Here is a 55,676-nt window from a genome sequence, read left to right on the forward strand (position 1 = left end):
ACCCATCACAGCAGGACCACGGGCCGTTCTACGCCAGCGACGCGACGCTCTCCTTCACCACGAACCTTGAAGAGCCCTCAAAGTCCAGCGCCCTAGTGCCGATACGGGTGATCTCGGTCCACAGTGCGAGAGCCCAGCAAGCTCGCAGCCCGGTTTCTCCATTGGATTTTCGGGCTGTGTCGATGAGGTCGAGCACCACTTGATGGTGGCTCTCAAAGTCCGTGACGACCGGGAGTATGGCTGCAATGGGCGCGTAGCTGTGATCGAGTTCGAACCGAACCGAGTAGTCGTAGGCGGCACCTAGCGTGCCGGCGGCGCGAGGGGAAACGTCGCCGAGCTCCACTGGGATGGGGCCAGATTCCTCTCGGTAACGGTTGGACAGCGGTCTGGTGTTCGGAAACCTGGTGTCGAGGTGGCGGCGTAGAGGCGACTCCTTGTACTTCGTTTCACCGGTGACTGAAGTCCACTGGTACTTCATCGGATCAGCTCCTTGCGGCGGGTGGTCTCAGCCGCCAGAGAGGACCTCGTCCGGAGGTGTCGGATGGTATGAGAAAGGATCGAACACGTACGGTTCGGCAGCCGCCCAAGCTTTGTCGAACCAGTCCTGCACCGGGTCGCCTTCGCTGCGATTGATGGTGAAGTGCAGGCGCTTCGCGGGATCGATCAGGCTACCCGACCCTCCCAGGCGCATGAACGTCTCTCCATGGTCCATATGGATGAAGGCGGGGATGGCGTCGGGATCTGACTGGGGGAGGGTATGGATCTCGAAGCAGTCCATGGATGAGTCGAGTAGTAATCCGAATTGTCCAACGTCGGCGCCATGCGGCAAGAGCAGCTGGAGCGGTCTGGTCTTGTTCGGTATGAAGATTGGAAGCCCGGGTAGTGCTGGCAGGAGGGCGCGCTGGAGTTCGTCAAGGGAGGCGTTGTAGACGCGCAGGCTTCCTGGGATCTGCGAATTGAGATACGCGGTGACGACCTCATGGGTAGGGACCGGATGTGCGCCAGCGCTCAGGACGGTCGTTGCCTTGCCCCTTTGTGAGGCAAGTAGTCCTTCGGTCTTGAGGATGCCCAGGGCCTGGTTCACCGTCATGCGGGCTACGCCCAACGAAGCAGCCATGTCTTCTTGGCTTGGAAGGGCGTCCCCGGGGGCGAGCTGGCCGCTCGTGATCGCGGCCCGGATCTGGTCAGAGATCTGGACGTATGCAGGCGTGAACCCAGGTTGGAGGGGCTGCAACGCGAATGCCATGGGTTGAGTCTTTCATGTCTCCCGCGGCTGTCCATGCCTCTCCTCTTGACAAGTGGGCTGATCTGAGACCACAGTAGTGCAGAAGTCTAGACAACTAGACGCAACGTACTCAGGAGGACTCATGGCTGTTCAGGGACCGTTCGAGGTCGAGCACACGAAGCTGTTCACCTTCGGCGCGGCGTGTGTTGGTGAAGTGTCTCCGATCGTCGACTTTGATGCGTCGACGAAGGATCACAAGGTTCAGGCGCGGGACAAGGCAACTGGCCTGCCGTTGTGGCATGTCGACGTCATGGACTTTGATCCGGAGGCGCGCGAGCGCACGGTGAAGGTCAAGATCGCCGCTGCGGTGCAGCCGGAGCTGCCCGCCGTGATGGAGAACACGCCGCTGCGCCCCGTCTACTTGGAAGGGCTGACCGTCACCCCCTACATCAAGGAGACCGGCAACCGCCGCGCCCGCATCGCCTACTCGCTGCGCGCCACCGGCCTGGCCGAGCCGCGCCGCACCCACCAGGGCAAGGCGGCCTGAACATGCTCTGGTTCATCCACATCACCCAGACCGTGCCGCAGACCATCGCGGCACTGTCCTGGCCGCTGATCCGCGGCTGGCGCTGGCTCTGGACGCTGCTGATCTGGGGCTTCTTCGCCTCCAAGATCATCCATCCCGTCGACGCCTTCCTGAACTGGACCATGGCCCTGGTCCTGCTCGTCGGCCTGTCGTGGCTGTCGGTCTACCTGCCCTGGGACGACATCAACCGGGCCGTCGCGTACGTCTGGCAGCCGCCCGAACAGCGCCGCATCCTCAAACGCGTCGACAAGCTGTGGCCCACCATTGCCCTCGAAGCAGGCCTCACCCGCAAGGGCCCCGACGGACAGCCCGTCGCGCCACCGCTGTACCAGCTCGAGTTCAACGACCACGGCCAGCTCGTCATGCGCCCCGGCCTCGCCGTTGGCGACACCATTGAATCCCTCGAATCCGCGCTCGAACTCATCCGGCAGGCCATCGGTGCCACCCAGGGCCGTGTCCGCACCGACGCCACCCGCAACCGGGGCGAGTACGTGTTCACCTTCCACGACCCGCTCACCGCCATGGTCACCCGCGAACTCGCCACCCCTGACGGCGACATGCCCTTCGACGAAGCGGTGCTGGGCCTCACCGAAGACGGTGAGGAGTGGGTGCTGCCGCTGCGGACCTCCACCCTCACCGCGGGCGCCACCGGATCGGGCAAGGGCTCCGTGTTGTGGAGCATGATCCTCGCCCAGGGCCCCAACATCGCCACCGGCCTGGTGCAGGTGCACGGCATCGACCTCAAGGGAGGCATGGAACTGTCCCTCGGCAAGCCCCTGTTCACCCGCTTTGCCACCACCGCCACCGAAGCCGTGACTGTGCTCGAAGACGCCGCCACCGCCTGTCAGGACCGCGCTCACCGCCTGGCCGGCACCACCCGTCTGCACACCCCCACCGTCGATGAACCCATGGTGATGCTCGTCATCGATGAACTGGCCTTCCTCGTCGCCTACAACAACGACCGCGACCTCACCCGCCGCGCCGAAGCCGCGCTGTCGGTCATCCTCACTCAGGGCCGTGCCGTCGGTTACTACGTCTACGGCTTCCTGCAGGACCCCCGCAAGGAAGTGCTCAAGCTGCGGAACCTGTTCACCCAGGCTGTTGCGCTGCGTCTGAACGGTTCGGAGGAGGCCGCCATGATGCTTTCGCATGAGGCGGTGCGTGCCGGTGCACGCTGCCAGGACATCTCCCGCAAGACGCCCGGCGTGGCCTACGTCATTGACGAGACCGGCATCGTGACGCGTGTTCGTGCCACCTACGTCTCCGACGAGCAGATCCGCGAGGCTGCCGAGCTGTTCCCGGCACCCGTCCAGATTCCCATCGTGGTGCCGGAGGCTGCCCCGGAGGAGCGTCGCCGCACCCGCGCCCCGAGGAGCGCAGCAGCATGACCGCCACGATCACGCCCGTCATGGCCAGCGAACTGGCCGCAGCCGAAGGGGTCTGTGTTCGGCCCGTGATCCGTCGCGTGCACGATCGTCAGACCGGGGCCGAACAGACCGTCGCGATGGCCTGCGGCGCCACCCTGGAATCACGCTGCCCTTCGTGCGCTCGCAAGGCACGAACCCTCCGGATGCACCAGTGCCGGGAGGGCTGGCACCTGGCCGAGGAACCGGAGCGCGATCCCGTGGAGGTGGTGAACAAGGCCACTGGTACTGATCGTCGCGTGCGCTCCACCCGTCGGCGCCAGGACGCGCCCAACCTGCCCCGAGTGCCCATGGAGAATCGCACCGTCGGAACCTCCTTCGAGGCGCCCGACGGCAAGGTCTACCGCCCGTCGATGTTCGTCACCCTGACCCTGCCCAGCTATGGCCAGATCGTCACTGGCAGGGGCGTTCCTGCAGATCCCGAGCATTACGACTACCGCCGCGCTGCGCTGGATGCGCTGTTCTTCCCGCGACTGGTTGACCAGTTCTGGAAGGCTCTGAGGCGCTGCGCTGGCTACGACGTGCAGTACTTCAGCGCTATCGAGCCCCAGAAGCGTCTGGCCCCACACCTTCACGCCGCCATCCGGGGAGCGATCCCGCGGGAAGTGTTGCGGCAGGTGACCCGCGCCGTCTACTTCCAATTGTGGTGGCCTCGATTCGATCGGGTGGTTTTCCCGATCGAGAACCTGCCTACCTGGGTGGGCGATGGCTACGCCGACCCGCAGACCGGGGAACTGTTGTCCACGTGGGACGAGGCGATGGACGCCCTGGACGCCGATTCTCACGCCCGTCCCGCGCACATCATGCGCTTCGGCACGCAGCTCGACGTGAAGGGCATCGTCGCTCCGTCCGAGGATGCTGACCGCGCCGTGCGTTACCTGGTGAAGTACCTCAACAAGTCCATTGCCGAGCCCTACGTGGACCCCGAACAGGTGGATGAGGCCTACGAGGCGCACATCGACCGTCTGCATCGCGAGCTGCGCTGGCTGCCGTGCAGTGAGCAGTGCTCGAACTGGCTGCGGTACGGCGTGCAGCCTGCCGGGGCTGTCGAGGGGATGGTGCCCGGCTCGTGCCCCAAGAAGCATCATGACCGCGAGCACCTGGGCCTCGGCGGCCGTCGCTGCCTCGTCTCGCGCAAGTGGTCGGGCAAGACTCTGAAGCGGCACCGCGCCGATCGGGCCGCCGTCGTGCGTGCCGCTCTGGAAGAAGCGGGCATCACTGCCCCTGAGGTCGAGCGGATCTCCGCGGAGGTGCAGGCAGAGGACGGGCGTCCTCGTTACGAGTGGCAGCCCGTCGAGGTCACCCCGGGACTGTTCACCCGCACGATCCTCCGCGGGGTCGAGGAGCGTCGGCGCTGGCGTGCCCAGTACGACCACGCCAAGACCATCCGCGCGGGTTGCAACGCCAATTCAGCAACTCCGCCCTAGCCCATCGATCGCCCCTCACCGCACGACCCACCCACTGGAAGGAACCCGTCATGTCCGCTGTCACCGTCACCCCGGAACGTCTCCTGCTCAAGGTCGAGGAGGTGGCCGAGCGCCTCAACGTCGGTCGCTCGACGGCCTATCACCTCGTCCTCACCGGCCAGATCGAATCCATCATGGTGGGGCGCCTGCGCCGCGTCCCCGCCGCTGCCGTCACCGACTACGTCGAGCGCCTGCGGGCCGACGTTGAGCACCTGCGGAGCTCCGATGGCGTCGCGTAGTCCCAACCAGACCTCGTCCATCTACCAGGGCAAGGACGGCTACTGGCATGGCCGCGTGACCGTGGGCTTCCGTGACGACGGCACGCTCGATCGCCGCCACACCATGAACAAGGATCGTGCCGTGGTCACCCGCAAGGTGCGCGAGTTGGAGAAGCTGCGTGACTCCGGTGCCGTCGCCAAGGTGGGGCAGAAGTGGACCGTCGCCTCGTGGCTGCGCCACTGGCTCGATGTGATCGCTGAACCGAACCTTCGCCCGTCGAGCGCCGCCGCCTATCGGACCGCGATCGAGAAGCACCTGATTCCCGGGCTGGGAAAGCAGAAGCTCGATCGTCTGCAGCCCGAGCACCTCGAACGGCTCTACCGGAAGATGATCGACAACGGCGCCAAGCCGGCGACCGCTCACCAGGTTCACCGCACCATGAGGACCGCGCTGGGGGAGGCCGTCCGTCGTGGGCATGTTGCTCGCAACGTGGCGGCCCTTGCGAGACCTCCGCGCATCGTGGCTGAACCTGTCGAGCCCCTCAACCTTGAGGAGGTCCGCAAGCTCCTGGCTACCGCTGAGGACGAGCCCAACGGCGCACGCTGGGCCGTCGCCCTGGCATTGGGGCTTCGTCAGGGTGAGGCGCTCGGGCTGCGCTGGTCAGATGTGGACTTCGAGCGCGGACTGATCTTCGTGGCTGGCAGTCGGCCTCGCCCGGTCTATGCCCACGGCTGCAAGACGGCCTGCGGCAAGACTCCTGGCCGCTGCCCTGATCGTGTGCAGACCAACCCGGATCACAGGCCGACCAAGTCGGTCGCTGGCCGTCGTGCGATTGGCCTGCCGGAGGAACTGGCCCAGGTCTTGAAGCGTCATCGTGCCGAGCAGGAGGAAGCGCGGGCGTTCGCGGCGAATCTCTGGGAGCCGGGGGACTGGGTGTTCTGTGGCCCGACGGGCAAGCCGATCAACCCGAACACCGACTACCACCGGTGGAAGGCGCTGCTGCAGAAGGCCGGCGTCAGGGATGCCCGTCTCCACGACGCCCGTCACACGGCCGCGACGGTGCTCCTCGTCCTGGGCATCCCTGAGCGCACCGTGATGGGAATCATGGGCTGGTCTTCGACGGCCATGGCTGCCCGCTACCAGCACGTTACTGATCCGATCCGCGCCACCGTCGCCACCCAGGTGGGTGGCCTTCTCTGGAACGCGACACAAACGGCTGCGGCATCAGATGGGTCGGAGGGACAGCTTTGCCGGGGATACTGATCCTCAACCCGATCGATCTAGGGAGTGTGGGCCGTGGGTGTAACGAGGTGGTTTCAGCCGAGCAGCGGCCTGCCGCGTGGAATCTGGCTTCCCGTGTCCCTGCTCTGCGTTGTCCCCCTCTACGGGGGCTTGCGCTGTGCACTGTGGCTCGGGAACAAGTTCACCTCGCCCCTGGACGTGATGGTCTACGGGGTGGTTCTCTTCGTCGTGCTCGTCTTGATGGCGCTGTGGATGGCGTTCTGCAGGCGGCAAAGCAACCGGACGTCCGTGCACGACTGAGGAGCGTGCGAAGGGAGTCTTCTTGATGTCGGAAGGCAACAACTGAGACTAGAACCGAGACTACGACGCAGAACGCCCCCGGGAGCCAGAAGCTCGCCGAGGGCGTTTCCCCTTGTGGGAGTGGCGGAGGATACGGGATTTGAACCCGTGAGGGCGTTAACCCAACCCGCTTTCCAAGCGAGCGCCATAGGCCACTAGGCGAATCCTCCGTGGGACAGCCTAGCCTCACCTGGACGGATCGCGCCAACCGGCGCGGCCCGGGGGTCGAAGCCGGCAGGTCAGAGCTCAGTCCTTGTGGCTGATCGCGAAGGTGGCCTGGGCCTGGGCGATGTGCTCGTCGTCGCCCTCGCGGTGCACCTCGCAGGTGACCAGCGCGAGGTTCTTGGAACTCTTGAGCACCTCGGCCCGCGCGACCAGTTCATCGCCGGGCTTGGCGCCGTTGAGGTAGGTGATCGACAGCTGCACCGTCACCACCTTCGCGTCGTCGTCGGTGGTCAGCCGGGCCGCCTTGCCCATGGCTGCGTCGACGAGCGTGGCAATCAGGCCGCCGTGGACGCCACCGCTGGCATTCTCCGCGGTGTCGTCGGTGGACACCCGAGCGACGGGGGCATTGGCCTCGGCGATGACGCCGGTGTGTTCGCGAAATCCCATGCGAACAGCGTAGGGGTGAAGTCCTGCCACGGCAGGCTTCCCGCCTCACGCCCACAGGCCGGACGCCATCACCCACCCAGCACAGAGCGCCTGCCGGTCGTCGGGGCAACCCGCAGGCGCCCAGGCACTGCGCACAACACAGGGCTCAGACGTACATGCCCTCCGGGGTGATGTCGTCGGCATCCGGGGCCACACGTCGCCGCCCGAAGAACCAGGTCACCCCGAGCAGGATGAACCACAGCGGCGTCACGATCAGCGCCTGCAAGGTGTCGGCCTCCTGGGTCAGCACGTAGAGAACAAAGACGAAGAAGGCCAGTACCACCTGGGGCATGAAGCGCGCACCCGGCATCTTGTAGCTGCTGCGGGCATGCGCCTCGGGGTGGCGCTTGAGGTAGGTCATGTAGCTGAACAGGATCATCGACCCGATGAAGATGAACAGCACCGCCGAGATCGTGGTCACCACAGTGAAAGCGGCCATGATCGAGTCGTTCACCATCAGGCCGATCACCGACAGGATCAGCGTCACCGAGACCACCAGGCCGGCGACGGGAACGCCGTTGCCGGAGAGTTTTCCGAATCGCTTGGGAGACATGCCGCGGTGCGCCAGGCCGTAGAGCATCCGGCTGGTGGAGTAGATGCCGGAATTGCAGGAGCTCGACGCCGAGGTGAGCACCACGAAGTTCATCATCGATGCTGCCGCCGCGAAGCCCAGCAGGCCGAAGATGTTGACGAAGGGCGAGACGGCCGGGTTCACCTCGTCCCACGGCGTGACGCACATGATCACGGCCAGCGAGGCGACGTAGAACAGCACCACACGGATCGGGATCGAGTTGATGGCCTTGGGCAGCGTCTTCTCCGGATCCTTGGTCTCGGCCGAGGTGGTGCCGACCAGCTCGATGCCGACGAAGGCGAAGACGGCGATCTGGAAGGCGGCGAAGAAACCTTTGGTGCCGGTGGGGAAGAAACCGCCGTGTGACCACAGGTTGCTGATGCTGGCGACATTGCCCGAGGGGGAGGTGAAGCGGGTGGTGATCATGATGATGCCGGCCGCGATCAGCCCGATGATCGCCACCACCTTGATCAGCGCGAACCAGAACTCCAGCTCGCCGAAGAGCTTCACGGTGAGCAGGTTGAGGCCCAGCAGGCCCACCATCACCAGCACCGCCAGCGCCATCGCCCAGAACTTGTCGTGCACCCAGTAGTCCCAGTAGCCGCTGATGGCGATCACGTCGGCCATGCCGGTGACCACCCAGCACAGCCAGTAGGTCCAGCCGGTGAAGAAGCCGGCCCAGGGCCCCAGCATCTCTGCGCTGAAGTCCTGGAAGCTCTTGTAGTCGAGGTTGTGCAGCAGCAGCTCTCCCATCGCCCGCATGACGAAGAAGAGCATGACGCCGATGATCAGGTAGACCAGCAGCAGCGACGGGCCCGCCGCGTGGACGGTCTTGCCGGAGCCCATGAACAGGCCGGTGCCGATGGCGCCGCCGATGGCGATCAGCTGGATGTGTCGGTTGCTCAGGCTTCGCTGCAGGTGCTCGGGTTCCTGTGAAGTGGCGGGGTGCTCACTCATGTGGGGGCATTCCTTCCGTTGGACGCACCACCACGCAGGCCCTGTCAGCAGGAAGCCGGCTCAGCACCGATGGTCGGTGTGCGGATGGGGTGAGGTTAGTGACGATCTGGCTTCCCCGCGGGCACATTTCACGAGATTCGTCGCGACGGTGTTGCCGGCCCGATTCGTGCTGGTGCCCCAGCTCGCGGTATTGTCCTTGGCAAGGTCCCCGCGTGACGGTATCTCGCCCAACTCCCCCAGGGTCGAAAGACAGCAAGGGTAAGTGAGCTCTTCCGGGTGCGCGGGGGCCCCTTTGCGTTCCGGGGCCTGCCTCGTCGGCTCCGGAGTGGGTCAGCCGTTCTGCTCCCGCGCGATCCGCAGCGGCCCTGGTGCATCCGGTCGGCGAACTGGTCGGCGGTGGGATCGTCCAGCCGTGCTCCTCGGGTCCGGGATTTCCACCGGGTTCCTGGCCGTGGGCTGTGGCAAGGCTGGCGGGAGGTTATGCCGCGCGAAAACAGACGAGTTGTGGAGGGCCAACTGCTTTTGAACCTTCCAAGGCTTCCGTCGCGTCTGTTTTGGCAGCGAGGCGACATGCTCCGGTCATGGACGCGTTGGGGATGGTGGCGGTACCCCGCTGCACTGGTGGCGGCTCGGGGCGCAGGAAAGTGTCGGCGCCCCCTACTAGGCTCGGGGCCGTGGTAGACGACGTGAGCGATCCCCAGCCCGGTGAGGGCTCCGAGGACTTCTTCGACCAGGGCGGTCCGGGCCTGTTCGACGAGCCTGCCGTGCCCGACGAGCCGAAGCCCCAGCGTGGCGGCGAGCCGCTCGCCGATCCTGATGAGCAGGAGCAGACCACGATGGATGAGCCGGAGGTTGTCGTGACGGTGCCGGGCCTGGCTGAGAATGGCTCGGGCCTCAGCGAGGAGGAGCTGGCCGAACTCGACGACGATGACGAGGAGGACGAGCTGCTGCTGGGCGGCGCCGACCAGCTGATCCCCCAGGTCCCGGCGCAGGCGGTTGCCAACGCCGACCAGACGGCCCCCCATGACGACGAGGTTGACGACAGGGACGACGCGTCCGCCGAGGACTTCGATGAGGACCACCTGGACGAGTCCATGGACCTGGCCGACTCCGTCGACCTCGACGCTGCCACCGGCTCCGGCCTCCCCGAGGGCGAGGCGGTTCCGCTGGTCGATCCGGCTCTTGCCGACTCGGATGCCGCTGCGCCTGCACCCGCACAAGCACCCGCCGTGCCCGATGCGGCCCGGGTGGAGCAGCAGGCTCCGCTGGCCCTCTACCGTCGCTACCGCCCCGAGAACTTCGCCGAGGTGATCGGCCAGGAGCACGTCACCGAGCCGCTGCAGCGTGCGCTGACCAACAACAAGGTGAACCACGCCTACCTGTTCAGCGGTCCTCGTGGCTGCGGCAAGACCACCAGCGCCCGCATCCTGGCGCGCTGCCTGAACTGTGAGCAGGGCCCCACGCCCACCCCATGTGGCGAGTGCCAGAGCTGTCGTGACCTGGCGCGTGGCGGTAGCGGGTCGATCGACGTGATCGAGATCGACGCGGCCAGCCACGGCGGCGTCGACGATGCCCGCGACCTGCGCGAACGGGCCTTCTTCGCCCCGGTGAACAGCCGCTACAAGATCTACATCATCGACGAGGCCCACATGGTGACCGCCCAGGGCTTCAACGCGATGCTGAAGCTGGTCGAGGAACCGCCGCCGCACGTGAAGTTCATCTTCGCCACCACCGAGCCCGAGAAGGTCATCGGCACCATCCGCTCCCGCACCCACCACTACCCTTTCCGGCTGGTCCCGCCGAAGGTGCTGCAGGGTTATTTGGCGCAGCTGTGCGACCGCGAGGGGGTGGCCGTCGACCAGACCGTGCTGCCGCTGGTGGTGCGTGCCGGCGCGGGTTCGGTGCGTGACTCGCTGAGCGTGCTCGACCAGCTGCTCGGCGGCGCCGCCGAGGGCGGGGTCAGCTACGAGCAGGCCTCCGCACTGCTCGGCTACACCCCCGACGCGCTGCTCGACGAGATCATGGACGCCTTCGCAGCCGGTGACTCGTCGGGGGTCTTCTCCACCATTGACAAGGTGATCGAAGTCGGGCAGGACCCTCGGCGCTTCGCCGAGGACCTGCTGCGTCGCCTGCGCGACCTGGTGATCGTCGCCGCTGTTCCCGAGGCGGTCTCAAGCGGGCTGATCGACGTGGCGGGGGACCAGGCCGAGCGACTGGAGGTGCAGGCCAATGGCATGGGCGCCGGTGAGCTGACTCGCGCCGCCGAGGTGATCGCCACCGGTCTCACCGACATGCGCGGCACCACCGCACCGCGGCTGCACCTGGAGCTGATGTGCTCCCGCGTGCTGCTGCCCGGTGCCGACGTCGACGGCCGCGGCATCCACGCCCGGCTGGATCGTCTGGAGCGACGCATCGGCATGGCCGGTGCCCCCGCGCAGCCGGCCGATCCGGGTGCGGGGCAGTGGCAGCCCGACGACCTCGGCGGCCAGATGCCTGTCTCTGTGGGGGATTCGACAGGCGCTCCCATGGGGCCCGCGGCCGCCCGTCAGGCCGCCCAGGGACAGGCGGCACAGTTCGCGCCCGAGCAGAACGCTCCCCAGCAGCACGGGGGACAGGGCGTGGCGCAGCCAACCGCGCCCGGGCAGCACTCAGTCAGTCAGGCCCCCACGCCCGGCCAGCCCCAGTCCCGGCCCGAGCAGGAGCAGCGCCAGCCGGACGCCTCGACGCCGCAGGCCCCGGCCGCGCCGCCGGCCCAGGTGCCTCCGGACGGCCAGCCGCAGCAGGGTGGCCAGCCCGTACAGGGCCAGCCGCCGGTCCAGGGACAGCGTCTCGCGCAGGGGCAGCGTCCCGCGCAGGGCCAGCGCCCTGCCGGTCAGCCGGCACCCGCTCCCGCTGGCCAGGCCGAACCCACGCAGGCACCGGCCTCCCAGCCAGCAGTCGGCCAGGGTGGTCGTCAGATCGCCGTCGCCGACGTGCGTCGGCTGTGGCCGCAGGTGTTGGACGAGGTCAAGAGCCGTCGTCGTTTCGCCTGGATCCTGCTCAGCCAGAACGCCCAGGTGGTCGACGTCACGGACGGACGCCTGGTGCTCGGCTTCAGCAATCCGGGCGCCCGCGACAGCTTCGCCAGCGGCGGCAGCCAAGACGTGTTGCGCGACTGCATGGTCGAGGTGATGGGGGCCGACCTGCGCATCGAGGCCATCCTCGAACAGGGCCGTGGCCCGGCCCGTGGTGGTCAGCCCTCACAGCCGCCGGCACCCGGTCGGGGCCCGAACCAGGACGCCGCAGACCAGTCTGGCCAGAGCGCTCCGCCGCGCACCGACGGACGCACCGACTGGCATCCCGCCCAGCAGCAGGGAGCCCAGCACGCCGGGCAGGGCCGGGGATTCCAAGCGGCAGCGGGACCCCAGTCGGGGCAGGGCCAGGCGCCCGTCTCGGCCGTCACCCGAGGCGACGGGGATCCGGGCCCCCGCACGCCCACCAGTGCTCCCGAGCCGCCGCCCGAGGAGGATGACCAACCAGAGACCTCCCGCTGGACCGCCCAGGCACGGCAGAACATCCGCCAGACCGCCTCGGGACCGAGCGATCCCGAGCCGGAGATCGACGAGTCCAAGCTGGTCAGCGAGGACGACGAGACCCTCGACGAGTCCGGCGAGTCCGCCGCCGAGCTGATCACCCGCGCCCTCGGCGGAGTCGTCATCCAGGAAGAGGGCCAGGAGTTCTGAGCCCGGCCAGGTCGCAGGTGCTCGGGTTGGGCTAGTCCAGCCCGACCACCTGCACCTCGGTGCCCAGCACCCCGACCTCCAGCGGTCCGTCGGCGGGGAAGGTCTGGACGCTCACGTTGATCAGGCCGTCGTCGAGCAGCACCTCGACCAGCCCGTGGTCCTCGACCAGCTGCAGTGTGACCTCACGCTCGGGCAGCTCCACCTGGAAGCTCTCGAAGCCGTCGTGGACATCGGTGAGGCTTCCCTCCCGACGATCCACCAGCAGGCGGGCGCCTTCGCGCTGGACGGTCAGCGTCGTGCGGCCACCGCCGTGGATCGCATCCGGGGCCGCGGTCCGGCTCAGGGCCAGGCTGGAAACGTCCTCGCCCGGCAGGACGGTCCGCAGCAGGTAGGCGCCATGGGGCGGGAGGGTGCCGTCGTCGCCGACCTCCAGTGGGACACTCTCGTCAGGCCCCGAGACATCTGGCAGCACCAGCGAATGGCGCAGGACCAGGTCGTCGTCCACCGGCGCCAGGGAGAGCTCCCGCGGAAGCGTCATCGCCGAGGCCCACGGGCGGGTGGGGGAGTTGCCGGCATAGCTCCAGTTGCTCATCCACCCCACCACCAGCGGCCGTGCCCCGGCGGGACGCCCGGTGAAGCTGACCGCCGCATACATGTCGGGGCCGTGGTCGAACCAGCGGGTCCGCGCGGGATCGTCGGCGGTGAAGGTCTTCCCGTCGAAGTCGCCCAGGAACCACTGCATCCCCGAACCACCGCACGGGCCGCCCGGGTTCAGGCTCACCAGCATCACCCAGCGCAGCTCGTCGCTGCCCTCGATCGGCACCTGGACCAGGTCGGGGCACTCCCACAGGCCCTCGACGGTGCCCGCCGGCCCGAAGATGCTGGCCAGCTCCCAGTCGAGCAGGTTGGCGGAGGTGTGCAGTACCACTTGCCGGTCGGTGGCCTCGACGCAGACCATCACCCAGCGGCCGGTCGGGTCGTGCCAGAAGACCTTCGGGTCGCGGAACTGCCGCGAACCCCGCGCCAGCACCGGATTGTCGTCGTACTTGGTCCAGCTGCGGCCGGCGTCGATGCTCCACGCGATGGACTGGGCCTGCTCGGCGCCGCGCGGCGACTGCTCGGTGAAGTCGCTGGTGTAGAGCGCCACCAGCGGACCCTCGTCGCCATCGCCCAGGCCGGACGTGTTCGCACGGTCCCAGACGATGCTGCCGGAGAAGATTCCCTCGGTCCCATCGCCGGTCAGCGCCACCGGCAATTCGGTCCAGTGCAGCAGGTCGGACGAGACAGCGTGACCCCACGACATGTTGCCCCACTCGCGCCCGTGCGGATTGTTCTGGAAGAACATGTGGTGCACACCCTTGTGGGTCACCAGTCCGTTGGGATCGTTCATCCAGGTGTCGCGCGGGGTGAAGTGGAGGCTCGGTCGAAACTGTGGAGTCTCGGCAGCGTCGATGGCGTCAGTCACCCCTCCAGTATCCCGGCCCCGACCTCGCATCCCCAGTCAGGCACGCATTCCCAGAGCAGCCCCGAGGGTCCGCCAAGCCCCGGCGTCGAGCACAATGGACCCATGAGGCACACCGTCGTCCTTGCCCCCGACTCGTTCAAGGAGTCGCTCACCGCCAAGCAGGTCTGCGAGGCGCTCGAGCGTGGGATGCGGCAGGTGATGCCCGACGCGGACTTCGTGCACGTGCCGATGGCCGACGGGGGCGAGGGCACGGTGCAGTCGCTGGTCGACGCCACCGGCGGCACCTTCGTGCGGACCACCGTCGACGGCCCGCTCGGCGATCCGGTGGAGGCCACCTGGGGGATGTTGGGCGACGGAACCACTGCCGTCATCGAGATGGCCGAGGCCAGCGGGATCGGCCTGGTCGCAGCGGCCGAGCGGGACCCGCGCCGGGCCAGCACACGCGGAACCGGCCAGCTCATCGCCGCCGCCCTCGACCGCGGCGCCGAAACCATCCTGGTGGGCATCGGCGGCAGCGCCACCAATGACGGCGGTGCCGGCATGGCGCAGGCCCTCGGCGCCCGGCTGCTCGACGCGGACGGCAAGGAGCTGGAGCCTGGTGGTGCGGCACTGGCGCGGTTGGAGCGCATCGACCTGTCGGGGCTCGACGAACGCCTCGCCAGGAGCAGTTTCGTCGTGGCCTGCGACGTGACCAATCCGCTGTGCGGGCCGGATGGGGCCAGCGCCGTCTACGGGCCCCAGAAGGGTGCCGATGCCGAGTGCGTCGCCGAGCTCGACCAGGCCCTGGCCCACTGGGGAAGCCTGCTGGAGCAGGACTTCGGGGCGGGGATCGTGGAACGTCCCGGAGCTGGTGCGGCCGGCGGTCTGGGTGCGGGGTTGGTGGCCTTCTGTGGCGCCGAGCTGCGCCGCGGCGTCGAGATCGTGATCGAGCACAGTGGCCTGGCCGAGGCGGTGCAGGGCGCGAGTCTCGTGGTGACCGGCGAGGGGCGGATGGACTCCCAGACGCGCTTCGGCAAGACGCCCAAGGGGGTCGCCGACGTGGCCGTCGCCGCCGGGGTGCCGGTGGTGGCCGTGTGCGGGAGCCTCGGCAGCGGCATCGAGACCCTCTACGACCAGGGCTTCGACGCGATCTTCCCGGTGATCGGGCGGCTGTCCAGCCTGGACGAGGCGCTGGCGGAGGCGGGGGAGAACGTGGAGCGCACGGCGCGGGCCGTCGCGGCGACCCTGCGGCTGGGTGCTCAGGCCTTGAGCTGAACCCGTCGGAGTTGTCAGTGCCAGCACGTAGGCTTGCCGAAGGCATCGAGCCCCCACCGACGAGAGGACGACCCGTGTTCCCTGAAGGCATGGACATGAACAGCCTGCTGGCCCAGGCGCAGCAGATGCAGGCCCAGCTGGCCCAGGCGCAGCAGCAGCTGGCCGACTCCTCCTTCACCGGCACCGCCGGCGGCGGCCTGGTGGAGGCCACCATGACCGGAACCGGTGAGCTGACCGGCCTGGTGATCAAGCCCGAGGCCATCGATCCCGAGGACGCCGAGGGCCTGTCCGACCTGGTGCTGGCGGCCGTGCGCGACGCGTCGGCGAAGGTGGCCGAGAAGGCCGAGTCCGTCATGCCCGGCATGCCGGACATGGGCCAGCTCGGCTTCTGATGTACGAGGGCCCGGTACAGGACCTGATCGACGAGCTGGGCCGGCTGCCCGGCGTCGGGCCCAAGAGCGCCCAGCGGATCGCCTTCTGGATGCTCGACCAGCCTGACGAGGACGTGCAGCGTTTCGCCCGCGTCGTCAGCGAGGTGAAGGCGCGTGCCCGCTTCTGCCAGGTCTGCTTCAACGTCTCGCAGGAGGAGACCTGCCGGATCTGCCGCGACTCACGTCGCGACCAGACGGTGATCTGCGTGGTCGAGGAGTCCAAGGACGTCATCGCCATTGAGCGCACCCGCGAGTTCCGCGGCCTCTACCACGTGCTCGGCGGCGCGATCAGCCCGATCGATGGCAAGGGCCCGGCCGACCTGCACATCCGTGAGCTGCTCAGCCGGCTCGCCGACGGCACTGTCACCGAGATCATCCTGGCCACCGACCCCAACACCGAGGGCGAGGCGACGGCCACGTATCTCAGCCGCCTGTTGAAGGACATGGGCCTGCGCATCTCGCGGCTGGCCTCCGGCCTGCCGGTCGGCGGCGACCTGGAATATGCCGACGAGGTGACCCTGGGGCGCGCCTTCGAGGGGCGCCGCTACGTCGAGGGTTCGGCCAAGCCGGCCCCGCTGGTGTGAAGCGATGATCCGTCTCGTCGCCACCGACCTGGACGGCACCCTGCTGCGCGCCGGCAAGACGGTCAGCGCGTGGACCCGCAGCGTCACCGATGCGGTGCAGGAGCGGGGTGTGCCCGTGGTCCCGGTGACGGCGCGCCAGCCTCGCGGCCTGGCGCCGATCGCCGAGGCCTGCGGCCTGGCGGGCTGGGCCATCTGCGTCAACGGCGCCCTGGCGCAGCACCTGGGCACCGGCGAGGTGGCCTTCGAGCACCTGGTGCAGCCCGAGGCCTTGGCCCGGTTCACCGCTGCGGCGCGCGAGCAGCTGCCCGGGACGGTCTTCGCGACGGTCCGTGACCGTGGTGCCACCTTCGGCCTCGAGGACGACTACCGGGCCATTACCGGCCCCGACGACCACCAGCCGGCGATGGCGGTCTCGGTCTCCATGACGCTGGAGCAGATCGTCGACGCGCCGGCCCTGAAGCTGCTGGCCAGGCATCCCAACGTTCCGGCCCTGGAGCTGGCCGGGCACCTGCGTGCCCTGGGCGTCGGGGGAGTACACGTCACCACCTCGGGCGCGGACTTCGTCGAAATGGCCGTCGGGGGAGTCACCAAGGCCACCGCCCTGGCCGAGCTGTGCCGCACGCTGGGCATCGCGGCAGACGAGGTGGCGGCCTTCGGCGACGCCCCCAATGACGTCGAGATGCTCACCTGGGCCGGGCAGTCGTGGGCGATGGCCGAGGCGGATCAGGAAGCGGTCGCCGCGGCCGGGGCACGCTGCGGCAGCAATGAGGACGACGGCGTCGCCCGCCAGCTGATGGAGCTGATGCGAGCCAGCCAGCTCTGAGGCTCTCCGCCAGAACCAGACCGCAAGAGGCCCGCAGCTCCACCATCCGTGGGGCTGCGGGCCTCTCGCGCTACCAGCCGGACAGCCTCAGCCGAGGATGCCGCTGACCTCGTTCGGCACCTGGTCCAGGGTGATGGACCGCTCCACCTGCTTGTCGTCGAGGTTCACCAGGTGCAGCTTCTTGGCGGCCGGTTCACTCACCCACACCTGGTCTCCCTGCACGAACAGGGTGGGGCGCGGGTCCTGCCACTCCATCGGTTCGCGCCACTTCCCGGTGACGGGGATCTCGGCGGTGGTCTTCGCGGTGTCGGCGTCGATCACGCGCAGCGTCCCGTCGGTGCCGACCACCAGCGCCTCGCCGGCCGGGCCGCGCCCCAGCGAGCGGAAGGAGTAGGAGGCCTTCACGTCGACGATCCGCAACTTCCCGGTGCTGGTGTCGGTGAGGGTGATACGGGTGGGGCGCTCCAGCTCGGCGTCCTTGTCCACCTTGTAGTCGCCGAGCACGACGCTGGACTTCTCGCTGCCGAACTGGTTGCCGATGCGGCCATAGGCATCGGGCGACTTCACCTTGGTGATGGTGTTGCCCTTGACGATGAGCAGGCCGTCCTCGCAGCCGACGCTCAGCGCCCCCTTGACGGCAGCCTCGCCGTGCACGCCGGGGCACTGGTCATTGCTGTCGACGGTCTTGCCGTCCTTGCCGCGGATGGCGATGCCGGTGCGGCTGTCCTCGTCACCGACGGTGTGCACCAGGGAATCGTCCTCGCGGAAGACGGCGACGCCGTGGTGGGGCTTGGGCAGCGTCAGGTTCTCGGTGGTGGGCTTGTCGTCCGAGAGGCTCTCGGGGTCGTAGTACTCCACGCGACCCTCGCCGTCGTAGAACAGGGCGGTGCGGCCGCCGTGGGGCACGGCATGGCCGGGATGCTTGCCCTCGAAGGTGATGTCGGTGAGCAGCGGCTCGGTCTTGTGCGAGTGGGTGTGGTCGCCGTGGGGCTTGGTCCAGGCACCGAGGTCGAGCATCCGGAAGCTGTCGCCCTCGGTGACCAGCAGCCGTCGCCCGTCGCCGGCCTGGTTGAGGCGGGTGAAGCCCTCCAGGGGGAAGTCGCCGACCGTGGTGCCTGTGGTGGCGTCGATGACCTGCACGCCGCCGTCGTAGGTGATGGCCAGGCGGGGCGTGTGGCCGGAGGCCTCGACGGTACGTCGAGGGCTGGGGGTGGAGGCCGTGGCAGGCGTCGACCCGGCGGGCGTCGAGGCGGGGGTGGCGGCGGTGCCGCAGGCGGTGATGGTGGACAGGGCGGCGAGGCCGCAGGCGGCAGCGGCGAGACGTGAGCGACTAATCATAGCGAGAATCATTTGCATTAAAGCCGTCCGTGGTCAAGCCGACCGCACCACGACGCGGTCCTGACCCCCGGTCAACAGGGGTCAGGACCGCGTCGTGGAGTGCTCCTTCCGGCCCGCATGGGGCGGTGCGGCAGCCGTGCTCAGGGCACCTGGTAGGCCGAGTCCCGCACGTCGGTCACCAGCATGTGCCCGGGCGCATGGCCGATCGCCAGCGACGGGCGCGACTCCATCACCGCCGCCTGGGGCGTCACGCCGCAGGCCCAGAAGACGGGGATGTGGCCGTCCGAAATGTCCACCGGATCGCCGAAGTCGGGCCGGGAGAGGTCCTCGATCCCCAGCTCCGAAGGATTCCCGACGTGTACCGGGGCGCCGTGCACAGAGGGGTAGCGCGAGGTGATCCGCACCGCGTCGGCCACCTGGCTGGCGGGAATGGGGCGCATCGAGACCACCAGCGGACCCTGCATCGCGCCGGCCGGCTCGCAGCGCACCGAGGTGCGGTACATCGGCACATTGGTGCCCTGGTCCTGGTGGGCGATCCGGATGCCCCCCTGCACCAGCGCGTCCTCGAAGGTGAAGGAGCAGCCCACCACGAAGGTGACCAGGTCGTCGCGCCAGTGGTCGACGATCGAGGTCGGGCGCGCCACCTCCGCCCCGTCGTGGTAGACGACGTACTGCGGCAGGTCGGTGCGGATGTCACCGCCGGCCAACAGCGCCGAGCTGGTCTGGCCTGCCTCCAGCACCCCGAGCAGCGGCATCGGCTTGGGATTGCGCGTCGCGAACAGCAGCACGTCGAAGGCCAGCTCCTTCGGCACGATGATCAGGTTCGCCTGCGCGTAGCCGGGGCACAGCCCTGCGGTGGGGCGCACCAGCCCGTCGCGGAATCGCTCCCGCAGCTGGGCCGGGGTCAGGTCGTCGAGCTCGTCGGAGGTGCTCATTCGCCGGTCACCATCTGGATCATCGGCATGATGCTGCGGTAGCCGAGGTAGAGCGAGACCAGCCAGGCGACCAGGCCGAGCACCAGCAGGATCTTCGGGTACTCGTAGCCGTCCATCAGGTCGCGGCGACGCCAGCCGACCCACAGCACCATGGCGAAGCCGACCGGCAGGATCAGGCCGTTGAAGGCGCCGGCGAAGATCAGCAGCGTCTGCGGCGCCTGGCCCGCCAGCAGGAAGACGGCGGCGCAGACTGCGATGAAGGCCACCGTGGCGAGGCTGCGCACGCGGTGGCTGGTCTCGCGCGAGGTGATGAAGGAGATCGAGGTGTAGGAGGCGCCGATCACCGAGCTGATCGCGGCGGCCCACAGCACCACGCCGAACAGGCGCACGCCGATGGGGCCGGCGGCGACGCCGAAGGCCTCCGCGGCCTGGTTCCCACTGGTCAGCTGCACGCCGCTGGCCACCACGCCGAGGATGGCGAGGAAGAGCAGGATGCGCATGGTGGCGGTGACCATGATGCCCATGATCGAGGTGTGGGTGATCTCGCCCACGGCCTCGGGGCCCCTGATGCCCGAGTCGAGCATCCGGTGGGCGCCGGCGTAGGTGATGTAGCCGCCGACGGTGCCGCCGACCAGCGTGGTGATGGCAAGGAAGTCCACCTGGTCGGGCAGGACGGTGTTCTTCAGTGCCGAGCCGACCGGTGGCTGGGCGACGATCGCGACATAGAGCATCAGCAGGATCATCAGCGCCCCCAGCACCACGACGATGCGGTCGAGTGCGATGCCGGCGCGGCGGGACAGGAAGATGCCAATCGCGATCACGGCTGAGATGGCGCCGCCCACCGTGGGGTCGAGCCCGAGCATGGCATTGAGGCCCAGGCCGGTGCCGGCGACGTTGCCGACATTGAAGACGGCGCCGCCGAGGAAGACCATGCCCGCCAGTGCCGAACCGAGGCCGGGCAAGGTCTTGTTGCCCAGGGTCTGGGCGCGCAGGCCGGTGACGCCGATCACGCGCCACACGTTCAGCTGCACGGCGATGTCGATCAGGATCGAGACGAGGATGGCGAAGGCCAGTGCCGCGCCGAGCTGGACGGTGAAGGCCGTGGTCTGGGTGATGAAGCCGGGGCCGATGGCGCTGGTGGCCATCAGGAACATGGCGCCCAGCAGGGCTCCCCGGTTCTCGCTGCGGGGCTTCCTGGTCCGCTTGCCGGAGGGCACTGTGGCTCCCCGGCTGGCGGGCGGTGACGGTGCGTCGGTGTGGTCAGCGTCGTTCATGGGGGCTCCTGGCTTCTCCGCGTCCTTGCGGGTCGTTCTTGCGGCATGCCCGGCCCGGGTGGAATCAGGCTGGGGTGGAATCAGGCTGGGGCGGAATCAGACTAGGTGATGAATGTGTCGATCCGCCTTCTCGCACCAGACCGAACATGCAGGACTGGTGCTGCAGGCCGGGTATATGGGAAGAGCTGGACATCGAAGTTGACGCAGCTTCGATGCCAATCCTGCTGGGGGGATGGCCTTCTCGCGACGCTGTGGATGCGAGGGGGCTCGTCGAGTGCGGCCCAGGTCCAGGACCGGGCTCCCGTGGTCGGGTGACTGACCGCGGGAGGCCGGCCCTGCAAGGAGTGGTCGTGGCCAGACGCCCACTGTTGAGAACTATTCCCAAAAACTGGGCAAGGGTCAAGCAGAACTCGACATCGTCTTGCACCGGGCCTTCCCGGCAACCGATTCTGGGACGCGGCGGGCGCCCAAGGCTCCGCCCCCGTTCCGGCGGCCTTCCCCCGGCCGCGTCGTCCACCTCGCCCCCGAGAGGTTCCCCCAGATGACCAGCACCACCCCTGCGCCCGCGCGCGCCCGCACCACCGTCCACGCAGCCGCCCGCCCCGTCACCGCACTGCTCGGCCTGGGCCTGGTGGCCACCTGCAGCACGATCGCCGCCCCCGCCACCGCAGCCCCCGCCCCCATCACGCTCGAAGGCCGCGGCTACGGCCACGGCCGCGGCATGAGCCAGTGGGGCAGCTACCAGCAGGCCGTCGAAGGCCGCAGCTGGTCGCAGATCCTGTCCTTCTACTACCCGGGGGCCACCGTCGCCCCGGCCCGTGCCACCAGCATCCGCGTCAACACCGTCAGCCGCACCGGCAGCACCGTGCGGGTCGCCGCCGAGGAAGGGCTGGTCGCCACCGACGACGCCGGCCAGCGCGTCGTCCTGGCCACCCGCGACGGCAGCACCCCGGTCACCAGCTGGGAGGTGGGCCGCCCCAACATCGGCGGCACCGCCACCAGCACCACGCTGTGGTTCCACACCGCCGCCGGACGCAAGCCGCTTCGCACCACCAGCTCCGGGCGCTGGACCATCACCGCCACCGACGGCAGCCTCACCGCCCTCAATGCCCGCGGCACCGTGGCGGCCACCTACCTCGGCGCCCTCACCGGCCACCGCTCCGGCACGACGATCGTGCCCGTGCTGCGCACCAGCCTGGAGGACTACACCCGCCAGGTGGTGCCGTGGGAGAACTACACCGACTGGCCGGTGCAGGCCCAGGCCGCCCAGGCCGTCGCCGCCCGCAGCTACGGCGTTTGGTACGTCGCCCACCCGCGCCACCGCCTCTACGACATCTGCGACACCACCAGCTGCCAGGTCTTCGGCGGCATCGCCAAGGAGAGCACCCAGACCCGCGACGGCGTCGCCGCCACCGCCGGCCGCGTGCTCACCGTCGGTGGTGCCGTGGTGCGCAGCGAGTTCTCCGCCTCCAACGGAGGCCAGGTGGCCCCCGGCGGCTACCGCTGGACCGCCCTTCGCCCCGACCCCTACGAGGACCGCCTGCCCACCACGGTCACCCGGTGGACGGCGACGGTCGATGCCGCCTCCCTGCAGCGCCGCCACCCGGGCGTCGGAACGGTGCGCCGGGTCGTGGTGACCAGCCGCGACGGCCACGGCCAGTGGGGCGGACGGGTCAGGACCGTGCGCGTCGAGGGCAGCACCGGCCGCGTGACGCTCACCGCCAGCCAGTTCGCACCCCACGTGAAGGGCTGGAAGGGCGCCTGGTTCACCGTCGCCTGAGGTGGTCGTCGCGGGTGACGGAACGAGCCCGACCGTCGCCCCGAGGCCATGGCTAGGCTCACCCGCATGCCCGCACCCAGCGCTCCCAGTGCCCGCCCCGCCCTGTGGACGCGGTTGTTCACCAGCCTGACGGTGGCGAACTTCGGCGTCGCGATGATCTTCTACATGCTCACCTCGACGCTGAGCGGCTGGGCCCTCGACGAGCTGGGGGCCAGCCAGACCCAGGCCGGGCTGGTGGGCACCGCCTGGTTCATCGGGGCGATGGTCGCCCGCCTGGTGGCGGGGCGGATGGCCACCACGCTGGGGGAGCGGATCGTCGTAGTGGGAAGCACCCTGGCGATGCTGCTGGGCACCCTCGTCTACCCCTGGGTTGGCTCGGTCGCGGTGCTGCTGGTGCTGCGCTTCCTGCATGGCATCGGCTTCGGCATCGCCGCCACGGCGCTGACCGGCACCGCGCTCTCCCGGGTGCCGATCGAGCGCCGCGGCGAGGGGTCTGGCTGGTTCAGCCTCGGCCTTGCCCTGGCTACCGGGATCGGGCCCTTCGTCGGGGCGCAGCTGCAGAAGGGATCTGGCCAGCAGTCGGTATTCCTGGCCGCCATTGCCTGCGGGCTGGTGTCGGTGGTGAGTTCGCTGCTGGTGGCGCGCGGCATGTCACCGCGTGAGCGAAGGCGGGAACGGGAGCGCCTCACGCTGTCCGACTTCGTCGAGCCCGGGGTGCTGCCCGTGGCGTTGACGGTCGCCGTCTGCGCCATGCCCTTCGGCGCCATCCTCACCCTGCTCAGCCCCTATGCCCGCAGCGTCGGGCTGGGCGAAGCCGGCGGCTGGTACTTCCTGGTCTACGCCCTGGTGATCGCCATCTCGCGCCCGGTGGCGGGGATGCTCCAGGACCGCGTCGGCGACACCACGGTGCTGCTGCCGATGATGATCGCCATGGTGGCGGGGGTGCTGCTCACCGCCCTGGCCACCTCCGGAGCACTGCTGCTGGCCGGGGGAGCCTTGCTCGGCCTGGGCTACGGGACGCTGGTGCCCTCGGGCCAGACGGTCGCGCTCAACCTGGTCGGTTCGGCACGTGCCAGCCTGGGCGTCTCCAGCTACTTCCTGCTGGTCGACGCCGGCACCGGGATCGGCCCCTTCGTGCTGGGAGCCTTGGTGGAGCCGATGGGCTACCGGGGTGCGCTGCTGGTGGGGGCGGGCTGTGCCGTGGCCGGAACCTTGATGATGGGCGTGCTGCACCACCGCATGCGTCGCCGCCCCCGCGAGCGCGTCGCCTGAGGGGTCATGGGGCAGGGGCACGGACTCCCCTTCGCACGGGGGGCGCCGGGCCCAATCTGGCTGGATTCCTTGTCTGCTAGCGTCTCCTCAATTTCCCAACGGTGTGGGGGCAAGCGAGGGGAGCACGATGAGTGCTGTTGAGCGTGGCCGAGCCGGCGTCGGGTCTGTCGATGTCTGAGCTTGAGATCAAGGGGGTGTCCTACGTCTACCGAGGTGGGACCCCCGCTCTCAATGCCCTGGACCTCAGCCTCGATGAAGGTGTCGTGGGGTTGGTTGGCGCCAATGGGGCGGGCAAGTCGACGCTGATGCGCATGATTGCTGGTGCCCTGCCGCCGACGACGGGCACCGTGCGCATCGACGGTCGGGACCTCTATGCGTCCCGTGACCGCCGCAAGGCCCTGGGGCAGGTGGCGTGGATGCCCCAGACCCCGACGGCACCCGGCAGGGTGTCCGTGGTGGACTTCGTCGCCTACCTCACGTGGCTGCGAGGATTCTCGCGCAAGGAAGCACGCCAGCGGGCCGACCGTGCCATCCAGCAGGTGAATCTCACCCAGGCTGCGCAGGCGCCGATGAACAGCCTGTCTGGTGGGATGGTGCGCCGCGCCTGGCTGGCCCAAGCACTGGCCTGCGAACCGACGATCCTCCTGCTTGATGAGCCGAGCACCGGGCTTGATCCACGGCAGCGCGCCACCATGGTGGAGCTGTTGAAGAAGACCTCGGCGAAGCTGGTGATCTTGTCGAGCCACTTGCTGGAGGACGTGGTGGAACTCACCGACCGCGTCATCGTCCTTGATCGCGGACTGATCGTCCATGACGGCTTGCCCCCGGACAGCGGCAACCCCTCGTGGCTCCTCGACCTCATTCCGGACACGGACGACCGGCCATGATGGGCATCCAGATGTGGACGCGGGCCTGCTGGAAGTTCCTGGTGCCCGCGATGCTGGCTGTGCAGGTCTTCTGCATGCTCAACGCCCAGTCGGTCGACAGCACCTCCCTTCCGGCCTGGGCCCTGGACTGGTCCTGGATGCTCTCGCTGTGGAGTGGGGGGACGCTGCTGCTGTCACCGGTGGCCGCGGCAGCGGTGGTCCTGTTGATCCACCGCGCCTGGCGTGACCCGGTTGATGCGCTGGTAGGGGGCCTGGCCCGGGCGCCGCGCAGTCGTCTGGACATCCTCGCCGCGGTATACCTCATGGGAGTGGCCGTTCAGGCAGTCACCTTGGCCTTGGGGAGCGCGCTGTGCGTCATTGGCCATGCGAATGCGACCGGGGTCACCCTCCCCTGGCAGCTCCTGACGGGCCCGGCGGCACTGCTGGCAGCAGTGTGCCTGGGAGGTGTGATCGGGGAGTACTGGAAGGACCCCTGGGCCGTGCCGGTGACGGCGATCGCGATCTTCCTCTCGCAGAACGTCTTCTACGCCGAAGGCTATCCGGAGCTGTTGGCCACGGAGGCGGCCGGCTGGTTCATGACCGGCTACCGCCCGATTCCCGGTCATTTGGCGGCGACGGTCGCGGCCAACATCCTGATGGCGGTCGGGTGCTTGTGCCTGCAGATGCGACGGGTGCCGATCAGGGCACTGCGTCGACACTTCTGGTGGATGGTGGCGATCTGCTGCTTCGTGGGGATTGGCGCCGTCTTCGAGCCCTCCGTGGCGCGTCAGGCAGTGGACACCTACGAGGAGATCAGATGAGCGTCGGGGTGGTGCTGCGCCTGCACCGGATCCCGCAGTTCTGCATCGGTCTCGGACTCGTCATCCTGCTCGCCAGCCTCTTCCGGCAGCCGCTGAGCATTCCCGGGGCAGACGGCATTCGCATTGCCCAAGAGATGTTCATTGCCTTCACCCCTGCGCTCCTGGGGATCTGCACTGTGCCCCCATTGGGTGAGATACGCTCCACGACCTTGCGAGGGCCACAGGTCGACGTCGCGGTGAACAGCATCTTCGTCTTGGGATCGACGATCCTCTGCGCGTGGCTGTGGCACAGCTCTGGTGCGCAGTGGGGTGCGCTCCACTTCGAACTCTTCTTGAGCAGTGTCCTGGTGGCCTCCACCATCCTGACGACACGTCGGTGGGGGGCATCGGGGCTGGTCCTTTCTGCCGGGGCGGGGGCAGTCCTGCTCATGTTCTGGGATGGGCTTGCCGGGCTGATGGGATTCCAGGGCTTCTCCAACCGCTACGGCATGGTGCATCAGCACACCTCGGTATGGGGTCTGGTTGCGCTGTTTGTAGCGGGTGCAGCCGTCGTCTTCGCCATTGCCGTCGATCCCCATCGGCCCTTGGCCCACGCCCAGTCCTGAGCCGGACCCTGCTCTTGGTCGAGCCCGTCAGGATGCCCGCCGACTCCGCACGTCGAAAGCTCACTGGGCATGCGCTCCACCGGGCGCCCGGTCGTTCCTCGACGTGCACAGTGGCCGCCGGCCCGCCACCCAGGAGCCAGCGCCGTGGCCAGCGGCAGGAATGGTGCGAAACCCCGCGCACACGGCCTGTACCATGGACGACGACCGCAAGGCCGTGATGGGGCCATCACCCCGGAGCTGCCGGAAGAACAGTCGAGAACCGACCCACTAGACCCGGCTGCGGCGAGCAAGAGTGGAATCCGTCGTGCACGGGTTCAAGGAGGGTGGTACCGCGGGTCGCCCGGAGAGTCTCCGGATGCCTCGTCCCTTCGTCAGGCCAGACGACGAAGAGGATCGCGATGAGCACCGACCAGACTCCCGACGCAGCCACCAACCGGGGCGCGCGCCAGTACAACAGCGTCCCTGCCCAGATCGACCTGCCGGCGATGGAGCACGAGGTGCTCGCCCTGTGGGAGCGCGAGCAGACCTTCGACAAGACCCTCGAGGCCACCCGCGACGGAGAGCCGTGGACCTTCTACGAGGGCCCCCCGACGGCCAATGGCCAGCCCGGCACGCACCACATCGAGGCCCGCGTCTTCAAGGACGTCTTCCCCCGCTTCAAGACGATGCAGGGGCGGCGCGTGGACCGCAAGGCCGGCTGGGACTGCCACGGCCTGCCGGTGGAGCTGGCCGTCGAGAAGGAACTGGGCATCGACTCCAAGGACCAGATCGAGGACTTCGGCGTCGAGGCCTTCAATGCCAAGTGCCGCGAGAGCGTCAGCCGCCACGTCGGGCAGTTCGCCGAGCTCACCAACCGCATGGGCTACTGGGTGAACATGGACGAGGCCTACTGGACGATGGCCCCCGAGTACGTCGACAGCGAGTGGTGGGCGCTCAAGACGATCTTCGACAAGGGCCTGCTGGTGGAGGACTTCCGCGTCGCCCCCTACTGCCCCAATGACCAGACCGCGCTCAGCGACCACGAGCTGGCGCAGGGCTACGAGGACACCGTCGACACCACCGTCTTCGCCCGCTTCCCGCTCACCAGCGGTCCGTGGGCGGGCAAGGCCGACCTGGCGATCTGGACCACCACCCCCTGGACGCTGGTGGCCAATGTCACGGTCGCCGCCGGCGCCGAGATCGAGTACTGCATCGCCCGCAAGGAGGGCGAGACCCCGGTCGTGATCGCGGTGGAGAACGTGCCCACCGCACTGGGGGAGGAGTGGAGCGTCGGCGAGACCTTCCTGGGGCGTGAGATGGAGGGCTGGACCTACCAGCGCGCCATCGACGTCATGGAGCAGCCCGGCAAGGCCTGGTTCGTCGTGCTCGAGGACTACGTCGCCGTCGGTGAGGGCACCGGCCTGGTGCACCAGGCCTACCCCTTCGGCCAGGACGACTACGAGAGCAACAAGCGCCACGGCGTCGAGTTCGTCAACCCGATCGGCCCCGACGGCTGCTTCACCGAGGGCAATGGCTTCGTCAGCGGCCTGTTCTTCAAGAAGGCCGACCCGGTCATCGTCGAGAAGCTGCGCGAGGACGGCCTGCTGCTCGGCACCCTCGACCACGAGCACCCCTACCCGCACTGCTGGCGCTGCCACACCCCGCTGATGTACTACGCGATGCCCAGCTGGTACATCCGCACCACGCAGCGCAAGCAGCAGCTGATCGACGAGAACGAGCGGACCAACTGGTACCCCGAGAGCATCAAGCACGGCCGCTTCGGCGACTGGCTGGAGAACAACATCGACTGGGCGCTGAGCCGCAGCCGCTACTGGGGCACGCCGCTGCCGGTCTGGCGCAATGACGCCGACCCCACTCGTGTGGTCTGCGTCGGCTCGCGCGCCGAGCTGGCCGAGCTGGCGGGGCGTCCCGAGCTGGCCCAGATGGACCCGCACCGTCCCTTCGTCGATGAGGTCACCTTCACCCTGCCCGGCGAGCAGGGCACCTACCGTCGCGTGCCCGAGGTGATCGACGCCTGGTTCGACTCCGGCTCGATGCCCTTCGCCCAGTGGGGCTACCCGTGGGTGGAGGGCTCCAAGGAGAAGTTCGAGGCCAACTACCCGGCCGACTTCATCTGCGAGGCCACCGACCAGACCCGCGGCTGGTTCTACACGCTGATGGCGGTCAACACGCTGGTCTTCGACCAGTCCAGCTACAAGAACGTGCTGTGCCTGGGCCACATCCTGGCCGAGGACGGCCGCAAGATGAGCAAGCACCTGGGCAACATCCTGCTTCCCATCCCGTTGATGGACAAGCACGGCGCCGACGCGGTGCGCTGGTTCATGGCCGCCTCCGGCTCGCCGTGGGCTGCCCGTCGCGTCGGTGACACGACGATCACCGAGACGGTCCGCAAGGTGCTGCTGACCTACTGGAACACCGTCGCCTTCCACGCCCTGTACTCCCGCGCCAACGAGTTCATCCCGGGGGGAGCGATCCCCCCGAACCCCCCTGCGCTCGGCACGGCATTGGATGCTGCTTCTTCGTCGCAGCACGCCGACGGAGCCTCGCAGTCGGTGGTGCCGGTGGCGGAACGCCACGTGCTGGACCGCTGGCTGGCCAGCGCCACGAACCAGCTGGTGCTGGACGTCACCGAGGCGCTGGAGAAGTTCGACACCCAGCACGCCGGCAGCCGGATCGCCGCCTTCGTCGACGAGCTGAGCAACTGGTACGTGCGCCGTAGCCGTCGCCGCTTCTGGGACGGTGACCCGTCGGCCCTGACCACGCTGCACGAGACGCTGGAGGTGCTCACCCGCCTGATGGCGCCGATGGTGCCCTTCATCACCGAGCGCGTCTGGCAGGACCTGTTCGTGGCCACCGATCCCCAGGCGCCGAGCTCGGTGCACCTGGCGCGCTGGCCCGAGGCGGACACCTCGCTGGTGGACCCGCTGCTGGAGCGTTCGATGGAGCAGACCCGCCGCCTGGTGGAGCTGGGCCGAAGCGCCCGCGCCGAGGCCCGGGTGAAGACCCGTCAGCCGCTGGCCCGGATGCTGGTGCCCAGTGCCGCCCACGCGCAGCTGGACGAGTCGCTGGTGGCCGAGATCGCCGCCGAGCTCAACATCGGCTCGATCGAGTCCTTCAGCTCGGCCGGCGACGTGGTCGACTACTCGGCCAAGGGCAACTTCCGGGCCCTGGGCAAGCGCTTCGGCAAGCAGACCCCGCAGGTGGCCAAGGCCATCGCCGAGGCCGATGCCGCCGAGCTCGCCGCCAGCCTGGCCGCGCACGGCACGGCGACCGTCGCCTTCGACGGGGGAGTCGAGGTGGGCCCCGACGAGGTGATCGTCACCGAGCGCCCGCGTGAGGGCTGGAGCGTGGTCAACGAGCAGGGCGAGACGGTGGCGCTCGACCTGCAGCTCACCCCCGAGCTGGTGCAGGCCGGCCTGGCCCGCGACGTGATCCGCTTCGTGCAGGAGACCCGCAAGGGCTCCGGGCTCGAGGTGAGCGACCGGATCAGCCTGCAGTGGTCGGCCACCGGCGACCTGGCCGAGGCCATCCGCGCCCACCAGCAGCTGATCGCCGACGAGGTGCTGGCCACCAGCATCGGCGAGGGCGAGGCTGCCGACGGCTGGGTCGTCGAGTCCGACCTGGGCCTGCAGGTGCGGGTCGCCAAGGCCTGATCGCACCCTCCTCGCACACGGTGCCCCGCCGGTTCTTCGGCGGGGCACCGGCGAGTCCGGGATGCTGCGGGGCATCGCGGGGGCGTGACAGGCTGGGGGGCATGCAGATCACACCAGACCGTCCCATCCGTTGGGGAATCGCCGGACCCGGCCGGATGGCCGAGGTCTTCGTCAAGGACTTCGCCCACGTGGAGGGGGCGGTCGTCCAGGCCGTCGGCTCGCGCAGCCAGGAACGCGCCAGTGCCTTTGCCGAGGCCCACGCCATCCCCACCGCCCACGGCAGCTACCAGGAGCTGTGTGCCGACCCTGAGGTGGACGTCGTCTACGTCGCCACCCCGCACCCCCAGCACAGGGACGTCGCCCTGATGGCGATTGCCCAGGGCAAGGCCGTGCTGGTGGAGAAGTCCTTCACCGCCACCCTGGCCGGCAGCCGCGAGGTCGTCGAGGCGGCCCGTGCCGCCGGCGTCTTCTGCATGGAGGCGATGTGGACCCGGCTGCAGCCGCTGACCCGCGAACTGCACCGCATCATCGAGACGGGCGAGATCGGCACCGTGCGGGCCGTGCAGGGAGACCTGTTCGCGCAGCGCGACTACAACCCCGACGACCGCCTGTTCGCCAAGGAACTGGGCGGCGGTGCCCTGCTCGACCTGGGCGTCTACGTGCTCAGCTTCGCGCAGGACTTCCTGGGGGATGCGAACCAGATGCAGGTGACCGGCGCGCACTATCCCAATGGGGTGGAGTCGCAGGCCGCCATCGCCCTGGGCTACGAGTCGGGCGCGATCGCCAGCCTGGCCGTCTCGCTGGAGGCCGCCGGGCCGGGTCGCTTCGCGATCACCGGCGAGCGTGGCTGGATCGACGTCAAGCCCCGCTTCCACCACCCCGTCGAGGCCGTGGTGCACGTCAAGGGCGGCGAACCCCGCACGGTGCGCGCCGAGGCCAAGGGCACCGGCTACAGCCACGAGATCGACGAGGTGAACCGCTGCCTGCGTGCCGGGCTCACCGAGAGCCCGGTCCTGCCGCTCGACGGGACCTTGGCCGTGATGGCCCAGTTGGAACAGGCTCTTCATGCCCTTGGCGTAGAGCAGCACGAACAGGGCATCTGATGGGGGATGATGGAGCCATGAACATCACCGTTGCACTGAAGAACGAGAAGAAGCGTTACGAGGGTGCCGTCGACGGCCAGCGGGCCGGTTTCGTCACCTATGAGCCCGAGGGCGATGTCCTGGACCTGCAGCACACCGAGGTGGACGACGAGTACGCCGGCCAGGGCGTCGGCACCGAGATGGTCAAGCAGACGCTGGACCTGATCCGCGCCGTGGACAAGAAGGTCAAGCCGAGCTGCCCCTTCATCAAGAAGTTCATCGACGAGAACGCCGAGTACCAGGACCTGCTGGCCTGAGTCCTCGCCCCGGCCAGCGGCCGTTGACTGCACCGACCCCTGTCGCCGCCCACCCGGGCAGCGGCAGGGGTCCGGTCATCTTCGGGGCTCCCACAGGACGGATGTCAGCGTCTCGACAGGTGGCGCTGGCTAGAGTGGTGCACGGCTCCCAGACCGGGGCCGACAGAGCTGGAGGTGTCATGGGACGGATCGTCCAGAAGTTCGGTGGATCGTCGGTGGCCGACGCCGCATCGATCAAGCGCGTTGCCCGCAGGGTCCTCAACGCCAAGCTGGCAGGCCACGACGTCGTCGTGGTGATCTCCGCGATGGGTGACACCACCGACGAGCTGATGGACCTCGCCCTGCAGGTGAGCCCCCAGCCGAAGCCGCGAGAGCTCGACATGCTGCTCACCACCGGAGAGCGCCAGAGTGCCGCGCTGCTGGCGATGGCCCTGTCCGACCTGGGCGCCGAGGCCCGCAGCTACACCGGTTCGCAGGCGGGCGTCATCACCACCGGCACCCACGGTGACGCACGGATCATCGACATCACCCCCGGCCGCATCGAGCAGGCCCTGGGGGAGGGCAATGTGGTGATCGTCGCCGGATTCCAGGGCGTCAGCCAGAACACCAAGGACGTCACCACCCTGGGGCGTGGCGCCTCCGACACCACCGCCGTCGCGCTCGCGGCCGCCTTGGGCGCGGAGTACTGCGAGATCTACTCCGACGTCGACGGGGTCTTCACCGCCGATCCGCGCATCGTGCCCGGAGCCCGGCACATCCCCGAGATCTCCTACGAGGAGATGCTGGAAATGGCCGCCAACGGCGCCAAGATCCTGCACCTGCGCTGCGTCGAGTACGCGCGCCGGGAGAACGTCCCCGTCCACGTCCGTTCGTCCTTCTCCGACAAGCCCGGCACCTGGGTGAAGGACCTGCCCGCCCCGTCGAACGACACCGAAGGAAGCACCATGGAACAAGCACTGATCACCGGCGTCGCCCACGACCGCTCCGAGGCCAAGATCACCGTCGTCGGTGTTCCCGACCGTCCGGGTGAGGCCGCCGAGATCTTCGACACCATCGCGCGCGCCGAGATCAACATCGACATGATCGTGCAGAACGTCTCCCAGGTGGCCAGCGGGCGCACCGACATCTCCTTCACCCTGCCCAGCAACGACGGTCGCAAGGCGATCGACGTGCTGAACATGATGCGCGACAAGATCCAGTTCAACGAGCTGCTCTACGACGACCAGATCGGCAAGGTCTCGGTGATCGGTGTGGGCATGCGCTCCCACCCCGGCGTCACCGCCACCTTCTTCCGCGCGCTCAGCGATGCCGACGTGAACATCGACATGATCTCCACTTCCGAGATCCGCATCTCGGTGGTCGTCGATGCCGACCACGTCGACCGGGCGGTCCAGGCAGCCCACACCGCCTTCGGGCTCGACGCCGAGGGCGAGGCCGTCGTCTACGCCGGCACCGGCCGGTGACCACGTCTTCGGGGGGAGACGGGTCGACGGCTGGAGGTGAGGCGCCCGACGGTGGAGTCGGGCCCCACCATCGAGTCGCGTCCGACACCGACCGGACCATGGTGATCGGGCAGGTCGACCATCCGTGCAGGGGACGCTGGGAGGTCACCGTCGACGGGCCCGCGAGCCTCGACGAGCCCCCGAGCCCTGACGAGGCGGCGACGGATCCTTCCCAGGAGCCCGTCGTGGAGCCCGAACCGGCCACGCCAGCGGCCCCGTCCGGCCCGTCGGTGGGACGCTCCAGCGCCCTGATGGCGGCCGGCACCCTGGTGAGCCGCATCCTGGGCTTCGTCCGCAACTTCTTCTTCGCGGCGGTGGTGGCCACCTCGCTGGCGGCCGATGCCTTCAATGTCGCCAACACGATGCCCAACTACCTGCTGACGGTGCTCAATGCCGGCATCCTGCAGGCGGTGCTGATTCCGCAGATCACGGCGGCGATGAAGCACGAGGACGGCGGGCAGGAGTTCGTCGACAAGCTGTTGACCGCCGCCTTCGGTGCCATCCTGGCCCTGACGGTGGTGGGCACACTCATGACGCCGTGGCTGATCCGTTGGACCAGCGACCTTCCGCCGGCGGCCACGCACCTGAGTATCCTGTTCGGCTACATCTGCCTGCCCCAGGTGCTCTTCTACGGCCTCTACTCGGTGCTGGGCAATGTGCTCAATGCCCGTGACCGCTTCGCCGCCTTCATGTGGGCGCCGGCGCTGGCCAACCTGGTGCAGATCGCCGGCCTGGTCGCCTTCCTCGTGCAGTGGGGTGAGCAGACCGATCCCAGGCGGTGGAGCCCGGTGATGGTGTGGACGCTGGCAGGCTCCACCACCCTGGGCATCGCCGTCCAGGCGCTGGTGCTCATCCCACCGCTGGTGGCCAGCGGCTTCCGCTACCGTCCCCGCTTCGGCCTGCGCGGCTCCGGGCTCGGCTCGGCCTCCAGGATGGTCGGCTGGACCCTCACCGCACTGTTGGTCGCCCTGGCTGGCGGGATCGTGGTGCAGAAGGTGCTCACCGCCGTCGTGGAGCACGCCAGCAAGAGCGGCCCTCCCGTGGGTGGCCTGACCTCCTACAACTTCGCGATGCTCGTCTTCACCCTGCCGCACGGCCTGGTGACGGTGAGCATCATCACCGCGCTCTTCCCGCAGATGACGCGCGCCTGGCAGGCCGACGACCTGAAGCAGATGCGTCGCCTGCTCACCCGGGCGCTGTCGATGCCGGCGGTGCTCATCATCCCGGCCAGTGTCGGCATCCTGGTGCTGGCCGAGCCCATCGTGCACGTCCTGCTGCGGCTGCCCGAGCGCAGTGCCCAGCCCGTCGTGCTGGCCCTGCAGATCATGAGCTTCGGGATCTTGGGCTACGGCTTCTCGGTGCTGCAGCAGCGCTACTGCTTCGCGCGCGAGGCGGGTCGCGAGAACCTCGCCTACCAGGGTTTCCTGACCGCCATCCAGGTGTCCTTCGCGCTGGGTGCGCTGTGGTTCGCCCCGGCGCACTGGGTGCTGCCACTGGTGGCCGTGGGCCTGGTGGTGGGCAACTGGGCCCAGTCGCTGGTCTTCATCGCGGTGGCGCGACGCCAGATGGGCGGCCTGCGCCTGACCGGCGTGCTGCGGCTGTGGACGCGGCTGGTGATCGCCTCCGTGCTGGGTGGCGGCACCGCCTGGCTGGTGGTGCACGGCATGAGTGGTTTCGGCCGCTCCTGGACCCTCTCGCTGGCCACCTGCGCGCTGGCTGGCCTGGCCTTCGGGCTGGTCTACCTGGCGGTCTCGAAGCTGCTGCACATCCGCGAGGTGGACGAGGTCTTCAACCCGATCCTGCGTCGGCTGCACCTGGCCCGCTGAGACAGAGCGGGCCGAGGTGGCATCACGGCCCTGGTGCCAGCCCCGTGCTGGTGCCAGGGGCCGTCTTCGTGTGCGGAGCGTTCTTGTACTGGGCGGTTCGAACCGCCCAGTACAAACAGAAAGGCCCCGGATTGCGTTTCCGGGGCCTTCCTTGATGCAAGTCCCGCTCGGGGGTTCGGGGCTTGCGATGCGGGAACAACACTCGGGGGGTTGCTGTTCCGTTGTGTCGATGACGCTCGGGGGTTCGTCATCTGTTGACAACTCTATGGTGGTCGTCTGACCGAGTCAACGCAGGAGGGGCCTTCTGCAGCTCTCGTTCAGTTGTTAAGTTTTAAGTCGTGGATGGTGAACTTGAACGTGCCATCCCTGCGGGGGTGGAACTTGGGCCACTGTGGCTGGGCCGGGGCCCGTCCAGAAACCACGTCCTGAGGGGCTCTCATTGCGCCATCTGCATCGAGGCCTGTTCTCGATGTGGTTTGCGGACGGGGCTCAAGAATCCTGTGAACCTTGCGCTGCTGCTGGCCCCGGGTTGGGAATGCCCGGAAAGGACAAATGCGTGGGTTTCCGAAGAAACCCACGCACTGTGTGCTGGTCGGGGTGACAGGATTTGAACCTGCGACCTCGTCGTCCCGAACGACGCGCGCTACCAAGCTGCGCCACACCCCGGCACTTGTCTGGCCCGAAGGCCGTGGACCACTCTATACCCACTGAGGAGTGAAGGCCAATCCCCGTGCAGCAAGGACCAGTGCCGGTTACGGTGCCCCTCAGCGGGCGACGAGCGTCAGCAGCGTGGCCTCGGGGCGGCAGGCGATCCGGTAGGGCGCGAAGGGCGACGAACCCAGCCCGGCCGAGACGTGCAGCCAGCTGGTGTGGGGTTCCCCGTCGGGTCCGACGGCGGTGTGCGTGCTGAGTCCCTTGACCCGCTCGGTGTCCAGGTCGCAGTTGGTCACCAGCGCCCCCTTGAAGGGCAGGCAGACCTGTCCGCCATGGGTGTGGCCGGCGAAAACCAGGTCCATGCCGTCGGCGGTCATCGCGTCGAGCAGGCGCAGGTAGGGGGCGTGGGCGACGGCGACGTTCAGGTCCACCCCATCCTCGGCCGGCCCGGCCACCAGCGAGTAGTCGTCCTTGCCCAGGTGTGCGTCGTCGGTGCCGCGGAAGGCGATGCGTCGCCCCGCCACCTCGAGGGTGGCGCGGTGGTGGTTCAGGTCGGCCCAGCCGCGGCTGGTCATCGCGGCCCGCAGGTCCTCGTAGGGCAGCTCGGCGGTGGTGTGCTTCTTCACGTTCGACGGCCCGGCCAGGTACTGCGCCGGGTTCTTGAACTTCGGCATCCGGTAGTCATTGGAGCCGAAGACGAAGACGCCGGGCACGTCGAGTAGACCGCCCCAGGCCTCCAGCAGGGGCGCGATGGCCTCGGGGGAGCAGAAGTTGTCGCCGGTGTTGACCACCAGGTCGGGCTGCAGCTCCTGCAGGGCGCTGATCCAGGCCAGCTTGCCCTTCTGGCGCGGCAGCAGGTGGATGTCGCTGAGGTGCAGCACCCGGATCGGCTCCTGCCCCTCGGGCAGCACCGGAACGTTCACATGGTTGAGCGTGAACTGCTGCGCCTCCCACAGGCCATAGCCCAGGGTGGCGGCGCCGGTCGCGACGGTGGCGGCGGCAAGGCGTGTCGGTGGGCGCATCAGTTGCTCTTCGTGGCGGTGGGTTTGCTGGTGGGCTTCTTGGTCACCTTGATGGTGGTGGTCTTCTTGGCCGTGGGCTTGCTGGTGGCCTTCTTGCTGGTCTTGCTGGTCTTGCTGGCCGTCGGCTTGCTCGTCGCCTTCTTGCTCGTCGCCTTCTTGGTGGGCTCCGAGGTGGCCTTCTTGCTCGGCTTCGGCTTCGGCTGGGGGCGGGGACCGTTGGAGATCACGAAGGTGATCGGACGGTTCACCGACCGGATGCCGCTGCTGGGGTAGGAGTACAGGAAGGTGCCCTCGCGGTAGCCGCTGTACTCGTAGGCGATCTCGGTGGAGAAGCCGGCTGCTTCCACCTTGGCCATCGCGTCCTTCATCGTCAGGCCCTTGGTGTTGGGGATGGTCGCCTTCTTGCCCTCGATCACCTCACCGCTCGGCTTGTGGAACTTCGTGCGGGGCTCACCCTCGAGGGCGGCCCTCATCGACGCGCGCCAGATCTTGCCTGCGTCACCGGAGCCCGAGCCCGACAGGACGTGGCATCTGCCGCTGTAGTCGGTGCCGTGGACGCAACGGCCGGTGATGGAGCGGCTCTTGCGTCCCTTGTACTGGTCCGACTGCTTGTCGGCGGCGATCATCGAGACACCGGCCATGTCGGGGGTGTAGCCGGCCAGCCACACCGCCTCGGCCGAGTCGGTGGTGCCGGTCTTGGCGGCCTGGTCACGGCCGTCGCCCAGGTTGGCGGGGCGGGCGGTGCCGCTCTCGATGGTCCTCTGCAGGATCTGGCTGACCCGATCCGCGACGCGGGGGTCGATCGTCTGCTTGCAGTTGGCCGAGGGGACGGGGGCCTTCTTGCCGGCCTTGGTGGTCACCGACTTGATGATGATCGGATCACACCGCACGCCACGGTTGGCGAAGGTGGCATAGGCCTGGGCCATCGACATCGGGGTCACCTCGACCGGGCCGAGGGTGAAGGAGGGCACATGGTCGTAGCCCGCATTCATGTTAGGAGCCGGGTCCTTGATCAGGTCCTTGCCGTCGGCGCGCTCCACGCCCGCCGCCTGGGCCATCTTCACCACGTCACAGTTGCCGACGGCACGCTGCAGCTGCACGAAGTAGGTGTTGACGGAATACATGGAAGCCTGGGTCATGTCGAAGTTGCCCGACCGAGTCGAGTTCTTCGGGGCGTAGGGCGGTGAGACGAAGGGGCCGTCACAGGAACGAAAGGTCTGCCCGGTGAAGTCCATCGGCGACGGAGAGTTGTAGCGACGCTCGGGAGAGATGCCCTTGTTGATCGCCGCCGCGGCGGTGAAGACCTTGAAGGTCGATCCGGCCTGGTAGCCCTCCGCGCCACCCAGGCCGCGGTTGACCGAGTAGTTGAACCAGGTCTCGCCGTCCTTGTTGCCCAGCTTGGTGCGGTTCTGCGCCATGGCGACGACCAGCCCGGTCTTGGGCTGGATCAGCACCGAGGTGGAGATGAAGGGGTCGGTGGGCGCGACCACGCGGGCCACGGCCTTCTCGGCGGAGCGCTGGGCCTTCGGGTCGATCAGCGTCTGGATCGTCAGGCCGCCGCGCTGCAAGGTGTTGAGTCGCTCGTCGGAATCCTTGCCGAGCGACTTGAACTGGTCGCTGAGCAGCACGCTGCGCACGTACCAGCACAACGTCTGGAAGGGGGAGTCGGTGCAGTCATTCTTCGGCTTCTGCACCTTCGACTTGTCGAAGCCGGTCTTCTTCGCGGCCTCGGCCTCGGCCGGGGTGATCTTCCCCAGCTGCACCATCCGGTTCAGCACCGTGTCACGGCGCTTGAGCGCCAGCGTCTCGTTGTTGATCGGATCGGTGGCGGCCGGATTCTGCACCATGCCGGCCAGCAGGGCCGCCTGGGGCAGGGTGAGCTTGTCGGCGCTGGTACCGAAGTAGAGGCGCGAGGCGGCCTCCACGCCGTAGGCGCCGGCACCGTAGTAGGCGATGTTGAGGTAACGCTCCAGGATCTGGTCCTTGGTGAGCTTCTTCTCCACGGCGACGGCATAGCGCAGCTCGCGCACCTTGCGGGTCAGCGTCTGCTCGGTCGCCTTGGCCGCGGCCTCTTCGTCATTGTTGTACTTGGCGGTCTCCACCTGCACCTGCTTGACGTACTGCTGGGTCAGCGTCGACCCGCCCTGGGTGGAACCCGAGGCAGAGCGCAGGGCGGCGCGGGCGGTGCCGCGGAAGTCGATGGCGCCGTGCTCGTAGAAGCGGTCGTCCTCAATGGCGATCTGGGCCGTCTGCATCATCGGCGCGATCTTGTCCAGCGGCACGTAGACGCGGTTCTCGTTGTAGAACTCGGCCAGCACGCTGCCGTCGCTCATCAGCACCTTGGAGCGCTCGGACTGGGGGCCGATCTCGAGCTCGGCGGGCAATGACTCCAACGAGTTGGCGCTGGCCTTCACCACGGAGCCGCCCAGCCACGCATAGGGCAGGATCAACCCGGCGACCAGCAGGCCACAGATCACACTGAGCGCGGCGAACCATCCAAGGTGGTAGGCATTGCTGCCCGGCTTGCGTGGAGTCATGATTCCTAGACTACGTGAGGTCGTGCCGTCTGCTGATGAGCGCACTGCCTGCTGGCGCAGGAAAACCAAGCTCTGTCATCCGGCTTTGCCCTGCATCCAAGGAAAGCAGCCCATGTCCGAGGGCTGGATGCTGTTGTCAGGCGGCGCGTCAGACGCTAGTTTCGGGGGCACTGCCAGGGGTATTCCCTGATGGCAGGGGTATTCCCTGATGGTTCTTCCTCGCGTCGAAGGGAGTGAGGTCAATGTCGACCCACGAGGTGGACGACTGGACGCTGCTCGCCCGGTGTCGCGGCATGGAGGATGCCCTCTTCCCTGACAGCAGGGACCAGAAGCGCATCCGCGATATCTGCCATGACTGCCCCGTGCGCGTCGACTGCCTCGCCGAGGCCCTCGACAACAGGATCGAATGGGGTGTGTGGGGCGGCCTCACCGAGCGGGAGCGCCGCGCCCTGCTGCGCCAGCGGCCCGACGTGAAGAACTGGCAGACCGTGCTGGAGAAGAACGAGTCCAGCTCCCGCAAGGAGGCAGAGCGCCGCCGCCGCGAGGTGCACCTGCTCGGCGCCGAGCAGGTCCCGCCGGTGGCCGACACTGTCTGAACCAGTTTCCTCCTGAATGGGCACAGGGCCGCACCGTCGATGACGGTACGGCCCCGGCCACGATGGCCCTTGGTGTGCTCAGGCGGTTTCGCAGACCAGTTCCACCTCGACGCAGGCGTCGATCGGCAGGCTGGCCACGCCGACGGCGCCACGCACGTGGACGCCCTGCTCGCCGAAGACCTCACCGAAGAGCTCCGAGGCGCCATTGGCCACCCCCGGCTGCTCGGTGAAGTCGGGCGCGGAGGCGACGAAGACTGTGATCTTGCAGATGCGGGTGATGGCGTCGACGCCCCCCGCAACCTGGGCCGCGGCCGCGAGCGCATTGAGTGCCGCGATGCGGGCCTGCGCCTTGGCCATCTCGGGCGTCACCTCGGCACCCACCTTGCCGGTGAGCTCGAGCTTGCCGTCGATCAGCGGCAGCTGGCCGGAAGTCCACACCTGGGTGCCGACCTTCGCGGCGGGCGTGTAGGCGGCCAGCGGCGTGGCCACGGGCGGCAGGACGATCCCCAGCTCGTCGAGCTTCTCGCTGGTTCTCATCACTTCTCCTCGGGCAGCGGGCGCTTGAAGTAGCCGACCAGCGTGTCCGGGTTCGGGCCGGGCACGAGCTGGACGAGCTCCCAGCCGTCCGCTCCGAAGTTGTTCAGGATCTGCTGGCTGACATGGCTCAGCACGGGGGCCGTGAAGTATTCCCACTTGGTCATGCGGCAAGCCTAGTCGCCAGCCCGTCCTCGTGCGGGCCCGGCACCTGCCTCCACGTCCCACTTCCCGAGGGGGGCCTCAGTCGGTGCGGGCGCGCAAACGGGCGATGTCGCGCAGCACCACGGTACGACCGCTCATCAGGATCCACTTGCGGGCCGCGAAGTCGGTGAGCACCTTGTTGACCGTCTCGCGGCTGGCACCGACCATCTGCGCCAGTTCTGCCTGGGTCAGGTCGTGGTCCACCTCGATGCCATGCTCGGTGGGCACGCCGAAGCGATCGCCCAGGGTGAGCAGCAGGTTCGCCATCCGGCCCGGCACGTCGCTGAGCACCAGGTCGGAGATCCGGTCATTGGACACCCGTACCCGGTGGGCCATCTGGTGCATCATGGCAGCGGCGACATCGTGGTTGGTCTCGATCAGGTCCAGCACCGGCTGGCGCTCCAGGTGCAGCAGACTGCAGTCGAGCATCGCGGTGGAGGTGGTCGAGCGCTGCCCGCCGTCGAGCACCGAGAGCTCGCCGAAGATCTCCCCGGGGCCGATCAGCGAGAGCAGTGACTCGCGCGGCGCGGGAATCGTGGGCCGGCCGCGACGGTTCACCGCCACATGCGGCTGGGGCTGGCGCGAGGGGCGGGTCAGCTTCACCTTGCCGGTGATCAGCACGTACAGGCCGGTGGCCTCGTCGCCACTGCGGAAGAGCACCTCGCCGCGAGTCAGCGTGATGGGACGCACGGCCCGTTCCAGCGCTTGACGGGACTGCGTCTCCAGACGCTGGAAGAGCGGTAGCCGAGCAAGGATGTCTTCGTGCATGTCGTCCTCTCTCGCCGACGAATCCTGTGCATTCATGCTAGTGACGCCCCCAATGGCATATGGCAGAGGTCAAAGCATCTCAGTTGCTGAAGTCCCAGTCGAATCGGGGGTCATCATGCCGCGCCGGGGCACGCCGGGCTGGGCCACAGGCCGTGCTGGGTAGGCTGGCCGGGTGGGAGCATCCAGGAGGACGACGGCACCGGCCGAGGGCCTTGAGGCGCTGCAGGAGCGGGCCCAGCAGATGAACCGCCTGCTGGCCGAGTGCTACCCACAGGCCCGCTGCGAGCTCGACTTCACCGACCCCTTCCAGCTGCTGGTGGCCACGGTGCTCTCGGCCCAGAGCACCGACAAGCGGGTCAACAGCATCACCCCGGCCCTGTTCGCACGTTTCCCCGATGCCGTCGCGATGGCCGCAGCCGACCGCGAGGAGGTGGAGCAGATCATCCGCCCCACCGGCTTCTTCCGCGCCAAGACCGATTCGCTGCTGGCGCTGTCGGCACGGATCGTCGACCAGTACGACGGCCAGGTGCCCAGTACCCTCGACGAGCTGGTCACCCTTCCCGGGGTCGGCCGCAAGACCGCCAATGTGGTGCTCGGCAATGCCTTTGGTATTCCCGGCATCACGCCCGACACCCATTTCCTGCGGGTCACGCGACGCATGGGCTGGACCACCGCCACCCGCCCCGACCCGGTGGAGCGTGAGGTCGGCGAGCTCTTCGAGCCTGCCGACTGGGTGCAGCTGTGCCACAACGTCATCTGGCACGGGCGTCGCCGCTGCCATGCCCGTCGCCCCGCTTGCGGGGCCTGCCCCGTCGCCACGCTGTGCCCCGCCTTCGGTGAGGGCGAGACCGATCCCGTGATTGCCGCCACGCTCGTGAGGGAGCCCCGAGGATGACCCGTCGACAGCCCGCCCACCGCCCGCTCGCGGTGGCAACCGCCGCCCTGACCCTGCTCGCCGGGGGGTGTACGGCCACGCCGGAGCCCTCTGTGCCGCAGGTCACCGTCGGGGGCACGCCCGACAGCCAGCGCTCCTTGGCGCCCGACGAGGTGCTGGGAGCGCGCCAGCAGGCCGGCATCGAGGCGTGCCCCGCCAGCGACCTGGACGCGAAGGCCGTCGAGGGCGGCCTGCCCGCGCTCACGCTCGACTGCCTCGGTGGTGACACCAGGGTGAACCTGGCCGGGCTGCCCACCGGCAGGCCCCGCGTGGTGAACCTGTGGGCCCAGTGGTGCCAGCCGTGCGAGAAGGAAGCTCCCGCCTTTGGGGAGGTTTCGAGCCAGGCAACGGGCAAGGTCGACTTCCTCGGCATCAACTATGCCGACCCCTTCACGGGCAAGGCGATCGACTTCGCCATCAAGTACCAGACCCTGTACCCACACCTGTCCGATCCTGACCGGGCTGGCCGCGGCCCGCTGCGGGCCCCGGGCCCGCCCGTCACGCTCTTCGTCGACGCCAACGGCAAGGTCGTCCACCGCGACGCGACCGCCTACGAGTCGGCCGACGCGCTGCGCGCGGACATCAAGAAATACCTGGGGGTGCAGGTGTGAGCCAGCCGCTGGGCCCCATCACGCCGGTGCTGGCCGATCCCCGGTCGCTGCCCCCCGAGCTCGTCGGCCTGACCAGCGCGCTCAGCAGCGATCCCGAGGAGATCCAGCGGCGTGTGACCCACCGGCGCCCCACACGTGAGGGATCGCGGCGAGCCTCGGTGCTGGTGATGATCGGCACCGAGGACTTCGACATCACCTTCACCGAGCGCGCCCACACCATGCGCAAGCATCCGGGCCAGATCTCCTTTCCCGGTGGCTCGCTGGAGCCGGGGGAGGGGGCCGTCGAGGCCGCCCTGCGGGAGGCCTGGGAGGAGATCGGCCTGGCGCCCTCCCGTGCACAGGTGATGGGCCGGCTGCCGGCGGCGCACGTGCGGGCCAGTGCCTTCGACGTCGCCGCGATCGTCGCCGCCTGGGACGGGGAGGCCGACAATGCGGTGGTGCCGGTGGATGCCGCGGAGGTGGCCGCCGTGCACCGCTACCGGATCGAGGACCTGGCCGACCCGGCCAATCGCGTCACCGCCGTCCTGCCCCAGGGCTACTCCGGGCCCGCTTTCACCATGGGGGAGATCTTCATCTGGGGCTTCACCGCCCACCTCACCGACATCCTGCTCGATCTGGGCGGCTGGAGCCGCGAGTGGGACAGCACCCGCGAGGTGCCGGTGCCGCGACGCTTCCTGCGCGACTGACGTGCGCGGGGCATCCGCCGAGCAGACATCGGCCTCCGACCGTGCCGGCTGCACAGGGTCTGGTGCATGGCATGACCGGTCCATGACGTGACGAGGGGCCGCATCCCCGGTGGGATGCGGCCCCTCGTGGAGCTGCTGGACCAGCCCGCGATCAGTTCTTCGCGGCGATGTCGGCGCGAGTGGCGCCGCCGAAGCCATCGCCAGTGGCATCACTGCCGGGCTTGGGAGAGCCGTCCTTGACCTGGCTCACCTTCGCGGCCGCGGCATTGGCCAGGTGGGTGGCCTTCTCGCGGACGGCCTCGGTGCGGCTGCCGGTGCGGGTGGCGGCATCGTCGTCCTTGGCGGCGCGACGGGCGCTCGACAGGCCCTTGCGGTCGCGGATGTCGGCCTCCACCTGGTTGACGCCATTGGTGAGCGAGCGCTTCACGGTGTCGATGGTGGTCTTCGCCTCGGCGATGGCCTGCTTGGGCGGCTGCACGTCCTTCAGCTTCTTCTTGCCGATCAGGGCGAGGATGCCGGCCAGGATCAGCAGGACGACGGCCACGGTGACGAAGCCCAGCGCGCTGGCGGCCAGGACGCCCCAGCCGAACAGGTGCGAGTACAGCAGGCCGAAGCCCAGGCCACCGGCCAGGAAGAGCAGCGAGGCCGCATTGGCGCCCAGATAGCCGGCGGCACCGAACATGCCGCCGCCAACGCCAGCAGCCTTCGCCGCGGGGGCGATCTCCGCCTTCGCTAGGGCGATGTTGTCGTTCACCGCGGACTTGGTGTCGACGACGAGGTTGTTGACAAAGGTTTTCGGATTCTGCCGTTCGGCCATGCTCAGCTCCTCAAGGTGTGCTGCGTTCTCGTCCAGCCTAGTGCTTCTTCGTCCAGCAGGGACATCGTGTCAGCCCTCAGCGGACTCCGGGGCGTGGAAGCGGTTGCGTCGCGACAGCAGCAGGCCACCCACCACGGCCGAGAACAGGGAGGCGGCCAGCACCGCCGCCTTGGCGCTCTCGGCAGTCGACGGATCGCCCGGGAAGGCCAGGTCGGCGATCAGCAGCGAGACGGTGAAGCCGATACCGGTGAGCACTGCCAGCGATGCGACATCGCCCCACCGCACCCCCGGGGCGAGTTCCGCGCTGGTGAAGCGGGCGGTGAGCCTCGCCGTGATGTACACGCCCAGGAACTTGCCGCAGAACAGGCCCAGCAGCACGCCCAGGGCTGCCGGCTCGGTGACCAGGGAACGCATCATCTCCTGCGTCACCGGCACACCGGCGGCGAAGAAGGCGAAGATGGGCACCACCAGGCCCGCCGACCACGGCTCCACCGCATGCTTCCAGCGGTCGAGCGTGTCGTGCGTCTCGTGCTCATTGGTGCGGGTCACCAGGCCGAGCGCGACGCCGGCGATGGTGGCGTGCACCCCGGAGCTGTGCATCAGCCACCAAGCGGCCAGCCCCAGCACCAGGTAGGGCAGCACCGCGTTGACCTCGCGGCGCTGCAGGAACCAGAAGACGGCCACACAGGCCAGCGCGCCGGCCAGCGGCAGCAGCGAGATGCCGCTGGAGAAGAAGACGGCGATCACCAGGATCGCGCCCAGGTCGTCGACGATGGCCAGGGTCAGCAGGAAGGCGCGAAGACCGCTGGGAAGGTTCTTGCCGACGATGGCCAGTACCGCCAGGGCGAAGGCGATGTCGGTGGCCATCGGGATGGCCCAGCCGCCCAGCTGCCCGCCACCGGACACGGCGATGGCGACGTAGACCAGGGCGGGCACCACCATCCCGCCCAGCGCCGACAGGATCGGCAGCAGGGCGTCGGCGGGGCGGCTCAAGGAGCCCTCGACCAGTTCGCGCTTGAGCTCGAGTCCGGCGACGAAGAAGAAGATGGTCAGCAGGCCGTCGGCGGCCCAGTGGTGCAGGTCGAGCGGGCCCAGCTGCGTGTGCGACAGGTCGGTGTAGAAGTCGGGCGCCACGTTGGCCACCAGCAGGGCCAGCACGGTGGCGACGAGCATCAGGATGCCGCCGGCGGTCTGGCCGCGCAGGATCTCGCGCAGGTGGATGCGGTCGGCCTCGCGGCCGGGGCCGAAGGCGATGCGGGGGCGGCGTTGGCGCGTGGCTCCCGAGCCAGTGGGGCGGTCCTTCCCGGAACCGGGCGGGGTGGGCGTGGTGGCGTCGGTCATGGCATTTCCCTGGGGTCGTCGGACAGGACGCCGACCAGACTTCCCGGCACACCAGTGGTGAATTCTACCGGACGCGGGAGGTTGCCCGCGCCAGCGCGCCCTGCCCGGGTCCCCGTCGGGTCACAGGGGAATGATCAGCCCGGTGTCGTGGATCTCGATGGGGGCGGTCAGTTCCACGTGGTCCACCCAGGCCCTCCAGACCTGCAGCTGGTAGGGCAGCTTCAGGTCGCCGGCTCCGGGGGCAGCAGCATCGTAGAGCGCCGCGGTCTCGCCGAGGACCATCTCGCGCATCTCGTCGTCCAGGGCGGCCACGCCCTTCTGGGAGCGCACCATCTGCAGCAGCCCCGCCCGCGAGACCGGCCGCCAGATGCGGAAGCTGCGGTGCTCCACCTCGGGGAAGTACTTGCTGGTGGCCAGGGCCTGCACCGACTCGTGGCCGTAGCGGCCCTGCATCGCCTCGGGGTCCACCTGGCGCAGCAGCTTGACCAGCCGGCGCACCCACGGCACGGAGTCGTCGCGGGTCAGGTAGGAGGCGCAGGCGACGCCGCCGGGGCGCAGCACCCGCGCGATCTCGCTCAGGGCGCGGGCCGGCTGGAAGCGGTGGAAGACCTGGTGGCAGGTGACCGCGTCGAACTGGCAGGGGTCGAAGGGCAGCGACTCCGCCGCGGCGGCGAGGGCAACCATCCGTCCGTCGGCCTGCAGCCGCCCCACCCGGGCCAGGTCGCGGTCGACGGCGAAGACCTGGTGGCCGTGGCCGGCCAGCAACGAGGGCAGCGCAGCCCCACCGCCGATGTTGAGCACGCGCGCGCCGGACTCGCCGGCCATCCAGTCGATGGCCTGGCGCGGGAACTGGGTGCGCTGGGGGGAAGGCATGGACTCCACTCTATGGGGTGGGGTGCAGGGTGGGGCCCGGTCCGCACGCTTCCTCGCTGCCCTGCCTGTGAGGCTGTCCACAGCCTGACTCGTCCACAGGGCCGCAGGTCGGCTGACCAGAACGGGGCCGCGGTCTCCACGCTCTTGGCATGACGATGCTTGTGAACCGCCGCGCCGCCGCCGAGGCCGGGACGCGGCCCGGCCATGCCGCAGGTCCCGGACGCACCGCGCCCCTGCTGGTCTCGCGCGACCCGATGACCATCGAGAGCACCCTGGCGGCCGGCAGCGCCTGCGGTGTGGAACCGTCGGTGCTGCGCGAACCGACCCAGGTGCGCGCCGCCTGGCGCAGTGCCAGCAGTGTCCTGGTGGGGGTGGAGATGGCCGCCCTGGTGGAGGGGCTGCAACTGGAGCCACGCCCAGGCGTGCACCTGGTGGGGCGCGAGGCCACCGAACTGCTGCACTGGTCGGCGCGGCTGCAGGCCGCGGTGCTGTTGCTGGGCGAGCAGACCGGCCAGCTGGTGCAGGTGCTGCGGCAGGGAGACCAGGCCGACGGCGACGCCCTGGTGGTGCGCCTGGTGGGCGGCTCGGGTGGGCTGGGGGTGAGCACCCTGTGCTGTGCGCTGGCCCAGCAGGCCGCGGAGCGGGGAATGGCCGCGGCCGTCGTGGAACTCGACCCCACCGGCGGCGGGCTCGACCTGGTCTTCGGGGCCGAGACCGCCCCGGGCTGGCGCTGGCGCGACCTGCGCCAGGCCGCCGGGCACGTCGACAGCCTGGTGGGACGACTACCGAATGTGTCGGGGGTGGACATCGTCGCCCACACCCGCGGGGAACTGGCCGCACCCACTGGTTCGGGTGGGCCGCCGGGTGGATCGCCCGGCCGGGTGCTCCCGGCGGAGGAGGCAGTGCGCGCGGTCGTGGGTTCGCTGGCTCGCACCCACGACATCGTCGTGCTCGACCAGGGCGCCGGGGACGGGGGATGGAGCCAGCACTGGCCCGGGCAACGGCAGGTGCTGCTGTGCGGGGCCGACGTGCGCGGCGTCGTGGCGGCGCGCTCCCGGGCGGCCAGCCTGGGCCTGCACGACGTGGAGCTGGTGGTGCGCACCGGGGCGGCTCGACGCATTGCCCCCGAGCTGGTCGCCGACACGCTGGGCATTGCCCTGCTGGGCAGCATCGGCGACGACCGGTCGGTGACCCGGGCCGTCGAGCAGGGTGTGCCGGTGGGCCGGGGCCGCCGGGGCTATGCCCGCCAGGTGGCCGGCCTGCTCAACCTGGTGGTGCCGTGATGGCGGCCCTGGAAGCGGAGGAGCTGGAACTGGTCCGGATGCGGCTGGCAGCACTGGAGCGCCCCCATGAACCGGGCGACGTCGCCCAGGCGATGCGCTCCCTCGGGTTGGTCGTCTCCGACCAGCTGGTGCTGCACACCTGCGAGGACCTGCGGCGCACCAGCATCGGGGCCGGGCCGCTGGAGGACCTGCTGCACGAACCGGGCGTCACCGACGTGCTGGTCAACGGCCCCGCCCAGGTCTTCGTCGACCGCGGACACGGGCTGGAGGCGGCGGCGGTGCGCTTCGACTCCGACGAACAGGTGCGGCGGCTGGCGGTGCGCCTGGCCGCCTCGGTGGGGCGGCGCCTGGACGAGGCCAGCCCCTGCGTCGATGCGCGACTGGCCGACGGCACGCGCGTGCATGCCGTCCTCGGCTCGATTGCCGATCCCGGCACCTGCCTGTCCCTGCGGGTGCCGGCGCGACGCAGCCTGCCGCTCGAGAAGTGGGTGGCCAGCGGGTCGATGGGGCCGGAATGTGCCGACTTGCTGCGCGCGGTCATCGCGACCCGCACCGCCTTCCTGGTCAGTGGCGGCACGGGCAGCGGGAAGACCACCCTGCTGGCCAGCCTGCTCTCGTTGGTTCCCGACGACCAGCGCCTGTTGGTGGTGGAGGACTCCCGCGAGCTCTCCCCGCAGCATCCGCACTGCGTGCGACTCGAGGCCCGCCAGCCCAATGCCGAAGGGGTCGGCGAGGTGAGCCTGACCCACCTGGTGCGCCAGGCCCTGCGGATGCGCCCCGACCGGCTGGTGCTGGGCGAGGTGCGCGGCGCGGAACTCTGCGACCTGCTCACCGCACTGAACACCGGCCACGAGGGCGGCTGCGGCACCGTGCACGCCAACTCGGTCATCGACGTCCCCGCGCGCCTGGAAGCCCTGGCCGCCCTGGGCGGGATGGGGCGCGAGGCCTGCCACGCCCAGGTGGCCTCCGCGCTGCGGCTCGTGGTGCACGTGCGGCGAGGGGAGTCGGGCCGGCGCGGGGTCTCCCAGATCGGCATCGTGCAGCGCGGGCCGGACGGGATCGAGGTGGGCGAGGCCGTCGCCTTCACCGCCGACGGGCGGCCCAGGGCCGGTCAGTGCTGGTCTGCACTCGCCCGGATTCTGGGGATCGACGACGCCCCCACCGGTTGGCGGTGGGCACGATGACCGCCCTCGTGGTGCTGCTGGGCATGATCGCCGCCTGGCTGGCCGTCGGCCCCCGGCCCCAGGCCCGCTGGCAGGATCCCGTCGCGCACCCCGCTGGTGTCCAGCGCAGACGGGCCCCCGGGCTGTCGGTGGCTGCGGTCCTCTGCCTGGTCTTGCCCGTCGGGGTCGGCGTGGTGATCGTCGGACTGCGCGGGGCGCTGTGGGGGATCGCGCTGGGAGCAGTGCTGGCGACCGGCACGGTGCTGTGGGCCGGTCACCGTCGCACCCGGCTGCGACGCTCGAATGCCGAGGACGTCGCGGCCGCGACCCGCACCGTTGCCGGGCAGCTGCGCATCGGGGCGGTGCCCTCGCAGGCGCTGGCGCGCGCGGCACGGATGAGCCGCTGCATGGAACGCCCGGCCGCCACCCAGGCGATCGGCGGCGACGTCACCCAGGCCCTGCGCCAGGCCGGGGCCGAACCCGGCCGCGAGGGGCTCGTCAGCCTGGCCCGGGCCTGGGAGCTGAGCGAACGCACCGGGGCGCCCGTCTCGGCACTGGCCTGGCAGGTGAGCGAACAGGTGCGTCATGATCGTGAGACCGAACGGGTGGTCAACGGCGAGCTGGCCGGCCCGCGCGCCACCGCCCGGATCCTCGCCTTCCTTCCCCTGGTGGGGATCGCCATGGGCATGGTCTCCGGTGGAGACCCCGTCGGATTCCTGACCGGAACCATTCCTGGACTGGCCTGCCTGGCGTCCGGGGTGGCTCTGGCCTGTGCCGGAGTGGTGTGGACCGAGCACATGGCCGATGCCGCGAGCAGGGGCTGAGATGGCTACGGCCCTGATCTGTGCCCTCGCAGTCGCGCTGGCCGCCTGGCTGCTGGTGCCCAGCCACGACCGTCGCCTCGAGGCCCTCCAGCCACGTCCGCGCCCTGCAGCGGCGAGGCGCGAGGTCCAGGCCCGTGAACTCCTGACCGGAGCGGCTGCTGGAGCGATCGTCCTGGCGATCCTGCCCGGCGCCACCGGCCTGCTCCTGGCCCCCATCGGTGCCGTCACCGGAGTGCTGGTGGCGATGCGGCTCGAGCCAGCCTCCCGCAGACGCCTGCGGGAGGAGACGGAGCGAGAGCTGTCCGAGACACTGGCCCTGCTGGCAGCAGCACTCGAAGCCGGTTCGCCCTTGCGCCAGGCAGTCGCGGCAGTCGCCTCCTTCTCGCCGCCTGCCACGGCTCGCGTCCTGGGGCAGGTGGATGCGCAGGTCTCCATCGGCCTGGTGGAACAGGAGGCTTGGCAGTCCTTGGCCGATGACCCGGTCTGGGGTCCGGTGGCGCGCGACCTGGCCACGGCCAGCCAGACCGGCAGCGCCGTGGTCGAGGTGTTGCGCGAGCACGCCACCGAGGCGCGCTCCCGACGCCACGACGCCCGCCTGGTGCGGGCCAGGACCATGGGGGTGCGCTCGGTGCTGCCCCTGATGGCCTGTTTCCTGCCCGCCTTCCTGCTCACCGGCGTCGTGCCGGTCGTCGCAGGACTCGTGGGCGCCATCGGCCTGAAGTGACCCGCGGGTGACACGACAGGGCCCGTTCCCGCCGACATCTGGCGGGGCGGGGCCCTGTCGTGCCGCCGAGCCGTTCGGGCGATGTCGAGGTGCACAGGCAGAGGCAGTCCCTCCCATCACGACTGTCCACAGCTCGTCGCCATCGAGGATTCATCCACAGGCGCGGATCGGGCTGATCGAAGAGCGGCTCCCATCCCCACACTCCTGGTGAACCCGGAGAGAACCGGGTCACCCGACGAAAGGACCGGACATGTCCGCCACCATCATCACCACCGAGCCCATCACCACCGAGCCCATCACCACCGAGCCCATCACCACCGAGCCCATCACCACCGAGCCCATCACCACCGAGCCCATCACCACCGAGCCCATCACCACCGAGCCCATCACCACCGAGCCCATCACCACTGACCTGGCCGCCGACGTCGACTTCGCGGCACCGTTGGCGCCCAGCGCGGTGCTCGTGCCGAGCCCCCGGCGCGCTGCCCTGCGCCGCACCTGCCAGCGCGGCATGGTCACCGCCGAGTACGCCGTGGGCATCCTGGCGGCGATCGCGCTGGCCATGGTGCTGGTCAACGTCTTCAAGGACGGCACCTTCAAGGCGGAGATGCTCGTACAGGTGACCAAGCTGATCGGCCAGATCGGCGCCCAGATCAAGTGACGCGACCACGGCGTGGCGGTGGCGGGGTGCCGGCATCGTCCGGCGCCCCGCCACCGCCCACGTCTGCCGCCTCACCACAGTCCACCCCGTGCACCTCACGCGACAGGATCAAAAGATGGATCACGCGAACCCGCAAACGGCCACCAGCCGGTGCTCCCCACACTGCAGGCGCGCAGGCGACCAGCGCGGCATGGTCACCGCCGAGCTCGCCGTCGGACTGCTCGCGGTGGGCATGGTGCTCACCCTGTGTTGCTGGGTGCTGACCCTGGTGGTCGTCCAGACCCGCTGCGAGGACACCGCCTCGCAGGTGGCACGCCAGCTCGCCCGCGGAGACACGGCCGCAGCCCGGCAGGCCGAGCACCGGGCGCCGAAGGGCTCCGAGATCACCCGACGATCGGCCTCCGGCACCGTGACCGTCAAGGTCCAGGTGGAGCGCAGCCTGGGCTCCATCGGGCCGGTGCAGCTCAGCGGCGATGCCACCGCCGACCTCGAACCCGGGGTCACGGCATGAGGAGGCAGGTCACCGGACAGGTGACCCGCGGCCACGACGAACGAGGTGCCGGAACGGTGGTCAGTGCCGGCCTGTGTCTGGCCCTGTGTGGCTTGATGCTGCTCGGGGTCTGGGTCGTCGGCTGGATCGGGAGCGTGCACCGGGTGCGGGCCGCCGCCGACCTGTCGGCGCTGGCCGGAGCCCAGGCCGGAGGCGGCGGCAAGGACGCCTGTACTGCCGCCCGCCAAGCTGCCCGGCGCAACCACGCCGAAGTCCGCAATTGCCGTGTGGTTGGACATCCCGACGATTTGCGGGTCACAGTGGAGGTGCGCACCCAGTTGCTGCCACGCCTTCCCGGAGGGGCCCACTGGACGCAGGCCCAGGCCCATGCTGGCCACCTGTCCGAGGAGTGAACGCGCACGGGAAATGCGGGGTCGATGCCCCGGGGTGGTTATCGTGGCGCTGGAGGCAGCGGATCGGCGGGAACCGGGGGGAACTCATGCAATCAGTCGCAGACATCCATGGCTTGTACCACTTGGACCTGGCCCACAGCGCCCTGTCCTTCCAGGTGAAGCATGCCGGACTGATCAAGATCCGCGGCACCTTCGACCAGTTCCAGGGATACGCGCTCATCGACTGCGACGACCTTGCCCATTCGGCCCTGATGGTCACCATCAGCACCTCCAGCGTCAACACCGGCGTGCCCGACCGCGACGCCCACCTGCGCACCTCCGACTTCCTCGACGTGCAGTCCTACCCGGCGATCACCTACGTCGCCACCAGCTTCGAGATCCTCGACGACAGCCACGTGCGCATCGAGGGAGACCTCACCGTCAAGGACACCACCCGCACCTTGGAGCTGGTCTTCGAGTGGACTGGAGGCTCCACCGACCCCTTCGGCAATGAGCGGATCGGGTTCCAGGCGTGCAGCCAGATCCGGCGCTCCGACTACGGCCTCACCTACAACGCCGCACTGGAGACCGGCGGCTGGCTGATCAGCGACGAGGTATGGATCGAGGTGGAGGCCTCCGCGGTCAAGAAGTCCGACCAGACCCCCGCCCTCGACGAGCAGGAGCGCGGCGCCACGATCGACGAAGGCCAGTTCGTCGTGGTGGCCCACACCCAGCGGCCCCGCCGGGCGCTCCCGGACGGTCAAGGGGCCGAGCAGTCGGGAGACGAGCCGGTCACGGGAGGTCCTCGTCGCTGCGCACCCGTCGAGCAGGAGCCGATCCCGAACCGTCCTCGTCGCTCCGCATCCGTCGACGAGCCCGCCGCGGCAGCACCGCAGGGGCAGCGGCTGGGACGCCTGGGCGCCTTGCTGCGACGTCACAGCCGGTGACCGCCCCACGACCCCTTGCCACGGCCACTGCGCGGGAAAGTGTCACAGCGGGCTCCTAGGCTCGCAGCATGATCACCACCATCGCAGTGAAGGGCTTTCGCAGCCTGCGAGATCTGGTCGTTCCCCTTGGACGGGTCACCCTGGTCACCGGTGCCAATGGCGTGGGCAAGTCGAGTCTCTACCGCTCCCTGGAACTGTTGTCCGGCACTGCCAACGGTGCGCTGGTGCCGTCACTGGCCCGGCAGGGTGGGCTGGCCAGTGTCCTGTGGGCAGGGCCTGAGGTGATCAGCAAGGCCATGCGCGACGGCGAGGTTCCCGTGCAGGGCAAGGCCAAGAGGTTGGAGCCGGTCAGCCTGGGGCTCGGCTTCGCCAGCGACGAGCTCGGCTACCTCATCGACATCGGCCTGCCCACCCCCAGGCGGACCATGTTCACCAATGATCCCGAAATCAAGCGCGAAGTGGTCTTCTCCGGGCCCCTCATGCGTCCGGCCAGCACGCTGGCACGGAGAAGGCGCTCCGTCGTCGAGGTGCGCCACCACCGCTGGCAGCAGGTGATGGAGGGGCTGCCCGAGCAGTTCAGCATGCTCAACGAGCTCGCCGATCCCGAGCAGTACCCCGAACTGCTCGCGGTGCGTCGCCAGGTACGCGGCTGGCGCTTCTACGATGCCTTCCGCACCGATCCCGCCGCCCCGGCCCGGCAGTCCCAGGTGAAGACCTGGACCCCCGTGATGGCCGCCGACGGATCCGACCTCGTACCCGCACTGCAGACCATCCTCGAATCCGCCCATGCCGAGAACCTCGGATCTGCCGTCGCCGCTGCCTTCCCCGGCGGTCACGTCTACGTCGAGGAGAACGGCACCCGGCTCGACCTGCGCTTCGAACAGCACGGGCTGTTGCGCCCGCTGACCGCCGAGGACCTCTCCGACGGGACCCTGCGCTTCCTGTTGCTGGCCGCCGCCCTGCTCAGCCCCCGCCCACCGGGCCTGCTGGTGCTCAACGAGCCCGAGACCAGCCTCCACCCGTCGATGCTGCCCGCCCTGTGCCGGATGGTGGTGGAGGCCAGCCGTCGCAGCCAAGTGGTAGTCGTCTCCCACTCCACCGCCCTGGCCGCGGGGCTCCGCGAGGCCCTCGGTGACGAGTTGGAGCACCACGAACTGGTCAAGGACCTCGGCGAGACGCTGGTGGCGGGCCGGGGGGTCTTCGACCGGCCCCTGTGGGACTGGGGGAGCCGTTAGACCGAGTCCCCCAAGCCGACAGGGGCAAGCCGGCAGGGCAGCTCAGGCGCAGAAGTCGTCGATCCCCAGCAGCGAGGCCATCAGGCGACGGGCCGCGTCGCGGTCGAGCACCTGGTTGGCGTTGCCGCACTTGGGGCTGACGATGCAGCGCGGGCAGCCACCCTCGCAGGTGCACTGCTCCAGCCGTTCCAGCGTGGCCAGCGCCCATTCCTCGGCGCGCTCGTAGCCGCGATCGGCGAAACCCGCCCCGCCGGGGTGGCCGTCGTGGACGATGATGGTGCAGCAGTTCGTGTCGGGGTGCAGGATCGTCGAGACGCCGCCGATGTCCCACCGGTCGCAGGGCGCGAACATGGGCAGCAGGCCGATGGCGCAGTGTTCGGCCGCGTGGGCGGCGCCGGCCAGTTGCACGGCGTCGAGCCCCATCCGCTGCACCAGCTCGCTGGGCAGCGTCCACCACATCGCCCGGGTGCGCAGCACGTGCTCGTCCATCTCCAGCGGCGTCTGGTCCCACACCTCGCCGGTCTGCTCGTCTCGGCGCAGGTAGCCGATGACCTGTTCGGTGATCTCCACCTCGCCGCGGTGCACCATGCCGTGGCCGAAGGTGCGCGAGTCCGTGGTGGCGAGGATCCTCACCTCGGACAGGCTCTTGGGCTGGGTGAAGTAGCCGGGGCTCTCGGCGTGCACCAGCGCCTGCAACTGGTCGGGCTGGTACTCGTCGACCACCCACTGTTCGCCCAGATGCAGGTAGACCGCGCCGGGGTGCACGGTGCGGTCGGCGGCACCGCGCTCCACCTGGCCGACGACGCGTCCGGTGTCGGCCTCGACGATGTCGAGCGGCCGCCCGCCCAGCGAGCGCAGGTCGATTGAGTCGACCGCGCGTTCGGGACGGGTCCAGAACCAGCCGGTGGGGCGGCGGCGCAGCAGCTGCTGCCGGACCAGCTGGTCGGCCAGCGCCGCCAGTCGCGGTCCGAACCAGCGCTCGTCGGTCTCGGTGAGCGCCATCTCCTGCGCCGCGGCGCACAGGTGTGGGCCGAGCACATAGGGGTTGTCGGGGTGCAGCACGGTGGTCTCCACCGGCGCCTCGAAGATCAGCTCGGGATGCTCGAACAGGTAGGTGTCCAGCGGGTCCTCGCGGGCCATCAGCACCACCAGGGCGTCGCGCTCGCCGCGGCCCGCCCGCCCGGCCTGCTGCCACAGCGCGGCCAAGGTGCCGGGGAAGCCGCAGATCACCACGGCATCCATCCCGGCCACGTCGATGCCCAGCTCCAGCGCATTGGTGGCTGCCACACCCCGCAGCCGTCCCGAGGACAGGGCCCCTTCGATGCCGCGGCGGTCGGTGGCCAGATAACCGGATCGGTAGGAGGCGATCCGTCCCCCGGAGTCGACCCGGTCCTGGGCGCGCAGGGCGATCAGCTCGGCCATGGTGCGGCTGGCGACGAAGGTGATCACCTGCCGGCCCTCGTCCACCAGCCGCGCCATCACCTGGGCGGCATCGTGCGGGGCGGTGTCGGCGGGCCGCCACAGCACCACGTCGCGGGCGGCGTGCGGGGAACCGTCCTCGGAGACAACCTCGACGTGGTCCTCGCCGATCAGCCGTCCGCCCGCCTCGCCTGCATTGGTGGCGGTGGCCGAGGCGAGCACGAAGACCGGGTCTGCGCCGTAGCTTCGGCACAGCCTCCGTAGGCGACGGATCACGGCGGCCACGTGGGCGCCGAAGACACCCCGGTAGCGGTGCGCCTCGTCGATCACCACATAGCGAAGGCTGCCCAGGAAGGCGGCCCAGCGGGAGTGGTTGGGCAGCACCGAGCGGTGCAGCATGTCGGGATTGGTGAGCACGAAGCTGGCAAAGTCGCGGGCGAAGCGGCGCTCCTGGGTGTCGGAATCACCATCCAGGCAGGTGACCTTCCACCCGTCGGGGCCGAGCTCGGTGGCGCTGCGCAGCTGGTCGTGGGCAAGGGCCTTGGTGGGGGCCAGGTAGAGGGCGGTGTGCTTGCGCCGCACCAGCCGGGCGCGCACCGACTCCACCGGCCGGCCCAACACCCCGTCCTCGACGGCGGTGGCGGCCATCACCGGCAGCAGGTAGGCCAGCGTCTTGCCCGAGGCCGTCGAGGTGCAGATCGCGGCGTGGCGGCCGGCGAAGACGTGCTCGG

The 55,676-nt window shown here is 69.3% G+C and carries 49 protein-coding genes, 2 tRNA genes, 1 other RNA gene and 1 pseudogene (1 of these 53 running past the window's edge); 34 read left to right on the plus strand and 19 right to left on the minus strand.

Annotated features, from left to right (window positions below; genetic code table 11):
• Positions 1-28 precede the first annotated feature (28 nt).
• Both ACYVKA_RS11520 and ACYVKA_RS11525 read right to left on the minus strand, forming a co-directional pair.
• Positions 29-478, minus strand: a complete 450-nt coding sequence (locus ACYVKA_RS11520) for a hypothetical protein (RefSeq protein WP_460705560.1) — start codon at positions 476-478, stop codon at positions 29-31.
• A gap of 27 nt (positions 479-505) precedes the next feature.
• Positions 506-1,246 (minus strand): GntR family transcriptional regulator, encoded by a 741-nt coding sequence (locus ACYVKA_RS11525; protein ID WP_460705562.1) that lies wholly within the window; start codon positions 1,244-1,246, stop codon positions 506-508.
• A 121-nt stretch (positions 1,247-1,367) separates the two neighbouring features.
• Between ACYVKA_RS11525 and ACYVKA_RS11530 the strand changes: the two genes are divergently transcribed.
• From ACYVKA_RS11530 to ACYVKA_RS11550, 5 genes are read left to right on the plus strand one after another with little or no spacing between them, the layout of a single operon-like run.
• Positions 1,368-1,772, plus strand: a complete 405-nt coding sequence (locus ACYVKA_RS11530) for a hypothetical protein (RefSeq protein ID WP_460705564.1) — start codon at positions 1,368-1,370, stop codon at positions 1,770-1,772.
• A 2-nt stretch (positions 1,773-1,774) separates the two neighbouring features.
• Positions 1,775-3,199 carry an FtsK/SpoIIIE domain-containing protein gene (locus ACYVKA_RS11535; RefSeq protein ID WP_460705566.1) on the plus strand — a complete coding sequence of 475 codons (1,425 nt, stop codon included), beginning with the start codon at positions 1,775-1,777 and terminating at the stop codon, positions 3,197-3,199.
• Complete coding sequence (locus tag ACYVKA_RS11540) at positions 3,196-4,662, plus strand: replication initiator (RefSeq protein WP_460705568.1); 1,467 nt, start codon at positions 3,196-3,198, stop codon at positions 4,660-4,662. Before ACYVKA_RS11535 ends, ACYVKA_RS11540 begins: the two co-directional genes overlap by 4 nt.
• A 50-nt stretch (positions 4,663-4,712) precedes the next feature.
• Positions 4,713-4,940: an excisionase family DNA-binding protein gene (locus ACYVKA_RS11545; protein WP_460705570.1), complete on the plus strand. Its 228-nt coding sequence runs from the start codon at positions 4,713-4,715 to the stop codon at positions 4,938-4,940.
• A gap of 55 nt (positions 4,941-4,995) precedes the next feature.
• The gene (locus ACYVKA_RS11550; RefSeq protein ID WP_460705572.1) at positions 4,996-6,183 is read left to right on the plus strand and encodes a tyrosine-type recombinase/integrase; all 1,188 of its coding nucleotides are present in this window, start codon (positions 4,996-4,998) and stop codon (positions 6,181-6,183) included.
• Between the two features lie 400 nt (positions 6,184-6,583).
• On the opposite strand, the gene ACYVKA_RS11555 is transcribed toward ACYVKA_RS11550, so the two are convergent.
• The 3 genes from ACYVKA_RS11555 to ACYVKA_RS11565 form a co-directional block, all read right to left on the minus strand.
• A tRNA-Ser gene (locus tag ACYVKA_RS11555) sits at positions 6,584-6,671 on the minus strand.
• A 76-nt stretch (positions 6,672-6,747) separates the two neighbouring features.
• Positions 6,748-7,113: a PaaI family thioesterase gene (locus ACYVKA_RS11560; RefSeq protein ID WP_394276090.1), complete on the minus strand. Its 366-nt coding sequence runs from the start codon at positions 7,111-7,113 to the stop codon at positions 6,748-6,750.
• Between the two features lie 145 nt (positions 7,114-7,258).
• Positions 7,259-8,680 (minus strand): amino acid permease, encoded by a 1,422-nt coding sequence (locus ACYVKA_RS11565; RefSeq protein WP_460705574.1) that lies wholly within the window; start codon positions 8,678-8,680, stop codon positions 7,259-7,261.
• 199 nt (positions 8,681-8,879) lie between these two features.
• Between ACYVKA_RS11565 and ffs the strand changes: the two genes are divergently transcribed.
• Both ffs and ACYVKA_RS11575 read left to right on the plus strand, forming a co-directional pair.
• Positions 8,880-8,976: signal recognition particle sRNA small type (ffs, locus tag ACYVKA_RS11570), an RNA gene on the plus strand.
• A 540-nt stretch (positions 8,977-9,516) separates the two neighbouring features.
• Complete coding sequence (locus ACYVKA_RS11575; RefSeq protein WP_460705786.1) at positions 9,517-12,402, plus strand: DNA polymerase III subunit gamma and tau; 2,886 nt, start codon at positions 9,517-9,519, stop codon at positions 12,400-12,402.
• A 31-nt stretch (positions 12,403-12,433) separates the two neighbouring features.
• Here ACYVKA_RS11575 and ACYVKA_RS11580 read toward each other — a convergent pair whose 3' ends face one another.
• Positions 12,434-13,867: a hypothetical protein gene (locus ACYVKA_RS11580; protein WP_460705576.1), complete on the minus strand. Its 1,434-nt coding sequence runs from the start codon at positions 13,865-13,867 to the stop codon at positions 12,434-12,436.
• 102 nt (positions 13,868-13,969) lie between these two features.
• Here ACYVKA_RS11580 and ACYVKA_RS11585 point away from each other — a divergent pair, with 102 nt between their 5' ends.
• From ACYVKA_RS11585 to ACYVKA_RS11600, 4 genes are all read left to right on the plus strand, one after another.
• Positions 13,970-15,121: a glycerate kinase gene (locus ACYVKA_RS11585; RefSeq protein ID WP_460705578.1), complete on the plus strand. Its 1,152-nt coding sequence runs from the start codon at positions 13,970-13,972 to the stop codon at positions 15,119-15,121.
• Between the two features lie 89 nt (positions 15,122-15,210).
• Entirely contained in the window at positions 15,211-15,513 is a 303-nt protein-coding gene (locus ACYVKA_RS11590; protein ID WP_394277576.1) for a YbaB/EbfC family nucleoid-associated protein, read from the plus strand.
• Entirely contained in the window at positions 15,513-16,136 is a 624-nt protein-coding gene (recR, locus tag ACYVKA_RS11595; protein ID WP_394277575.1) for a recombination mediator RecR, read from the plus strand. The genes ACYVKA_RS11590 and recR overlap by 1 nt, the downstream gene beginning before the upstream one ends.
• Positions 16,137-16,140: 4 nt before the next feature.
• Positions 16,141-16,959 (plus strand): HAD family hydrolase, encoded by an 819-nt coding sequence (locus ACYVKA_RS11600; protein ID WP_460705580.1) that lies wholly within the window; start codon positions 16,141-16,143, stop codon positions 16,957-16,959.
• 87 nt (positions 16,960-17,046) lie between these two features.
• Here the strand turns inward: ACYVKA_RS11600 and aztD are convergent, their stop codons facing one another.
• The 3 genes from aztD to ACYVKA_RS11615 form a co-directional block, all read right to left on the minus strand.
• The gene (aztD, locus tag ACYVKA_RS11605; RefSeq protein ID WP_460705582.1) at positions 17,047-18,297 is read right to left on the minus strand and encodes a zinc metallochaperone AztD; all 1,251 of its coding nucleotides are present in this window, start codon (positions 18,295-18,297) and stop codon (positions 17,047-17,049) included.
• 140 nt (positions 18,298-18,437) lie between these two features.
• Positions 18,438-19,232 (minus strand): putative hydro-lyase, encoded by a 795-nt coding sequence (locus tag ACYVKA_RS11610; protein ID WP_460705584.1) that lies wholly within the window; start codon positions 19,230-19,232, stop codon positions 18,438-18,440.
• A complete protein-coding gene (locus ACYVKA_RS11615; RefSeq protein WP_460705586.1) occupies positions 19,229-20,506 on the minus strand; it encodes an NRAMP family divalent metal transporter in 1,278 nt (425 codons plus the stop codon). Before ACYVKA_RS11615 ends, ACYVKA_RS11610 begins: the two co-directional genes overlap by 4 nt.
• A gap of 541 nt (positions 20,507-21,047) precedes the next feature.
• Between ACYVKA_RS11615 and ACYVKA_RS11620 the strand changes: the two genes are divergently transcribed.
• From ACYVKA_RS11620 to murJ, 10 genes are all read left to right on the plus strand, one after another.
• A complete protein-coding gene (locus ACYVKA_RS11620; RefSeq protein ID WP_460705587.1) occupies positions 21,048-22,286 on the plus strand; it encodes a SpoIID/LytB domain-containing protein in 1,239 nt (412 codons plus the stop codon).
• Between the two features lie 66 nt (positions 22,287-22,352).
• A complete protein-coding gene (locus ACYVKA_RS11625; protein ID WP_460705589.1) occupies positions 22,353-23,558 on the plus strand; it encodes an MFS transporter in 1,206 nt (401 codons plus the stop codon).
• A 170-nt stretch (positions 23,559-23,728) separates the two neighbouring features.
• A complete protein-coding gene (locus ACYVKA_RS11630) occupies positions 23,729-24,445 on the plus strand; it encodes an ABC transporter ATP-binding protein (RefSeq protein WP_460705591.1) in 717 nt (238 codons plus the stop codon).
• The gene (locus ACYVKA_RS11635; protein WP_460705593.1) at positions 24,442-25,245 is read left to right on the plus strand and encodes a hypothetical protein; all 804 of its coding nucleotides are present in this window, start codon (positions 24,442-24,444) and stop codon (positions 25,243-25,245) included. The genes ACYVKA_RS11630 and ACYVKA_RS11635 overlap by 4 nt, the downstream gene beginning before the upstream one ends.
• Positions 25,242-25,850, plus strand: coding sequence for a hypothetical protein (locus ACYVKA_RS11640; RefSeq protein WP_394276353.1), 609 nt, complete (start codon positions 25,242-25,244; stop codon positions 25,848-25,850). The genes ACYVKA_RS11635 and ACYVKA_RS11640 overlap by 4 nt, the downstream gene beginning before the upstream one ends.
• 398 nt (positions 25,851-26,248) lie before the next feature.
• Positions 26,249-29,503 carry an isoleucine--tRNA ligase gene (gene ileS, locus ACYVKA_RS11645; protein ID WP_460705595.1) on the plus strand — a complete coding sequence of 1,085 codons (3,255 nt, stop codon included), beginning with the start codon at positions 26,249-26,251 and terminating at the stop codon, positions 29,501-29,503.
• Between the two features lie 101 nt (positions 29,504-29,604).
• Entirely contained in the window at positions 29,605-30,606 is a 1,002-nt protein-coding gene (locus ACYVKA_RS11650; protein ID WP_460705597.1) for a Gfo/Idh/MocA family protein, read from the plus strand.
• Between the two features lie 17 nt (positions 30,607-30,623).
• Complete coding sequence (locus ACYVKA_RS11655) at positions 30,624-30,902, plus strand: GNAT family N-acetyltransferase (protein ID WP_394276908.1); 279 nt, start codon at positions 30,624-30,626, stop codon at positions 30,900-30,902.
• Between the two features lie 179 nt (positions 30,903-31,081).
• Entirely contained in the window at positions 31,082-32,365 is a 1,284-nt protein-coding gene (locus ACYVKA_RS11660; protein ID WP_394276907.1) for an aspartate kinase, read from the plus strand.
• 98 nt (positions 32,366-32,463) lie between these two features.
• Positions 32,464-34,230 (plus strand): murein biosynthesis integral membrane protein MurJ, encoded by a 1,767-nt coding sequence (gene murJ, locus ACYVKA_RS11665; protein WP_460705599.1) that lies wholly within the window; start codon positions 32,464-32,466, stop codon positions 34,228-34,230.
• A gap of 589 nt (positions 34,231-34,819) precedes the next feature.
• Here the strand turns inward: murJ and ACYVKA_RS11670 are convergent.
• From ACYVKA_RS11670 to ACYVKA_RS11680, 3 genes and pseudogenes are all read right to left on the minus strand, one after another.
• Positions 34,820-34,896, minus strand: a tRNA-Pro gene (locus ACYVKA_RS11670).
• Between the two features lie 98 nt (positions 34,897-34,994).
• Positions 34,995-35,906 (minus strand): metallophosphoesterase, encoded by a 912-nt coding sequence (locus ACYVKA_RS11675; protein WP_460705788.1) that lies wholly within the window; start codon positions 35,904-35,906, stop codon positions 34,995-34,997.
• 57 nt (positions 35,907-35,963) lie between these two features.
• A pseudogene (locus ACYVKA_RS11680) lies at positions 35,964-38,443 on the minus strand (transglycosylase domain-containing protein); the annotation flags it as partial.
• 242 nt (positions 38,444-38,685) lie between these two features.
• Between ACYVKA_RS11680 and ACYVKA_RS11685 the strand changes: the two are divergent.
• A complete protein-coding gene (locus tag ACYVKA_RS11685; protein ID WP_460705601.1) occupies positions 38,686-39,039 on the plus strand; it encodes a WhiB family transcriptional regulator in 354 nt (117 codons plus the stop codon).
• A gap of 78 nt (positions 39,040-39,117) precedes the next feature.
• Here ACYVKA_RS11685 and ACYVKA_RS11690 read toward each other — a convergent pair whose 3' ends face one another.
• The 3 genes from ACYVKA_RS11690 to ACYVKA_RS11700 form a co-directional block, all read right to left on the minus strand.
• Positions 39,118-39,576, minus strand: a complete 459-nt coding sequence (locus ACYVKA_RS11690) for a RidA family protein (RefSeq protein ID WP_460705603.1) — start codon at positions 39,574-39,576, stop codon at positions 39,118-39,120.
• On the minus strand, positions 39,576-39,740 hold the full coding sequence (locus tag ACYVKA_RS11695) for a DUF4177 domain-containing protein (protein WP_460705605.1): 165 nt from the start codon (positions 39,738-39,740) through the stop codon (positions 39,576-39,578). The genes ACYVKA_RS11690 and ACYVKA_RS11695 overlap by 1 nt, the downstream gene beginning before the upstream one ends.
• 76 nt (positions 39,741-39,816) lie before the next feature.
• Positions 39,817-40,545: a Crp/Fnr family transcriptional regulator gene (locus ACYVKA_RS11700; protein ID WP_394276041.1), complete on the minus strand. Its 729-nt coding sequence runs from the start codon at positions 40,543-40,545 to the stop codon at positions 39,817-39,819.
• A 172-nt stretch (positions 40,546-40,717) separates the two neighbouring features.
• Here ACYVKA_RS11700 and nth point away from each other — a divergent pair, with 172 nt between their 5' ends.
• From nth to ACYVKA_RS11715, 3 genes are read left to right on the plus strand one after another with little or no spacing between them, the layout of a single operon-like run.
• On the plus strand, positions 40,718-41,440 hold the full coding sequence (gene nth, locus ACYVKA_RS11705; RefSeq protein ID WP_394276042.1) for an endonuclease III: 723 nt from the start codon (positions 40,718-40,720) through the stop codon (positions 41,438-41,440).
• Positions 41,437-42,090 carry a TlpA family protein disulfide reductase gene (locus ACYVKA_RS11710; RefSeq protein WP_394276043.1) on the plus strand — a complete coding sequence of 218 codons (654 nt, stop codon included), beginning with the start codon at positions 41,437-41,439 and terminating at the stop codon, positions 42,088-42,090. Before nth ends, ACYVKA_RS11710 begins: the two co-directional genes overlap by 4 nt.
• Positions 42,087-42,776 (plus strand): NUDIX hydrolase, encoded by a 690-nt coding sequence (locus tag ACYVKA_RS11715; protein WP_394276044.1) that lies wholly within the window; start codon positions 42,087-42,089, stop codon positions 42,774-42,776. The genes ACYVKA_RS11710 and ACYVKA_RS11715 overlap by 4 nt, the downstream gene beginning before the upstream one ends.
• A 151-nt stretch (positions 42,777-42,927) precedes the next feature.
• Here ACYVKA_RS11715 and ACYVKA_RS11720 read toward each other — a convergent pair whose 3' ends face one another.
• The 3 genes from ACYVKA_RS11720 to ACYVKA_RS11730 form a co-directional block, all read right to left on the minus strand.
• On the minus strand, positions 42,928-43,593 hold the full coding sequence (locus tag ACYVKA_RS11720; RefSeq protein ID WP_460705607.1) for a phage holin family protein: 666 nt from the start codon (positions 43,591-43,593) through the stop codon (positions 42,928-42,930).
• Positions 43,594-43,662: 69 nt separating this feature from the next.
• Positions 43,663-44,934 (minus strand): Na+/H+ antiporter NhaA, encoded by a 1,272-nt coding sequence (gene nhaA / locus ACYVKA_RS11725; protein WP_394276046.1) that lies wholly within the window; start codon positions 44,932-44,934, stop codon positions 43,663-43,665.
• A 120-nt stretch (positions 44,935-45,054) separates the two neighbouring features.
• Positions 45,055-45,807 carry a class I SAM-dependent methyltransferase gene (locus ACYVKA_RS11730; protein WP_460705609.1) on the minus strand — a complete coding sequence of 251 codons (753 nt, stop codon included), beginning with the start codon at positions 45,805-45,807 and terminating at the stop codon, positions 45,055-45,057.
• 149 nt (positions 45,808-45,956) lie between these two features.
• On the opposite strand from ACYVKA_RS11730, the gene ssd reads away from it, so the two are divergent.
• The 9 genes from ssd to ACYVKA_RS11775 all read left to right on the plus strand — a co-directional run bounded on the left by ssd (position 45,957) and on the right by ACYVKA_RS11775 (position 53,526).
• The gene (gene ssd, locus ACYVKA_RS11735) at positions 45,957-47,090 is read left to right on the plus strand and encodes a septum site-determining protein Ssd (protein WP_460705611.1); all 1,134 of its coding nucleotides are present in this window, start codon (positions 45,957-45,959) and stop codon (positions 47,088-47,090) included.
• Positions 47,091-47,098: 8 nt separating this feature from the next.
• Positions 47,099-48,274, plus strand: a complete 1,176-nt coding sequence (locus tag ACYVKA_RS11740) for a TadA family conjugal transfer-associated ATPase (RefSeq protein WP_460705790.1) — start codon at positions 47,099-47,101, stop codon at positions 48,272-48,274.
• The gene (locus tag ACYVKA_RS11745) at positions 48,271-49,077 is read left to right on the plus strand and encodes a type II secretion system F family protein (RefSeq protein ID WP_394276050.1); all 807 of its coding nucleotides are present in this window, start codon (positions 48,271-48,273) and stop codon (positions 49,075-49,077) included. Before ACYVKA_RS11740 ends, ACYVKA_RS11745 begins: the two co-directional genes overlap by 4 nt.
• A gap of 1 nt (position 49,078) precedes the next feature.
• Positions 49,079-49,801 (plus strand): type II secretion system F family protein, encoded by a 723-nt coding sequence (locus ACYVKA_RS11750; RefSeq protein WP_460705613.1) that lies wholly within the window; start codon positions 49,079-49,081, stop codon positions 49,799-49,801.
• A gap of 250 nt (positions 49,802-50,051) precedes the next feature.
• Complete coding sequence (locus tag ACYVKA_RS11755) at positions 50,052-50,462, plus strand: DUF4244 domain-containing protein (protein WP_460705615.1); 411 nt, start codon at positions 50,052-50,054, stop codon at positions 50,460-50,462.
• 190 nt (positions 50,463-50,652) lie between these two features.
• Positions 50,653-50,973, plus strand: coding sequence for a TadE family type IV pilus minor pilin (locus ACYVKA_RS11760; protein ID WP_394276053.1), 321 nt, complete (start codon positions 50,653-50,655; stop codon positions 50,971-50,973).
• Positions 50,970-51,365, plus strand: coding sequence for an Rv3654c family TadE-like protein (locus ACYVKA_RS11765; RefSeq protein ID WP_460705617.1), 396 nt, complete (start codon positions 50,970-50,972; stop codon positions 51,363-51,365). Before ACYVKA_RS11760 ends, ACYVKA_RS11765 begins: the two co-directional genes overlap by 4 nt.
• Before the next feature lie 113 nt (positions 51,366-51,478).
• Entirely contained in the window at positions 51,479-52,291 is an 813-nt protein-coding gene (locus ACYVKA_RS11770) for a YceI family protein (RefSeq protein ID WP_460705619.1), read from the plus strand.
• 68 nt (positions 52,292-52,359) lie between these two features.
• The gene (locus tag ACYVKA_RS11775; protein ID WP_460705621.1) at positions 52,360-53,526 is read left to right on the plus strand and encodes an AAA family ATPase; all 1,167 of its coding nucleotides are present in this window, start codon (positions 52,360-52,362) and stop codon (positions 53,524-53,526) included.
• Between the two features lie 42 nt (positions 53,527-53,568).
• On the opposite strand, the gene ACYVKA_RS11780 is transcribed toward ACYVKA_RS11775, so the two are convergent.
• On the minus strand, positions 53,569-55,676 hold the 3' portion of the coding sequence (locus tag ACYVKA_RS11780; protein ID WP_460705623.1) for a DEAD/DEAH box helicase. The gene runs 166 nt beyond the window's last position; 2,108 of the gene's 2,274 nt are visible here — the last part of the coding sequence; its start codon lies off the right edge, out of view; the stop codon is at positions 53,569-53,571.

This window comes from Luteococcus sediminum, assembly GCF_054783495.1.

Coding starts and splice junctions, on each gene's coding strand:
- ACYVKA_RS11520 (WP_460705560.1), bottom strand. CDS start 478: ATGAAGTACCAGTGGACTTCAGTCACCGGTGAAACGAAGTACAAGGAG.
- ACYVKA_RS11525 (WP_460705562.1), bottom strand. CDS start 1,246: ATGGCATTCGCGTTGCAGCCCCTCCAACCTGGGTTCACGCCTGCATAC.
- ACYVKA_RS11530 (WP_460705564.1), top strand. CDS start 1,368: ATGGCTGTTCAGGGACCGTTCGAGGTCGAGCACACGAAGCTGTTCACC.
- ACYVKA_RS11535 (WP_460705566.1), top strand. CDS start 1,775: ATGCTCTGGTTCATCCACATCACCCAGACCGTGCCGCAGACCATCGCG.
- ACYVKA_RS11540 (WP_460705568.1), top strand. CDS start 3,196: ATGACCGCCACGATCACGCCCGTCATGGCCAGCGAACTGGCCGCAGCC.
- ACYVKA_RS11545 (WP_460705570.1), top strand. CDS start 4,713: ATGTCCGCTGTCACCGTCACCCCGGAACGTCTCCTGCTCAAGGTCGAG.
- ACYVKA_RS11560 (WP_394276090.1), bottom strand. CDS start 7,113: ATGGGATTTCGCGAACACACCGGCGTCATCGCCGAGGCCAATGCCCCC.
- ACYVKA_RS11565 (WP_460705574.1), bottom strand. CDS start 8,680: ATGAGTGAGCACCCCGCCACTTCACAGGAACCCGAGCACCTGCAGCGA.
- ACYVKA_RS11575 (WP_460705786.1), top strand. CDS start 9,517: ATGGATGAGCCGGAGGTTGTCGTGACGGTGCCGGGCCTGGCTGAGAAT.
- ACYVKA_RS11585 (WP_460705578.1), top strand. CDS start 13,970: ATGAGGCACACCGTCGTCCTTGCCCCCGACTCGTTCAAGGAGTCGCTC.
- ACYVKA_RS11590 (WP_394277576.1), top strand. CDS start 15,211: ATGGACATGAACAGCCTGCTGGCCCAGGCGCAGCAGATGCAGGCCCAG.
- recR (WP_394277575.1), top strand. CDS start 15,513: ATGTACGAGGGCCCGGTACAGGACCTGATCGACGAGCTGGGCCGGCTG.
- ACYVKA_RS11600 (WP_460705580.1), top strand. CDS start 16,141: ATGATCCGTCTCGTCGCCACCGACCTGGACGGCACCCTGCTGCGCGCC.
- aztD (WP_460705582.1), bottom strand. CDS start 18,297: ATGATTAGTCGCTCACGTCTCGCCGCTGCCGCCTGCGGCCTCGCCGCC.
- ACYVKA_RS11610 (WP_460705584.1), bottom strand. CDS start 19,232: ATGAGCACCTCCGACGAGCTCGACGACCTGACCCCGGCCCAGCTGCGG.
- ACYVKA_RS11615 (WP_460705586.1), bottom strand. CDS start 20,506: ATGAACGACGCTGACCACACCGACGCACCGTCACCGCCCGCCAGCCGG.
- ACYVKA_RS11620 (WP_460705587.1), top strand. CDS start 21,048: ATGACCAGCACCACCCCTGCGCCCGCGCGCGCCCGCACCACCGTCCAC.
- ACYVKA_RS11625 (WP_460705589.1), top strand. CDS start 22,353: ATGCCCGCACCCAGCGCTCCCAGTGCCCGCCCCGCCCTGTGGACGCGG.
- ACYVKA_RS11630 (WP_460705591.1), top strand. CDS start 23,729: ATGTCTGAGCTTGAGATCAAGGGGGTGTCCTACGTCTACCGAGGTGGG.
- ACYVKA_RS11635 (WP_460705593.1), top strand. CDS start 24,442: ATGATGGGCATCCAGATGTGGACGCGGGCCTGCTGGAAGTTCCTGGTG.
- ACYVKA_RS11640 (WP_394276353.1), top strand. CDS start 25,242: ATGAGCGTCGGGGTGGTGCTGCGCCTGCACCGGATCCCGCAGTTCTGC.
- ileS (WP_460705595.1), top strand. CDS start 26,249: ATGAGCACCGACCAGACTCCCGACGCAGCCACCAACCGGGGCGCGCGC.
- ACYVKA_RS11650 (WP_460705597.1), top strand. CDS start 29,605: ATGCAGATCACACCAGACCGTCCCATCCGTTGGGGAATCGCCGGACCC.
- ACYVKA_RS11655 (WP_394276908.1), top strand. CDS start 30,624: ATGAACATCACCGTTGCACTGAAGAACGAGAAGAAGCGTTACGAGGGT.
- ACYVKA_RS11660 (WP_394276907.1), top strand. CDS start 31,082: ATGGGACGGATCGTCCAGAAGTTCGGTGGATCGTCGGTGGCCGACGCC.
- murJ (WP_460705599.1), top strand. CDS start 32,464: ATGGTGATCGGGCAGGTCGACCATCCGTGCAGGGGACGCTGGGAGGTC.
- ACYVKA_RS11675 (WP_460705788.1), bottom strand. CDS start 35,906: ATGCGCCCACCGACACGCCTTGCCGCCGCCACCGTCGCGACCGGCGCC.
- ACYVKA_RS11685 (WP_460705601.1), top strand. CDS start 38,686: ATGTCGACCCACGAGGTGGACGACTGGACGCTGCTCGCCCGGTGTCGC.
- ACYVKA_RS11690 (WP_460705603.1), bottom strand. CDS start 39,576: ATGAGAACCAGCGAGAAGCTCGACGAGCTGGGGATCGTCCTGCCGCCC.
- ACYVKA_RS11695 (WP_460705605.1), bottom strand. CDS start 39,740: ATGACCAAGTGGGAATACTTCACGGCCCCCGTGCTGAGCCATGTCAGC.
- ACYVKA_RS11700 (WP_394276041.1), bottom strand. CDS start 40,545: ATGCACGAAGACATCCTTGCTCGGCTACCGCTCTTCCAGCGTCTGGAG.
- ACYVKA_RS11710 (WP_394276043.1), top strand. CDS start 41,437: ATGACCCGTCGACAGCCCGCCCACCGCCCGCTCGCGGTGGCAACCGCC.
- ACYVKA_RS11720 (WP_460705607.1), bottom strand. CDS start 43,593: ATGGCCGAACGGCAGAATCCGAAAACCTTTGTCAACAACCTCGTCGTC.
- nhaA (WP_394276046.1), bottom strand. CDS start 44,934: ATGACCGACGCCACCACGCCCACCCCGCCCGGTTCCGGGAAGGACCGC.
- ACYVKA_RS11730 (WP_460705609.1), bottom strand. CDS start 45,807: ATGCCTTCCCCCCAGCGCACCCAGTTCCCGCGCCAGGCCATCGACTGG.
- ssd (WP_460705611.1), top strand. CDS start 45,957: ATGACGATGCTTGTGAACCGCCGCGCCGCCGCCGAGGCCGGGACGCGG.
- ACYVKA_RS11745 (WP_394276050.1), top strand. CDS start 48,271: ATGACCGCCCTCGTGGTGCTGCTGGGCATGATCGCCGCCTGGCTGGCC.
- ACYVKA_RS11750 (WP_460705613.1), top strand. CDS start 49,079: ATGGCTACGGCCCTGATCTGTGCCCTCGCAGTCGCGCTGGCCGCCTGG.
- ACYVKA_RS11755 (WP_460705615.1), top strand. CDS start 50,052: ATGTCCGCCACCATCATCACCACCGAGCCCATCACCACCGAGCCCATC.
- ACYVKA_RS11760 (WP_394276053.1), top strand. CDS start 50,653: ATGGTCACCGCCGAGCTCGCCGTCGGACTGCTCGCGGTGGGCATGGTG.
- ACYVKA_RS11765 (WP_460705617.1), top strand. CDS start 50,970: ATGAGGAGGCAGGTCACCGGACAGGTGACCCGCGGCCACGACGAACGA.
- ACYVKA_RS11775 (WP_460705621.1), top strand. CDS start 52,360: ATGATCACCACCATCGCAGTGAAGGGCTTTCGCAGCCTGCGAGATCTG.